Source organism: Enterobacter sp. BNK-13, assembly GCF_048685015.1.
GTDB lineage: Bacteria > Pseudomonadota > Gammaproteobacteria > Enterobacterales > Enterobacteriaceae > Enterobacter > Enterobacter quasiroggenkampii.
This window is the reverse complement of record NZ_JBLQTP010000001.1, coordinates 3525083-3582606: the sequence shown is the minus strand read 5'-3', so window position 1 is coordinate 3582606 and position 57524 is coordinate 3525083. Positions and strand designations below refer to the sequence as shown.

Genomic DNA, 57524 nt, shown 5'->3' with positions numbered 1-57524 from the left:
CGCCGCGTGTTTTGGTGGTGATGCCGCGTTCAAAGATCCGGTCACGGATCTCCGGCTTGATGCCCACGCCCTGGTCGGCCACTTCAATGATCAGCTCCTGTTCGCTGAGCTTTATCAGCACCTCCACCGGCGCGTGGGGAAGCGGCGACCGCTGTGTCGCTTCGATGGCGTTATCCAGCAGGTTGCCAATAATCGAAATCAGCTCTTGCTCCCCCAGCGGCAGGAACGGCCTGTCCAGACGACAGGCCGGGTCGAAACTCAGTTCGACGCCTTTCTCCCGCGCGCGGGCGGCTTTGCCCAGCAGCAGGCCGCACAGGGTCGGGGAGCTAAAGCGCGAAGAGATAAAGTCCAGCAGCTCCTGGGCGTGTTCAGACTGCGCCTGAATGTAGCCAATCGCCTCCTCATAGCGGCCCATGTGCAGCAGGCCGGAGAGGGTGGTCATCCGGTTTAGCTGCTCATGACGCATTATGCGGAGGTTATCGACATAGCGTTTGACCTGGCTAAGCTGGGCGCTCAGCGAGTCGATCTCGTTGCGATCGCGGAAGGTGATCACCCAGCCCTGCAGCGACCCCTCAAGCATGATGTGGACCCGGCTGGCAATCACCGTCAGATCGTTAAAACGGCAAATCTCGTCATGGGTATCTTTCGCCAGCATCGTCTGCGTGTCGAAGAACGGGACCGGATCGATCACCTGACTTATCAGCTGCCCGCGCAGCTCGCGGGCCGGCTGGCTCAGCCCCAGCAGCTTGCGCGCCGCCTGGTTGATCACCTCAATCCGCCTTTGATCGTCAATGGCAATCACCCCTTCATAAATAGACTCCATCAGCGCCTTCTGCTGGCGCACCAGCAGGCCGATCTCGCGCGGCTCGAGGGAGAAGATCTGCTTCTTAATACTGCGGGTAAAGAACCAGGAGAAGATAAAGAGAGCAATTAGCAGCAGCACCGCGGCAATCAGGATATTGACCACTTTACTGACGGTAATGGTGTCCAGGTAGCTGGTGAGATAGCCGACCGAAACAATGCCGACCACCTGTCCGGCAGCGTTGAAAATGGGGGCCTTACTGCGCAGCGAAATGCCCAACCCGCCTTTGCGGATGGTGGTGGTGCTTTTACCCTGCAATACGGCGTCGTTGTCGCCACCTACCAGCGTGGTGCCCACTCTGTCGGCGAAGACGGAGTGAAAAAGATGCTGGCCCTTATTATCGCCAATCACAATAAAGCTGGCGTCACTGTGCGCAGACATCTTCTGCATAAAGTCATGGATGGCGCTGATATTCTTTTGTTCAACTTCATGTCGCAACGTTGGAATAAGCGCAATCTCTTCAGCCTGTATTTTGGCGCGCGTGCTCATTTCCTGATAAAGCTGTTTGCCGACGTCGGCATAATAATATCCGCCCAGTAACGTAAAAAGCACTGAGAAAAAGGCAACCAGCGAAATAAACAGCTTGATCTGGAAAGAGACTTTCATAACTCTCACGCAAGGTAGCGACAAAGATCGCCAATATATCATCTTTTTTCACGCGGACGTCCGCTTTGCCGAAAACTTGTGATCCCTTGCACAGCGGGCGTTGTAAAAGCATCATCCCAAAGACGGGTGGCCTCTGGCTGCACGAATAAATGTTATTTGTTTGTTCAATTCAGAAAAGAAACCATAAAAACCACGACCATAAATAAGGCATAAATCACATTAAATAAAAGAAACCATTAAAACCATAGCTGCCATTAAAACTTCGCTTTTAATATGTCATTCCTCACATAAAGTAAGCCTTTGTGACTCTAAGCTGAACGCACAAAATAACCAAGGGGCTTATTATGAGCACAACTGACGATTCTTTCTCTGTTACCCACGACCCGATTGAAATTCAGCGGCCTTCGCTTAAAGAGCGCTGGTGGCATATTATGGATACCTGGAAAATCGGGATTATTCCTCTGCCGCTGTTCGTTCTGGCGGGCGCGCTGATCGCCATTGATTGCCTGGGCGGAAAACTGCCGAGCGATATCGTGGTGATGGTGGCGACGCTGGCCTTCTTCGGCTTTGCCTGCGGTGAGTTTGGTAAACGCCTGCCGATTGTCGGCAAGCTCGGCGCGGCGGCGATTTGCGCCACCTTTATCCCTTCCGCGCTGGTCTATTATGGCCTGCTGCCGGACGTGGTGGTCGAGTCCACCACCAAGTTCTACAAATCCACCAACATCCTCTACCTCTATATCTGCTGCATTATTGTCGGCAGCATCATGAGCATGAACCGCACGGTGCTGATTCAGGGCTTCCTGCGCATCTTCTTCCCGATGCTGTGCGGCGAAATCGTCGGCATGCTGGTGGGGATGGGCGTCGGCCTGGCGCTGGGTCTTGAGCCATTCCAGATCTTCTTCTTTATCATCCTGCCAATCATGGCGGGCGGCGTTGGGGAAGGGGCGATCCCGCTTTCCATCGGCTATGCCACCCTGCTGCATATGGACCAGGGCGTGGCGCTCGGTCGCGTGCTGCCGATGGTCATGCTCGGCGGTCTGACGGCGATCATCATCTCCGGCTGCCTGAACCAGCTTGGTAAACGCTACCCGCATCTGACCGGTGAAGGCCAACTGATGCCTAACCGCGCCAATGCCGATGCCACCGTCTCTCAGCCTGCATTCTCCGGCAAAGCGGACGTGACCACGATCGCCTCCGGCGCGCTGCTGGCGGTGCTGCTCTACATGCTGGGCATGCTCGGCCACAAGCTGATTGGCCTGCCTGCGCCGGTCGGCATGCTGTTTATGGCGGTGCTGGTGAAGCTCTGCAATGGCGCCTCTCCGCGCCTGCTGGAGGGCTCTCAGGTGGTGTACAAATTCTTCCAGACCTCTGTGACCTACCCGATTCTCTTTGCCGTTGGCGTGGCCATCACCCCATGGCATGAACTGGTGGCCGCCTTCACGCTGACCAACCTGCTGGTGATTATCAGCACCGTCTCCGCGCTGGTGGTGACCGGGTTCTTCGTTGGCAAAAAGATTGGCATGCACCCGATTGATGTCGCCATCGTCTCCTGCTGCCAGAGCGGCCAGGGCGGTACCGGCGACGTGGCGATCCTGACCGCAGGCAACCGCATGAGCCTGATGCCGTTCGCCCAGATTGCTACCCGTATCGGCGGGGCGATTAACGTCTCCATTTCTCTGCTGATTCTGGGCAACTTCCTCGTTTAAGTTTTCAGGAAAGAACAATGAAACTCGCAAGCTTTTTATACCAGGGAAAACGCAGCTACGGCATCGTGCAGGCCGACGGCGTGATTGATTTAGGCCGCCGTCTGGGCGACCGCTACAGCGACCTCAAGGCGCTGCTGCAGGGCAACGGGCTGGCGCAGGCCACCCGCTACCTGAACGATGCCGTGGACGTGCCGATGAGCGCCATCACCTTCTTACCGGTGATTGAGCAGCCGGAAAAAATCCTCTGCGTGGGCATGAACTACGCCGACAAGCGCAAGGAGTTTGACCAGCACAACCCGGCCCCGACGCTGTTTGTCCGCTTCCCGGATTCACAGACCGGCCACAACGAGCCGGTGCTGAAGCCGCGCCACTCCAGCGAATTCGACTACGAAGGCGAACTGGCGGTGATCATCGGTAAAGGCGGGGAGAACATCAGCCGCGACGACGCCCTGCGCCACGTGGCGGGCTACAGCTGCTACATGGACGGCTCCGCCCGCGACTGGCAGCACACCTGGTTCACCGCCGGTAAAAACTGGCGTCAGACCGGCGCGTTTGGTCCGTGGATGGCGACGGCGGATGAGATCCCCGATCCGCACCAACTGGCGATTCGCACCTGGCTGAACGGCCGCATGGTGCAGGAAGACAACACCAGCAGCATGATCCACAAGGTGGCGGAGCTCATCGAGTACATCAGCACCTTCACCCGCTTAAGTCCTGGCGATGTGATCATCACCGGATCCCCAGGCGGGGTGGGTAAAAAGCGTAACCCGCCGCTGTTTATGAAAGAGGGCGATCGCATTGAGGTGGAGATCGAGCATATCGGTCATCTGAGCAACGTGATTGTGGAAGCGCCAGCCGTTGGGCTTGCGGCAGCACATTAAGTAAGGCGGCAGCATGCACTCGCAACCCATCGATTTTCGCCACACGCTGGTGGCGAAACATCCGGAACGCTTAAGTCAGATCCGTTATCTGCTGGCAGACAGCGGCCTTGGCCTGGACAACGACATCACGCTGTTCGTCGAAGCCTGGTCCGGCTCGCAGCTGGTGGGTTGCGCAGGGCTTGCCGCCAACGTCATCAAGTGCGTGGCGGTTAACGAGCAGCTTCGCGGCGAGAACCTCAGCGCGCGGCTGCTGGCAGAGGTGGAACATGCGGCGCTGGAGCGCGGCCATTTTCACCTCTTCCTCTGCACCCGTCCGTGCAACCGGGAGCGTTTTGCCCGCAGCGGCTTCTGGCCGATTGCCCAGAGCGGGAACAACGCCGTGCTGATGGAGAACACCCCGCAGGGGATCGCGCGCTACTGCCGTTCTCTGCGCGCGAACCGCAAGTGCGGGGAGAAGATTGGCGCCATCGTGATGAACGCCAATCCGTTCACCCTCGGCCATCGCCATCTGGTGGAGCAGGCGGCGGCGCAGTGCGACGCCCTGCACCTGTTCGTGGTGCGCGAAGACGCCTCGTTCTTCCCGTTCAGCGCGCGGCTCGAGATGGTGCGCGCGGGCGTGGCGCATCTGCCGAACGTGGTGGTGCATGAAGGCTCGCAGTACATCATCTCTCGCGCCACGTTTCCTGCCTACTTCCTGAAGGAGACCGGCAAAGTACAGCAGGCGTGGAGCGAGATTGACGTGCTGATCTTCCGGGACTTTATCGCCCCGGCGCTCGGCATTACGCACCGCTTCATCGGCTCGGAGCCGTTCTGCGATATCACCCGCCAGTACAACCAGACGCTGCACGACCTGCTGGCCTCGCATATCGAGGTGGTGGAAATGCCGCGCATCAAGGCCACCGGCAACGCCATATCGGCGTCCGAAGTGCGCCGATTACTGAAGACACAGCAGTTTTCCCGGATCCGGGAGATTGTCCCGGACTCCACCTTCGCGCATCTCGAAACGCATTACCGCGCGAGTGCGGAAGTCGCTTAACTACCAGGAATTTATCATGAAAATTGTAAGGGAGGCGCTGGCCGGAACGCAGGAGTCCAGCGACCTGATGGTGAAAATCGCTCCTGCTCACGGCGAGCTGGAGATCGTCATCCACAGCGAAGTGATTAAGCAGTTTGGCGAGCACATTCGCCAGGTGGTCAACGACACATTGCGCGCCATGAACGTGCACCAGGGATTAATCATTATTGAAGACAAAGGGGCGCTGGACTGTGTGATTCGCGCCCGTCTGCAAAGCGCGCTGATGCGTGCCGCCGATGAACAGACCATCAACTGGGGGGCGCTGAAATGAGCAAACTCCGCCGCAGCATGCTGTTCCTGCCGGGCGCCAACGCCGCCATGCTCTCCACCGCCTTTATCTACCGTCCCGACTCCATCATGTTTGACCTGGAGGATGCCGTTGCCCTGCGCGAGAAGGATACCGCGCGCATGCTAGTGTTCCACGCGCTGCAGCATCCGATGTATCAGGATATCGAAACCGTGGTGCGCATTAACCCGCTGAGCACGCCGTTTGGCCTGCTGGATCTGGAAGCCGCCGTGCGGGCAGGCGTGGATGTGATTCGTCTGCCGAAAACCGATACCCCGGACGACATCTATGAGCTGGAGGGTCACCTCGAGCGCATCGAGCAGGCGTGCGGCCGCGAGATCGGTTCCACCCGCGTGATGGCGGCGATTGAGTCGGCCATTGGCGTCATCAACGCCGTGGCGATTGCCCGCAGCTCTCCGCGCCTCATCGGCATTGCGCTGGCCGCCTTTGACTACGTGATGGACATGCAGACCGAGCGCGGCGACGGCACCGAGCTGTTCTACGCCCGCTGCGCCGTGCTGCACGCCGCCCGCGCGGCGGGTATCGACGCCTTCGACGTGGTGTGGTCAGACGTTAACGACGAGGCCGGGTTCCTGCGCGAGGTCGATCTGATCCGCAAGATGGGCTTTAACGGCAAATCGCTGATTAACCCGCGCCAGATTGACCTGCTGCACAACGCCTACGCCCCGACGCAGGAAGAGGTGGATCACGCCAGAAGGGTGATTGAGGCAGCAGAAGAGGGTGAGCGTAACGGCCTGGGCGTGGTGTCGCTTAACGGCAAAATGGTGGATGCACCGATTATTAACCACGCGCAGGTGGTGCTGGAGCGCGCGGCGGCCTCCGGCGTGCGTCGGTAAGGATAGGACAATGAATCAGACAGAACTTCTTCATGTGAATTTTCCCCATCTGCGGGACTTAAAACCCTTTGATACCGCCCACAGCACCACGCCGTGGCTGGCGGACAGCGATGCGAAGCACAGCCGCAAGCTCTGCGCCTCTGTTGAAGAGGCGGTTAAGCGCTGCGGCCTGCAGGACGGGATGACCATCTCCTTCCACCATGCGTTTCGCGAAGGCGACCGGGTGATCAACACCGTCGTGGCGCTGCTGGCGCGGATGGGCTTCAAAAACCTGACGCTGGCCTCCAGCTCGCTGATGACCTGCAACGACGCGCTGATCGAGCATATCGAAAGCGGCGTCATCACCCGGATTTACACCTCGGGCATGCGCGGCAGGCTGGCGGATGCCATCTCCCACGGGCTGATGGACGAGCCGGTGCAAATTCACTCCCACGGCGGGCGCGTGAAGCTGCTCCAGGACGGCGAGCTGAATATCGACGTGGCGTTTCTCGGTGTGCCGTGTAGCGATGAGTTTGGCAACGCCAACGGGACGCACGGCAAATCGTGCTGCGGCTCCCTGGGCTACGCCATGGTGGACGCGCACTTTGCCCACAAGGTGGTGCTGCTGACTGAAGAACTGGTGCCGTTTCCCAATATGCCCGCCAGCCTGGTGCAGGACCAGGTGGACTACATCGTTCAGGTCGAGAGCGTGGGCGACCCGGCGAAAATCAGCGTCGGCGCGGCGCGCGTCACCAGCAACCCGCGCGAGCTGATGATCGCCCGCTATGCGGCGGACGTGATCGAGCATTCCGGCTACTTCAAACCGGGCTTCTCGATGCAGACCGGCTCCGGCGCGGCAGCCACGGCCTGCACCCGCTTTATGGAAGAGAAGATGGAGCGCAGCGGCGTGAAGGCGCGCTTTGCGCTCGGCGGCATCACCGGCAGCCTGGTGGATCTGCACGAGAAGGGGCTCATCGAAAAGCTGCTTGATACCCAGTGCTTTGACGGTCAGGCGGCGGCCTCGCTGGCGCGCAACCCGAACCACGTCGAGATTTCCACCAACGTTTACGCCAACCCCGGCAGCAAGGCGGCAAGCTGCGACCAGCTCGACGTGGTGATCCTCAGCGCGCTGGAAATCGACGTCGAGTTCAACGTCAACGTCATCACCGGATCCGACGGCGTGATGCGCGGCGCGTCCGGCGGGCACTGCGACGTGGCCGCCGCGGCGAACCTGACCATCGTCGTTGCTCCTCTGCTGCGCAGCCGCATTCCGACGGTCGTGAAGCGGGTTACCACGCGCCTCACGCCGGGCGAAAGCATCGACGTGCTGGTTACCGATCACGGCATCGCGGTCAACCCGGCGCGCCCGGAAATCCGCGAGCGGCTGCTGGACGCCGGGCTGAAGGTTGTGGATATCAACGCGCTGTACGAGCGGGCGATCTCCCTGACCGGCGTCCCGAAACCGATTGAGTTTACCGACAAAATCGTCGGGGTGATCCGCTACCGCGACGGCAGCGTGATCGACACCGTGCGACAGGTGAAGGAGGAAGTATGACTTTAGCGACACCCGTGCGGGCGGGTGTCAGCCTTGACGAACTGCTGGCGGCGAAAGAGCGCCGCGCAGCGCGCCAGGCTGACATGTTCGAGCACTATCAACAACCGGTGATTTCCCTCACGCTGGTCACGCCAGGGGAAATCAAGGACAGCCTGCGCTACCGCAATACCATGGGCGTAGCGCTGCAGATGTGCGACCAGCTGCTGTGGGAAAACCGCTGGCAGGTGCTGGACCGTCAGGTGCTGTGGCTCCCGACCGGACCTGAAGCCCTCTGGTGCGTGGCCCATCCGGCGGTGGAAATCAAAGCGCACTGTGCGGATCTGGAGCAGACGCACCCGCTCGGCAGGCTGTGGGATCTGGACGTGATTTGCCCTCAGCACGGCCACGTCGGGCGTCAGTCGCTGGGGGCGAATCTCAGGCGCTGCCTGATCTGCGACGCGCCCGCCCACGCCTGTTCCCGTTCGCGTAACCACCCCGTTGAGCAGGTGGTTTCCCGCGTGGAGAAGACGATCGATGACTGGTTTGCTCGCGACTAAACCGCGCCCGGCTGACGTGCCCGCGCTTGCCGAAGCGGCGCTGTGGCAGGAGCTGGAGCTGACGCCCAAGCCGGGGCTGGTGGACAGGCTCAACAGCGGTTCCCATCGCGATATGGACCACGCGCTGTTTGTCCGCAGCATCGTGGCAATTACGCCGTGGTTTTCGCGCTTTGCCGAGCTGGGCAGCGCGCATGCGGATAAACCCGCTGGCGAACAGCTACGCCTTCTCCGCCCTATGGGGCTGGCCTGCGAGCAGGCCATGTATGCCGCGACGAACGGGGTGAACACGCACAAAGGCGGGATTTTTGCCCTGGGTTTACTGTGCTTCGCCGCCGGGCGTGTGAAAAATATCTCCGCAGACAGTCTCCGTTGTGAGGTGAGTAACATCTGCCGCGGGCTGGTATCGCGGGAGCTGGCCGCACGCAGCGGACAGGCGACGGCGGGCGAGCGACAGTTCCAGCAGTACGGCTTAACCGGCGCGCGCGGTGAGGCGGAGAGCGGCTTTGCGACGGTGCGTAAGGCGCTGGCGCAGTGGAATGGACATTCACTTCACGGCCTGCTGTTACGCCTGATGGCCGTCAATCAGGACAGCAATCTGGTATCTCGCGGCGGCATGGAAGGGCTGCGCTACGTTCAGGGCTACGCGCGGGAACTGCTGGCTAACGGCTGGGATCGCGAGGCGTTGATCAGAATGGATAACGCACTGATTGAACGGAACCTAAGCCCGGGCGGCAGCGCGGATTTGCTGTCGGTGGGTTGGGTGCTCTCTGCAATAAAATAGCCGGGTGGCGGCTTCGCCTTACCCGGCCTACGGTCTGGTTTTGTAGGCCCGGTAAGCGCAGCGCCACCGGGCACAACAATCAATGCGCGATCGGCTGCGCACCGTGCGGTTCACGCACGTGCTTGTACTTGAACAGCGCGATGAACGCGAAGAACAGCACCAGCGAGTACGCCGCGAAGATCAGCCACACCGGCTGCCAGTTGGTGATGCCGTTGGTGGTGTACATCTCAACCACTTTACCGCTCACCACGCCGCCCAGAATACAGCCGAAGCCGTTGGTCATCATCAGGAACATACCCTGCGCGCTGGCGCGGATTTCAGGCTTCACTTCTTTTTCCACAAACACCGAACCGGAGATGTTGAAGAAGTCGAAGGCGCAACCGTAAACAATCATCGACAGCACCAGCAGCACGGTGCCGAACGGGCTTGGGTCGCCGTAGGCGAACAGACCGAAGCGCAACATCCACGCCGCGATACTGATCAGCATGACGTTCTTGATGCCGTAGCGGCTCAGGAAGAACGGGATGGTCAGGATGAACAGCGTCTCAGAGATCTGAGAGATGGACATCATCACCGACGCATGTTCAACGATAAAGCTGCCGGAGAACAGCGGGTTGTTATCGAAGCTGTGCAGGAAGGTGTTGCCGAACATGTTGGTGATCTGCAGCTCCGCGCCCAGCAGCATGGAGAAGATAAAGAAGATCGCCATGCGTTTGTTTTTGAACAGCGCAAAGGCATCCAGGCCGAGCATGGTGCTCCAGCTCTGGTTTTTCTGCTGGTTAGACACCGGAATGGTTGGCAGCGTCAGGGTGAAGATCGCCAGCAATACGGAGAGCGCCGCACCGATATAGAGCTGCATATGGCTCAGTTCGAAGCCCGCGAAGCTCACGCCCCACATCGCCATGATAAAGCCGATGGTGCCCCAGATACGGATTGGCGGGAAATCGGTCACGATATCCATATCCGCGGATTTCAGGCGGTAGTAGGAGATGGTGTTGATCAGCCCAAGCGTTGGCATATAGGCCAGCGAGTTAAGCAGGATCACCATGAACATTGCCCCCGGCGTGGTCACCTGGGCTGCCATAAACAGCGTCCCCGCGCCCACCAGATGGCAAAGCATGTACAGCCATTTGGCGCTGAGCCATTTATCCGCCACGATCCCCAGCAGCGTCGGCATGAAGACCGCCGCAATACCGAGCGAGCTGTATACGGCACCGATTGACGCACCATCGAACTTGAGCGTCACAAACATATAGGAGCCGAGTGTAGTCAGCCAGCTACCCCACAGGCAGAACTGCAGAAACGACAATATTTTAAGCTGCAGCTTAAGGTTCATGTTACTTTCCTCACAAGTGAGCGGGAGATATGTTGTTATAGGAACATTCAGGGTTGTTATTTGATGCAATTCTATCAGTTGGCAACGATATGTTTTGTTACCTCCCGCAAAAAAATGCAATCCACATTAATTTGCAGTTTGGATTGTGATGCAAATAACATTTTCGTATGGGTGGGGGAAAGCAGAACACCTTCTCCTTGCAGGAGAAGGTGTGTTGATTATCGACGACGATAGTTTTTCTGCGCCGTATTCACCTTATACAGGTACCGGCGGGATTCCGCAGATGGGTGGCGGGTGGTCAGGGTGGAGTAGACATCACCCGGCGCCATGCTGTTGATGATGTTCGCGGCCTGCACTTTGTCATTCGAGAAGACGCGCAGCACGCTGCCCGCGCCGCCGTTATAGGCGGTGATCACCGCATAGCGACGCGACGTTGGGTTATCGATACCGCCGAGATACACATTATTCAGCATCGCCAGATAGGCGGTGCCGGTATCAATGTTGCTCTGCGGGTCGAACAGATAGCTGCGGCTCGGCGTGCCGGATTTCCCCTGCGCGCGGAAGACGTCTTTCCCGGCGCTGTGCTGCACCACCTGCATCAGCCCCAGGGCGTCGGAACGGCTTACCGCATACGGGTTAAACGAGGATTCGGTCTGCATAATCGCCAGGATCAGCGACTCATCCACGCCGTACTTACGCGAGGCCTGACGCACCATGCCCAAATACTTATGCGCACGCTTGTCGAGGTGGTTCGGGACGAGGTTGATGGTGACGCTGTAGATAATCTTCAGACCGTTAGAGCGGCTCTTCAGGCGCGTCTGCAGCAGGTAGTCGGCAAATTTCGTGGCGCGACCTTCCCAACGGATCGGCTGACCGGTCTGATCGACAACCTGACCGTACAGGAACGGCTCTTTCGAGATGGTGATATCGTCGGCATCGGAGTAGAGATCGATAGAGCCCGGATCGTCACCCATCAGCAGGGTTTTGATAATCGCCTGACGGAGTCGTGCCGCAGGGTCCGTGCCTGCAATGGTCTCAATCGTGATCGTCCCCTCATCAAAGTTGATATGGCTACGGGTCAGATAGGCGTCGGTGTACTTAACGTAGTCCTTAGGTCCGGCAATAAGAACTTCGTTAAATCCCCATATATTCTCGATGTTATGGGCAAACTGCCCCATCAAAATGTCAAAACCGTTGGTGTCCTTGATCCAGGCCTCGTTGTAATCATCGCCTTTTTTTGACGAACACGAGACCAGCAACGGCGCAACAAGGGCTAGCGCTAAAAGTTTTTTCATCATTCCGGGAGTGCGTGTTGTGTTTGCCTGGTCGTTGCTGTTGCCCGGCGGCGCTATGCTTGCACGGGCCTACGGTTTTGTAGGCCGGGTAAGCGTAGCGCTACCCGGCAACAGCCGCTCGATATTATTTTTCCGGTGGCGTATAGCCTTCGATGTGCACGTCTTTACCTTCGAACAGGAAGCTCACCATCTCCTGCTCCAGCAGCTTGCGGTGTTCCGGGTTCATCATGCTGAGTTTCTTCTCGTTGATCAGCATGGTCTGCTTTTTCTGCCACTGTCCCCAGGCTTCTTTGGAGATTTCATTGTAGATGCGTTTACCCAGCTCGCCCGGATAAAGCTGGAAATCCTGGCCTTCAGCGTCACGCTGCAGGAAAGTACAAAAAATCGTTCTGGCCATACTCATTCCTCTTTTTTGACCGATGCTAAACCATTGCACCGGCACGTAATTGCTGTAACAGGCGCTCCACGGGAGCCGCCAGCCCGACTGATGGCGGTTGCGCTAAGTTATACCAGAGAGCGGTGCCTTCATCCATGCACGAGGCGAAGGAGGACACGGGAAGCCACATCGGCACAATATCCAGATGGAAATGGCTGAAGGTGTGGCGAAACGCGGTCAGCTGCGTCAGGTTATCGGCAGCAATCCCGCGCTGTTTAAGCCATTCACGCAGCAAGTCTTCATCTTCAAACTGTGGGAAGCAGTATAGACCACCCCACAGACCGCTCGGCGGACGCTGGGCCAGGAAGACCTCATCGCCGTGCTGCATCAGCAGCATATAGCCGGTGCGCTCCGGCAGCGTCTGTTTGGGTTTCTTGCCCGGATACTGCGCCCACGAATGGTTGGCATACGCCACGCAGAGGTTACTCACCGGGCAGAGTTCGCATTTGGGTTTTGAGCGCGTGCAGACCATGGCGCCGAGATCCATCATCGCCTGGTTGAAACGTTCGACGCCGTTGGCCGGGGTGACCTCTTCACTAATTTCCCAAAGACGTTTTTCAACATCTTTCTTCCCCGGCCAGCCTTCGATGGCGTAGCAGCGTGCCAGCACGCGCTTCACGTTGCCGTCGAGGATCGGGAAATGCTTACCTAAAGACAGAGAGAGAATAGCGCCTGCGGTTGAGCGTCCCACGCCGGGGAGATCGGCCACCTCGTCGAAGGTTTCCGGGAATTTCCCGTTGTGGCGCGTCGCAACCTGCTGAGCGGCTTTGTGAAGATTACGCGCGCGGGCGTAATAGCCAAGACCGGTCCACAGGTGCAGCACCTCGTCCAGCGGGGCGTTGGCCAGGTCGGTCACCGTCGGGAAGCGCGCCATAAAACGCTCGAAGTAAGGGATTACCGTGGCGACCTGCGTTTGTTGCAACATCACCTCGGAGAGCCACACTTTGTAAGGCGTTTTTTCAATTTGCCAGGGCAGGGTTTTACGCCCGTATTTGTCGTACCAGTCCAGCACCTGGGCTGAAAATTGAGAGGCTTGCATGGTCATCGATTCGCATAATCAGGGACGCAGATTGCAGCACAGCGTCAATCTGCTGTAAACCGGATCTTTCCCATGCTTGCATAGAAGCCTTAACTTTGGATAATGCCCGTTTCCCGAACATTCTCACAAGCAGACAACTCTTTTATGAAAAACGACGTCATTTCACCGGAATTTGATGAAAACGGTCGCCCGCTGCGCCGTATTCGCAGCTTTGTCCGTCGTCAGGGCCGCCTGACAAAAGGTCAGCAACACGCGCTGGACAACTACTGGCCGGTGATGGGCGTTGAGTTCAGCGAGCAGCCTCTGGATTTCAGCGAGCTGTTTGGTCGCGACGCGCCGGTCACGCTGGAAATTGGCTTCGGTATGGGCGCCTCGCTGGTGACCATGGCGAAAGCGCGCCCGGAGCAGAACTTCCTCGGTATCGAAGTCCACTCCCCGGGCGTTGGCGCGTGTCTGGCAACGGCCCATGAAGAGGGCGTTGAGAACCTGCGCGTGATGTGTCACGACGCGGTGGAAGTGCTGCACAAAATGATTCCTGACAATTCTTTAACCATGGTTCAGCTCTTTTTCCCTGACCCGTGGCACAAAGCGCGTCATAATAAACGCCGTATCGTTCAGGCGCCGTTTGCCGAGCTGGTTAAAAGCAAGCTGAAGCTGGGCGGTGTCTTCCATATGGCGACCGACTGGGAACCGTATGCGGAACATATGCTGGAGGTGATGTCGTCGCTGGACGGTTACAAAAACCAGTCTGCGAGCAACGACTATGTACCGCGTCCGGAATCGCGTCCGGTAACGAAATTTGAACAGCGTGGCCATCGTCTTGGTCACGGTGTATGGGACTTAATGTTCGAGAGGGTGAAATAATGGCAAAGAATCGTAGCCGTCGTCTGCGTAAAAAGATGCACATCGAAGAATTCCAGGAAGTGGGCTTCTCCGTTGCGTGGCGTTTCCCGGAAGGCACCAGCGTTGAGCAGATCGATCAGGACGTGGATGCGTTCATCAACGAGGTGATCGAGCCAAACAAACTGGCCTTCGACGGTAGCGGCTATCTGGCCTGGGAAGGTCTGATCTGCACCCAGGAAGTGGGTAAATGCACCGAAGAACATCAGGCTCTGGTTCGTAAATGGCTTGAAGACCACAAGCTTGAAGATGTCCGCGTCAGCGAACTTTTCGACGTTTGGTGGGACTAATAAAGCAGTAAGGGGCCAGCATTAGCTGGCCCGTTTTGTCTGAGGGAGTGTTTAAGATGCGCAAAACGTTGCTGGCAGTTGCTTTAATGGCAACCGGATTCACCGCCCATGCGGATTATCAATGTAGCGTCACCCCGCGTGATGACGTGGTGTTAAGCCCGCAAACCGTGCAGGTCAAAGGCGAGAACGGCAATCTGGTGATTACGCCAGAAGGGAACGTCACCTATAACGGCAAGCAGTACAACCTGACTGCCGCACAGCGCGAGCAGGCGAAAGACTACCAGTCCGAATTGCGTACCGCGCTGCCGTGGATTAATGAAGGTGCCCTGACGCGCGTCGAAAAGAGCCGCGTGGCGCTGGATAAGATCATCACCAAAGAGGTGGGGGAGAGCAGCAACATGCGCACCCGCCTGACGAAGCTGGACAAGCAGCTTAAAGAACAGATGAACCGGATTATCGAGACGCGCTCCGATGGCCTGACGTTCCACTACAAGGCGATTGATCAGGTCCGTGCCGACGGGCAGCAGCTGGTGAACCAGGCGATGGGCGGCATCCTGCAGGACAGCATCAACGAGATGGGGGCTAAAGCGGTGCTGAAAGGCGGCGGTAACCCGCTGCAGGGCGTGCTGGGCAGTCTGGGCGGCCTGCAAACCTCCATTCAGAACGAGTGGAAAAACCAGGAAGATGATTTCCAGCAGTTCGGCAAAGACGTGTGTAAACGCGTGGTGTCGCTGGAAGACAGCCGGAAGGCGCTGGTGGGGACGCTGAAGTAAGGTCTCTGCGCGCTGGGCCCCTCACCCCATCCCTCTCCCCAGGGGAGAGGGTGTAATCGTTCCCTCTCCCTGTGGGAGAGGGTTAGGGTGAGGGCATCAGGCATTGCAGTCGTTGCAGAATAGCCATCATTACCTCCTCCTCATTAGCTCTGAATTCATTATTCCAGAACCGCAGTATTTCCCAGCCGTTTGCATGCAAAAATTCAGCACGACGTGAATCATACATTTCGTTGTTCTGATGTTGTCCACCGTCCAGCTCGATAATCAGCTTCGCCTTAAAACAGGCAAAATCCACGATATACGCACCAATCGGCATCTGGCGGCGAAACTTATAGCCAAAGAAGCGGCGTCCCCTGAGTAAATACCAGAGGCGTAACTCTTCGGGCGTCATTTGTTTGCGGAGTTGTTTTGATTTGTCCATTCCCACACTCTGCCAGCCTTTCCCTCAGCCGGCAGAGCGGGATGCAAAATCCTGAATCAGCCTTCAGGAATCTTCGGCGAGGAACAGCTCAAGAAGGGAATTGAGGAACAGTTTGCCGTGCTCGGTGATCTGCCAGTAATCATCACATTCCGTGAGATATCCCTGGGCCAGCGCCTCGTCGATCTGCGGGCGAATCACCGATTCCGGCAGCCCGGTAAACAGCGCAAACTCCGCGCGCGGCGCGGCTTCCAGCAGGCGGAAGCGGTTCATAAAGAACTCAAACGGTTTATCCGCCGCCTCGACGTCGTGCTGACGCTCCAGGTAGCGGCCTTCCATATACCCGCGCGGGTGACGGGTTTTGGCGGTGCGCAGAATGCGCCCGTCCGGGAAAGTCACCTTACCGTGCGCGCCGCAGCCAATCCCGAGATAGTCGCCAAAGCGCCAGTAGTTCAGGTTGTGCTGACACTGGTAGCCCGGCTTCGCATACGCCGACGTTTCGTACTGCTGATAGCCCGCAGCGGTTAAAAGCCTGTGACCCTGCTCGAAGATATCCCACAGCGCGTCGTCATCCGGCAGCACCGGCGGGCGCGAGCCAAACAGGGTGTTGGGCTCGATGGTGAGCTGGTACCACGACAGGTGCGGCGGGTTCAGCGCAATGGCCTGGCGCAAATCGTCCAGCGCCTCGTCCAGCGACTGATCCGGCAGGCCGTGCATCAAATCGAGGTTAAAGCTGCGAAGATTAAGACCGGTCGCCAGGTTTGCCGCGCGCTTCGCCTCTTCCGGGCCGTGAATACGCCCCAGGCGCTTCAGTTTCGGCTCGCTAAAGCTCTGCACGCCGATGGAGATGCGGTTAACGCCCGCGCGCTGATAGTCGACAAAACGGTCGGCCTCAACGGTGCCGGGGTTGGCTTCCATCGTAATTTCAGCATCCGCTGCCAGGTTCAGGCGCGCACGCACGCCGTCCAGCAGCGTTTGCATCGCCGGGCCTGACAGCAGGCTCGGCGTACCGCCACCAATGAAAATGGTCTTAACTTCACGTCCCTGTGCGTAAGGTACATCGGCGTCCAGGTCGGCCAGCAGATGCGCCACGTAGTCATCGTGCGGCACTTCGCCCTTCAGCGCGTGCGAGTTGAAATCGCAGTACGGGCATTTCTGCACGCACCACGGGATGTGAATATAAAGACTAAGAGGTGGCAAATTAGCCATTACGCAGTGCTTCCAGTAACAGTTTCAGCGCGCGTCCACGGTGGGATATCGCGCTTTTCTCTTCGCGGGTCAGTTCCGCAGCGGTTTTGCCCTCGGAAGGGACAAAGAAAATCGGGTCATAACCAAAGCCGCCGTTGCCAGCCGCTTCACGGGTAATCACGCCTGGCCAGCTGCCGTGGCAGACGATCGGCGTCGGGTCCTCCGCGTGACGCAGATAGACCAGCACGCAGTGGAACTGCGCGGTACGCTGCTCGTCCGGGACGTCTTTCAGGGCGACAAGCAGCTTTTCCAGATTCTGTTGGTCGGTAGCGTCAACGCCGGAATAGCGCGCGGAGTAGATCCCCGGCGCGCCGCCAAGGGCGTCTACGGCCAGGCCGGAGTCGTCGGCAATCGCGGGCAGGCCCGTAATCTGCGCGGCATGGCGGGCTTTGAGGATCGCGTTTTCGATAAACGTCAGCCCCGTCTCTTCGGCGGAATCCACGCCAAGATCGGTCTGGGCGACCACGTCCAGACCAAAATCATTTAATAGCGAGGCCAGCTCGCGCACTTTACCGGCGTTGCCGGTCGCGAGAACAACTTTCTGCATGGTTTAGTCCTGTTCTGTCAGAGCCGCGACTTCCGTCGGGATAGATTGCGGATTAAGGATTTTTACCTGTTTATGTCGCCCCAGTTCGCCTTTTTCAATGATGACCTGGCTTTTGGCGACGCGAAACTGTTTTGCCAGATATTTGGTCAGATGCGCGTTCGCCTGGCCGTCAACCGGCGGGGCAGTGATAGCGACTTTTAACTCGTCGCCATGCAGTCCAACAATATTGTCACGGCTGGCTTTCGGCTGAATATACAGCCGTAAAACCAGCCCGTCAGCGCAGGTGCTTACTGCACTCATAGCGCCATCCACAGCCCCGGCAGCAGCATATCGCCCGTGGACTGCAGCAGTTCAGCGATCCCCATGTTGATCACATAGAGCAGCAGAACCAGGATCATCGGCGAAAAATCGATGCCGCCCATAGACGGAAGCAGGTTACGGATTGGACGCAGCAGCGGCTCGGCCAGCTGAATCAAGGCATACTCTACCGGGCTACGGCCCTGGCTGACCCAGCTCATGATCGCCATAACCAGCAGCACCCAGAAAATCAGCAGGCCGATGGTTTTGATCAGAATCAGAACGGCGGCAATCCAGATAATCGGCTGGAAGGTGATGACCATAAACAGCACGATCGCTTTGATAACGCTCAGAATAAACGCCACCAGCAGAGACGAGCTGTCGATGGGACCCATGGCCGGGATAATACGGCGCAGCGGTCCGACAACAGGTTGCGTGATTTTCACGACAAACTGCGAGAACGGATTGTAAAAATCACAGCGGGCCCACTGCATCCAGACGCGCAGCAAAAGCGCCATCGTGTACAGCTCAATGACCGTTGAGAGCAGGAAAGTCAACGTCTTCATGGCGTTCCTCAGGTTTCCTTATTATTTTGAGTAGTCGCGCGCACCGAAAATTGCCGTGCCGATGCGCACCATCGTGCTGCCTGCCGCAATGGCGGCTTCCATATCATCCGACATGCCCAGAGAAAGCGTGTCTACCGTGTGATAGCGCGCTTTAAGCGCCTCAAATGCTACAGCCATTTGCTGTGCCACGGCAAACTGCCTTTCATAACTTGACTCAGGCGCCGGGATTGCCATCAAACCACGCAGGGTTAAGCGCGGCAGTTCGGCCACTTCGGCTGCCAGCGCATCCAGCTCGCTCAGCGCAATGCCGGACTTGCTGTTTTCGTCACTGATGTTGACCTGAATCAGCACGTTAAGCGCTGGCATCTCTGCCGGACGCTGGTCGTTCAGACGCGTCGCAATACGCAGGCGGTCAATGGTGTGACACCAGTCGAAGTGCTCTGCCACCAGACGGCTTTTGTTCGACTGCAGTGGGCCAATAAAGTGCCACTGCAGATCCGTCTTCCCCTGTTCCTGGAAGTAGCGAATTTTATCCACGCCTTCCTGCACGTAGTTTTCACCAAATGCCCGCTGGCCTGCGTCAATGGCTTCTGCGATGGCGCTCGCAGGCTTGGTTTTGCTGACTGCAAGCAGCGTAATTTCTTCTGAAGCCCGGCCGCAACGCGCTGCGGCGGCTGAGATTTTGTCCCGGACCTGTGCCAGGTTATGCGCAATGTCGTTCATTTTCCGAGGAGTAGTCTATGGATGTGGAAGAAATTGTGGCCCTTAGTGTAAAGCATAACGTCTCCGATCTACACCTGTGCAGTGATTCGCCACCCCGCTGGCGCAGAACAGGCCGCCTTGAACCGGCACCGTTTCCTCCTCCCGACGTCGGGGCGTTGTTAAAAGCGTGGCTCAACGATGAGCAGCAGGGCATATGGTGGGCCAGCGGGCAGGTGGATTTTGCCGCGACGGTGGCGGGAGGTCAGCGCCTGCGCGGCAGTGCCTTTAAGCAGATGCGCGGTGTCTCTGTGACGCTACGGCTGTTGCCGCGTACCTGTCCGCAGCTCGCTTCACTGGGTGCGCCGAGGGCCATCCCGGAACTGTTAACCAATGAGTCCGGGTTGATTCTTGTGACGGGGGCGACCGGCAGCGGTAAATCTACGACGCTGGCGGCGATGGTCGATTTTCTCAACCACCATACTGACGGCCATATCCTCACGCTCGAAGATCCGGTGGAATTTATCTACCAGAGCGAGCGTTGCCTGATCCAGCAGCGGGAGATTGGTCAGCACAGCCCGTCATTTGCCGACGCGCTGCGCAGCGCCTTACGCCAGGATCCTGACGTGATTTTGCTCGGGGAGCTGCGCGACAGCGAAACGATCCGCCTGGCGCTAACGGCAGCAGAGACCGGGCATCTGGTGCTGGCGACCCTGCATACGCGCGGGGCATCGCAGGCGATTGAGCGGCTGGTCGATACGTTCCCGGCGCAGGAGAAAGATCCGGTGCGTAACCAGCTGGCCGGCAGCCTGCGGGCGGTGCTGGCGCAGAAACTGCTTCCCGATCTTCAGGGCGGGCGCGTCGCGCTGTATGAGCTGCTGGTGAATACCGCGGCGGCGGCGAATCTGATACGTGAAGGAAAAACGTGGCAACTTCCCGGCATCATTCAAACCGGTCAGCAGGCAGGCATGCAGAACTTTGACCAGAGTCTGGCGGAGAGACGGGCGCAGGGGCGGCTGTAGGCCCCTGTGCTTAAAAGCCCTGCTCGAAATAGCTTTCGAGGATGATGACGGCAGAAGCGGAGTCGACGCTGCCTTTGTTCAGCGCCCGGAAGCCGCCGTGCTCAAACAGACCCGCGCGCGCTTCGACGGTGCTCAGACGCTCGTCGTGCAGCTTCACGGAGACGCCAAAGCGGCCATGGATTTTATTGGCAAACTTACGCGCCCGGGCGGTCAGCGGCTGTTCGGTACCGTCCATGTTCAGCGGCAGCCCTACAATCACGTCATCCGGCTGCCACTCCTTGAGCAGGCGCTCAATGAGGTTCCAGTCCGGCGTACCGTCGTTGGCCTTCAGGGCCGTAAGCGGGCGCGCGGTACCGGTGATGCGCTGTCCCACGGCGACGCCGATGCTTTTGGTACCAAAATCGAAGGCCAGAAGCGTTCCGCTCATCAGGCGTGCCCCGCTACGCCAGGCATGGTCAGAATATCAATACCAATCAGCTTCGCCGCGTCGCGCCAGCGATCGGCTATCGGCGTTTTAAACAGGATATTCATGTCCGCAGGCGCGGTGAGCCAGGCGTTATCGAGGATCTCCTGCTCAAGCTGGCCTTTCTCCCACGACGAATAGCCCAGCGCCACCAGCACTTCAGAAGGCTGCTCTGCGGTGCCCAGGGTTTCGAGCACGTCACGCGAGGTCGTGATAACGGTGTTGTCGGAGATGCGAATGCTGGAAGAGAATACTGGCGGCGTATGCAGGATAAAACCGCGATCTTCTGCGAGAGGTCCACCCAGCATCACGGGCTTATCAAGCCGGATTTCCGGCAGTCGCGCTTCAGCCGGGATTTTCAGCTTGTCCAGAATCCCTTCAACCTGAAGATTTTCCAGCGGTTTATTAATGATAATGCCCATCGCGCCGTCTTCATTGTATTCACAAATATAAACCACGGCGCGGCGAAAAATCGGGTCCTGGAGAGCAGGCATGGCAATAAGAAAGTGATGCTGTAAATTCATTGTCAGAGGTACTGTTTCCTGGTTTAAAAAGCGACAGCGCCCAGTATGGGGACAAACTCAGGCGCTGTCACTAATAGTATTGTTAGGTTATTTTTGTAAACGTTTTTCGATAGCGTCCATCAGCATGCCGGTGATTGAGACAGGGAATTCCGCCTCAATTTCACGAATGCAGGTCGGGCTGGTGACGTTCACTTCGGTCAGACGATCGCCGATGATATCCAGTCCGACGAAGATCAGGCCTTTGGCTTTCAGCGTAGGGCCAACACGGCGGGCAATTTCCCAGTCGCTTTCGGTCAACGGTCGCGGCTCACCACGGCCACCGGCCGCCAGGTTACCACGGGTTTCGCCACCCTGCGGGATACGCGCCAGGCAGTAAGGGACCGGTTCGCCATCCACCACCAGAACGCGTTTGTCGCCGTCTTTGATCGCCGGAATATAGTTCTGCGCCATGCAGTAACGCGTCCCCAGTTCGGTCAGCGTTTCGGCAATCACGCCAATGTTCGGATCGCTTTCCTTCACGCGGAAAATCGACGCGCCGCCCATGCCGTCCAGCGGCTTCATGATGATGTCGCCGTGCTTCTGCCAGAATTCCTTCAGCTGCGTTTTGCTGCGGGTCACCAGGGTTTCCGGCGTCAGGTCAGAGAACCAGGCGGTATAGAGCTTCTCGTTACAGTCGCGCAGGCTCTGCGGCTTGTTGACGATCAGCGTTCCCTTCTCTTCGGCACGTTCGAGAATATAGGTGCAGTAGATGTACTCGGTGTCGAACGGCGGATCTTTACGCATCAGAATGACGTTGAGATCGGCCAGCGCAATGTCCTGCTCGGTGCCGAACTCATACCATTTGTCGTAGTTCTGCTCGACGTTAACGATGCGGGTGCGGGCGCGGGCTTCACCGTTGATCAGGTAAAGATCGTTCATCTCCATATAGTGGAGTTCATAGCCGCGACGCTGCGCTTCCAGCAGCATGGCGAAGCTGGAATCTTTCTTGATGTTGATGTTTGCGATGGGGTCCATCACGATGCCGAGCTTGATCATCTTTCTCTCCAATAATGCGTCAACCCAGATCGCCAAACCGTACCTGTAGTGCGGTAATGGCCGTGAGTGCCGTTGTCTCAGTGCGCAGAACGCGAGGTCCCAACAGAATATCAGTAAACTGGTAACGTGCCGTCATCGCAATTTCGTCCGCCGACAGGCCGCCTTCGGGACCAATCAGCAGGCGAACGCGCTCAACGGGCAGCGGCAGCGTATTGATGCTGGCGCTGGCGCGCGGATGAAGATTGAGCTTCAGCCCACTGTCCTCTTCTGCACACCACTCCTCCAGGTCCATCGCCGGGCGGATCTCCGGAATCCGGTTGCGGCCACTCTGTTCGCAAGCCGCGATGGCAATTTTCTGCCACTGCTGGATCTTTTTGTTCAGACGTTCCGCATCCAGTTTAACGCCACAGCGCTCAGAAAAAAGTGGCGTAATGAGGCTTACACCCAGTTCAATGGATTTCTGGATCGTGAACTCCATTTTCTCGCCGCGCGACATCACCTGGCCCAGATGGATGTGCAGCGGTGATTCCCGGTCATCCACTTCACCGCGCAGGACGTTCACGTGTACGCTTTTTTTATCTGCCCGCGTAATTTCGGCGTCGAAAACCTGGTTGGATCCGTCGAACAGCTGTATTGCCTGACCGGCGCCCATGCGCAGCACGCGGCCAACGTGGTTGGCGGCGTCATCAGACAGGGCGATTTCGCGGCCTGCGGTAATCAGTTCAGGATGGTAAATGCGGGGAATGCGCATAGTCAGAAATTCCGTGTCTCATACGATGTAAGCGAATTGCCGCTAGTGTAGGTTAGCTCTTTTGCGCCTGGCAAGCCCGCTGGACGTAAGGGTTGTGATTCCCCTGGACTCTGGCGATACGTTCGTCGCGCTGGCATTCCCACTCTGTCACCGGGTACTGCTTGTCCCAGGCGTTGAACAGCTGCGTCTGCTGGCGGGAAAGGTTGAGATCGTAACGGTCGCGCATATAGAAGTAGGTGCGGGCAATGCTGCCGCGCGCGCGGGCAGGGGGCTCGGCGACTTTCTCTTTAAAATCAATCTTCATACCGCACTGGCCGTACTGGCCTTCGCCACCGTTCCACTGGCTGTACATGAAGTTACCCCGGTCGCCGTTCACTTCGCCCACCGCAGGCTGCAGGTTATGCATATCGCTTTCCATCTGGCGGTAAACCGGGTCTTTGGCACAGTTTTTACGTCCGCCATCCTGCCAGCACTGGCGCTGGTGGCCAAACTGCCATGCCGGAACGACATGTTCCCATTCAATACGGCTGGCGCGGTTTTCGTTTTTACGCACCTTGTAGCCGCAGGACTCAAGGTCAACGACCCCTTTTTTACCCTGCCAGTTAATTTTACAGCCGCAGTAGAAATCGCCCGGCACGTCGGCGTTGACCTTAACACCGGCCGCTTTGGCCTGAGAGAAACTGTTGATACCGTCGGCCAGGGCGTGGCCTGAGAGCGCTGTCGTCAAAAAGGCGACCGCAAGAGAAAAATTACGGGACATCTTACACTCCGTGTCAAAACGAGCCCGCAACGTAACGAATGTTGTTCCTGTATGCAATCAGTCAGATCAGGAAAGTTCCTGAAAGTTCAGATAATTATTCCGCCACCAGTGGCTCGCCACATTTGACGCAGCGGTAGGTCGCCTCGCCGCGCACCACGCGATTATGGCGACGGACGGTAAGCTGGTGCTGCTGGCACTGACAGCGGTAGGGGAAGGTATTGCGGCGTACCGATTCCAGCTCGAACTGATGCGTGCGGCGGGCCGGAACGCCGAGCACCGCCTCCATCATCCACTTCCACTCTTTTCCATGCGGCGCGACGCGGCCAAAGTGTTTCCACACCAGCAGATGCGCCAGCTCGTGCGGCACCACTTCATCGATAAACGCCTGCTGGTTTTCCATCATCAGCACCGGGTTAAGGCGGATCTCATACGACTCAAGCCAGGCGGTGCCGGCCGAGGTACCACGCTGCTGGTAGACGAGTTTGGGTTCAGGGTAGTTGCGACCGAGCTTCAGGTTCGCCTGGGCGAGTTTTTCCCGCAGGCTGCGCATAACGGCCTGCTGAATGGCGATGGGGAGACGGGGTGCTTTCATAGGGGCAGAGCATAAAGCGCGAAGCGGGGAGGCGCAAGAGGCGCCTCCCGCAAGAGGATCAGTCGTGGGCGCCGATTTCGCGCAGAGGACGACCTTTCATCAGGTTACGTTCAATATGTTCCAGAGACACGTGTTTGGTTTCTGGAACCAGCCAGATGGTCAGCACAATAAAGAAGATGTTCAGACCGGCGTAGACCCAGAAGGTGTTCGCATTGCCCAGGGTATTGAGCATGGTCAGGAACGTTGCGCCGACGATCATGTTCGCAATCCAGTTGGTTGCGGTAGAGCAGGTGATACCAAAGTCACGCCCTTTCAGCGGCTGGATCTCAGAGCACAGCACCCAGATCAGCGGCCCGGCGCTCATCGCAAACCCGACGATAAACATCAGCAGCATGCCTACCGCAAAGTACTGGGCGGTTGGGGAGTGAATGCCCACATGCATCATGGTACCGAGGACGCCCATACCGGCCGCCATCACCAGGAAGCCCAGCGTCAGGGTTGGCTTACGTCCCCAGCGGTCCACCAGACCGATGGCGATAAAGGTCGCCAGCACGTTGGTCAGACCCACGATGACGGTCCCCCACATCTGCTCGGTGGTGTTGGTATAACCCGCCAGCTCAAAGATTTTGGGCGCGTAGTACATGATGACGTTCATCCCCGTGAACTGCTGCATCACCTGCAGCAGTACGCCGAGGAAAACGGCGCGACGGAAGTTGCTGTTCTCTTTAAACAGCGCCCAGCCGGACTGTTTGACCTTCAGGCTTTCGCGGATCTCTTCCAGCTCGTTTTTCGCTTCTGCGCTGGTATCGCGCAGGCGCATCAGCACGCGTTCGGCATCGTGGAAGCGACGTTTGGCAGCAAACCAGCGCGGGCTGTCCGGCAGGAAGAAGACGCCAATCAGCAGCAGAACTGCAGGGATGATGATCACGCCGAGCATCCAGCGCCATGCGCCGCTGTAGCTAAACGCCGTATCGGAAAGGTACGCACCCAGGATACCGATGGTGATCATCAGCTGGTACATCGAAATCATACTGCCGCGGATTTTCTCCGGCGCAATTTCAGACAGGTAAAGCGGGGCGGTATAGGACGCCACGCCCACGGCCAGACCGAGCAGTACGCGGGAAACCAGCAGGACCTCAACGTTAGGCGCTGCGGCAGAGAAGAGTGAGCCGGCAACGAACAGGATCGCGCCGATCATCAGGCTCTTTTTACGTCCGAGCTTGAAGGAGAGCCAGCCGCTGCCGACGGCCCCGACGGCAGCGCCAAACATCATGGAGCTCACCACCCACTCCTGGGTGTGAGCGCTGATCTGGAACTCGTCAGTAATGAAAGGTAATGCACCGGCGATCACGCCGATATCCAGGCCAAAAAGTAATCCTGCCAGGGCGGCGAGGAAACAGACGAAGAATGTCATCGCCTTGTTGGACGTACGCCCCTGTTTTTTATTGTCAGGCATTATGCCCTCCAGTTGGGTTATCAGTTTTATTGATGTTAAGGGTAGGTGAGCGACCCGTAAAAATATGTGAGATTAATCACATAGGTGTAATCGGTTACACTAATGTGCAACCGTAAATAAAATTAAGGCTTTGAAAATATAGAGGTAAATGAGGTGATGCGCATCGCGAAAGGACACATTTCAGACTTAACTGAAAGGGAATGTAACAGCAGAAGAAAGGCGATCACGCAAAGAGAATATTCTGAAAGCGGAAGACATCCGCTGCGGTGTAATCGGTTCCAAACGGTGCGCCTTTCAGCCGGGTGGCGGCTGCGCCTTACCCGGCCTACAAATGCCCAACACCCGTAGGCCCGTGCAAGCGAAGCGCCGCCGGGCAAGAATGATCGCACAAATGCAAAAGGCCAGCCCGAAGGCTGGCCTTTTAAAAGCGATGTCAGTCGATTACTTCAGACCGGCAGCTTCACGCAGCAAAGCGGCTTTGTCGGTTTTTTCCCATGGGAAATGTTCACGACCAAAGTGACCGTATGCAGCGGTTTCTTTGTAGATTGGGTGCAACAGATCCAGCATCTGAATCAGGCCGTATGGACGCAGGTCGAAGAACTCGCGCACCAGCAGGGTCAGCTGTTCTGAAGGCACTTTCTCGGTACCGAAGGTTTCAACCATGATGGAGGTGGGTTCAGCCACGCCGATAGCGTAGGAAACCTGAATCTCACAGCGGTCAGCCAGGCCGGCAGCCACGATGTTTTTCGCCACATAACGTGCCGCGTACGCTGCAGAACGGTCCACTTTTGATGGATCTTTACCGGAGAATGCGCCGCCACCGTGACGCGCCATGCCGCCGTAGGTATCAACGATGATTTTACGACCGGTCAGGCCGCAGTCACCCATTGGGCCGCCGATCACAAAGCGTCCGGTTGGGTTGATGAAGAATTTGGTGGCGCTGCTCAGCCATTCGGTTGGCAGAACCGGCTTGATGATCTCTTCCATCACTGCTTCCTGCAGGGATTTCTGATCGATCTCTTCGGAATGTTGGGTGGACAGAACGACCGCATCAATACCGACAATTTTACCGTCGTCGTACTGGAAGGTGACCTGGCTTTTTGCATCCGGACGCAGCCACGGCAGGGTGCCGTTTTTACGCACTTCAGCCTGACGCTGCACCAGACGGTGTGCGTAGGTGACCGGCGCTGGCATCAGCACGTCGGTTTCGTTGGTTGCATAGCCGAACATCAGGCCCTGGTCGCCCGCGCCCTGTTCCAGCGGATCGGCACGGTCAACGCCCTGGTTGATGTCTGGAGACTGTTTGCCAATCGCGCTCAGTACCGCGCAGGAGTTGGCATCAAAGCCCATATCAGAATGCACATAACCGATCTCACGCACCGTGTTACGGGTGATCTCTTCGATATCAACCCATGCGCTGGTGGTGATCTCACCGCCAACCAGAACCATGCCGGTTTTGACATAGGTTTCACACGCGACGCGCGCTTTTGGATCCTGCGCGAGGATCGCATCCAGCACTGCATCGGAAATTTGGTCAGCAATTTTATCAGGATGTCCTTCTGATACGGACTCGGACGTAAACAGGTGTTTTGCCATGTTTTATTTCACCTAAGAGGAATTTGGTTAGCTCAAGCTGCTGTGTGGAATAGCCAAAGGAGATAATTCTACCAAGGCCTGCAGGTTTTTGACACTGGCAGTATGAGTGTTAATCAGTATAGATGGATTAACATCTGGATGGCTATTTTAGGTCACTTCTTCACCCGATTTCCAGTTTTTTTTGACTCATCTCTCACTCAGTTGAAATTGCTGCTGGCAAAAATTCCTGACGGTGCTGGCAACACGCGCATTTTTGTTTTGCTTTTTAGCCCCCTTCTCGGTATAAAACGCGGCGCGCGGCTCATATAAAATAAGCGCTCGATGAACTCATCGTGTCGCCACTTCCAGCCGGGTAAAGCAGTGAACTTTTAGCTTTGGCTTGGGGTCCGTTTCAGCAGAGGCGGCCGTGGAGGTGATACGAGATAATGAACCATCGTTTTCCGCTAATTCAGCGCAGCCGTTCTGGCGCGCATTTGATTCCCGCAACCCGCATTTCTAGTCTGCAAACCTGCCGATGTTATACCCATCTCGGCGCTTCTCAGGATTCCAGGGCCGGTCACGCTTTGTGAAAACTGAACAAGGGCGCTCTTGTTAATACAAGAGTTTTCTCGTGGTTTCGCCGAACCTTGTCATACAGAGTTCGGATACGTGTTTTACAATGATATGAATAAGAAACCGGTCGCACGGTCTGGATTTCAGCATACTCTGCTGGGAAACGGAGCCGTTTATGGGTTGTTATCGCCGTATAACGCTGCGATAGTAGTCAACTGTTTTACACTTAATACAAAGAGTTGAGGTTCGCTATGTCTGACGACATGTCTTCTTTTTCGCCTTCGTCAGCGGGCGAACAGGGTGTACTACGTTCTATGCAGGAGGTTGCGATGAGCTCCGAGGAAGCCAGCAAGATGCTGCGCACTTACAATATTGCCTGGTGGGGCAATAACTACTACGACGTCAACGAACTGGGCCACATCAGCGTCTGCCCGGATCCGGACGTCCCTGAAGCGCGCGTGGATCTCGCCAAACTGGTGAAAGCCCGTGAAGCTCAGGGCCAGCGTTTGCCTGCACTGTTCTGCTTCCCGCAGATCCTGCAACATCGCCTGCGTTCGATTAACGCCGCGTTCAAGCGCGCGCGTGAATCCTACGGCTATAAAGGCGACTACTTCCTGGTTTACCCCATCAAGGTAAACCAGCACCGCCGCGTGATCGAATCTCTGATCCACTCCGGCGAGCCGCTGGGTCTGGAAGCCGGTTCCAAAGCGGAGCTGATGGCGGTTCTGGCCCATGCGGGCATGACCCGTTCAGTGATCGTCTGTAACGGCTATAAAGACCGTGAATACATTCGTTTGGCGCTGATTGGCGAGAAGATGGGCCACAAGGTCTATCTGGTTATCGAGAAGATGACTGAAATCGCCATCGTGCTGGAAGAGGCCGAGCGTCTGAACGTGGTGCCGCGCCTTGGCGTGCGTGCGCGTCTGGCGTCACAGGGTTCCGGAAAATGGCAGTCCTCCGGCGGCGAAAAATCCAAGTTCGGCCTGGCGGCGAACCAGGTGCTGCAGTTGGTGGAGATCCTGCGTGAGCGCGGGCGTCTGGACAGCATTCAGCTGCTGCACTTCCACCTCGGCTCGCAGATGGCCAACATTCGCGACATTGCGACCGGCGTGCGTGAGTCAGCGCGTTTCTACGTTGAGCTGCACAAGCTTGGCGTGAATATTCAGTGCTTCGACGTGGGCGGCGGCCTGGGCGTGGACTACGAAGGGACCCGCTCGCAGTCTGACTGCTCCGTGAACTACGGCCTGAACGAATACGCGAACAACATTATCTGGGCGATCGGCGACGCCTGTGAAGAGAACGGCCTGCCGCACCCGACGGTGATCACCGAATCCGGTCGCGCGGTCACCGCGCACCATACGGTGCTGGTCTCGAACATCATCGGCGTTGAGCGCAGCGAAACCACCGAAGCGACGCCGCCCGCAGACGATGCGCCGCGTTCCCTGCAGAGCATGTGGGAAACCTGGCAGGAGATGCACGAGCCGGGCACGCGTCGTTCCCTGCGCGAATGGCTGCACGACAGCCAGATGGACCTGCACGACATCCACGTGGGGTATTCCTCAGGCACCTTCAGCCTGCAGGAGCGCGCGTGGGCGGAGCAGCTCTATCTGAACATGTGCCATGAAGTGCAGAAACAGCTCGACCCGAGCAACCGTGCGCACCGTCCGATTATCGACGAGCTGCAGGAGCGAATGGCGGATAAGATCTACGTCAACTTCTCGCTGTTCCAGTCGATGCCGGATGCCTGGGGTATCGATCAGCTGTTCCCGGTTCTGCCGTTGGAAGGGCTGAACCACGCCCCGGAACGTCGCGCGGTGCTGCTGGACATCACCTGTGACTCTGACGGCGCAATCGACCACTACGTTGATGGCGACGGTATCGCCACGACGATGCCAATGCCGGAATACGACCCGGAGAACCCGCCGATGCTGGGCTTCTTTATGGTCGGTGCGTATCAGGAGATCCTCGGCAACATGCACAACCTGTTCGGCGATACCGAGGCGGTTGACGTGTTTGTCTTCCCTGACGGCAGCGTGGAAGTTGAGCTGTCTGACGAAGGGGATACCGTGGCGGACATGCTGGAATACGTTCAGCTCGATCCGAAAACCCTGCTGACGCAGTTCCGCGATCAGGTGAAAAACACCGGGCTGGATGATGCGCTGCAGCAGCAGTTCCTGGAAGAGTTTGAAGCGGGTCTGTACGGTTATACGTACCTGGAAGACGAATAACGCACGAATGGGGCGTTAAAAAAAGGGTCTGACGAAAGTCAGACCCTTTTGTTTTAGCTGTACTGCTGGTCGGTGAAGGTGATGGTCACCGGGGCATAGATATTAATCGGTCGATCGATTTGCAACGCCTTCCACTGGGGACGCGCGTTCATCGCACTTTTGCTCATGTCGCCGTTCCACTGCTTGTGTTCCGGCGTTTTCGGCATATCCATCCCGGTTTGGCCGGTGGACGATCCCGGAGAGAGCTTAACGTCATCGCCTTTGGTGTTGCTGGACGGCGCAACGCCGTTGGTCATGTCGCCATTCCACTGCTTGTGCTCCGGCGTTTTCGGCATATCCATCCCGGTTTGGCCGGTGGACGCCCCCGGAGAGAGCTTGACGTCATCGCCTTTGGTGTTGCTGGACGGCGCAACGCCGTTGGTCATGTCACCATTCCACTTCCTGTGGTCCGGTGTTTTCGGCATGTCTTTACCGGTTTTAGCCGTCGCGGAGCCCGGAGAAAGCACCGGATAGTGAGTTTCCGGTACGGCCCATTTCTTCACTGGCGTAACCGTTGCGGCCTCTGGTTTTGCTTTTGGCGTCAACGGCTGAGACGCTGACGGCACGACTTTCGGCACGGCTTCACTGTGTGCTGTTTCAGACGCGACGGCCTCTTTATGCACCACCGAAGAGGCGGACGTGGAGGTCGTTGACGCCGTCGTTTTCTCAACCGTCATGTGCTGAGAATCGGACGTGGTGCGCGTCGTCGTTGTCGTGGTCTGCTGCGCTGAGCCCGGCTTAGTCGGCGTACACTTGTGTGGACAACCGCCACCGCCCGTATGGCCGTCATCCGGCACCGCTGGCGTATCGCTGTCTGCATCAGCGCCGTTTTTCTTCTTCTTGCGGATGCCCGGATCGGCGAGCGTGTAGGAGATGTTATTTCCTGCTTCTTTCTCATCACGCGTCACGGTCGACATTGCCTCTTTATCGGCGTTGAGCTCACCGTTTACCGCCGCGCTGGTCGTGTCACCCACTGCGATGGTGGATTTCTGCGTTTCGTTGTAGTGAATTTCATCCACGGTATCGACGTAGATGTTCGCAGACGGCACGACGGCCTTTTTGTCCTTCACGCTCAGGCCGATACCGCCGCCGCCGTACAAACCATCCTGCTCAACGTGGTCTTCCAGCGTTTTCGCATTGATATCGCCTGCAACGTTCACCGAGCCCGTACCGTCCTGAGACACCAGGTTGGCCCCGGTCATGTTCAGGTCGCCGCCGGTTTTGACATTCAGTTCGCCCGTGGTATTGATACCGGACTGCTTCGCTGTTTTAGCCGAATCGTAACTCTCGGAGCCTCCGCCCCCGTTTACGGATACGTTAGGGATAACGCCTGTCGACGTGCCCGATATGCCCACCGAGGCGCCCCAGTTACCGCGGCTGCTTTCGGTGTGCTCGGTATCCTGTACGGAGGTGACAGTCATGTCGCCCGCGACATTCACATCGGCCTTCGCAGCATCAATGTTAGCGCCCTTCATGTGCATATCACCGCCCGCGTTCACCGTCACATTTTCGCCGGTGAGGGTACTGTTCTGGTACGACGTCGAGCTGCCGGAACCGTGCTCCGTACTGCCGTTGTAATCGACCGAAACGCCGCCGCTTATGCCGGTAATATCCACGCCTACGCCTGCGGTAATACCGCCTTTGTGTTTGTCGGTTTCACTGGTGTAAGAGGTCGTTGATTTCGCCGCGTTGATGTCCACATCGCCACCCGCATTGATCTCCGTCTTCTGCGAGTTCACGTTCACGCCGTTGAGCGTGGTATCGTTGGTCGAATTAATGCTGACGTTTTTAGCATTGATATTGGTGATGTTCTCCGCCGTTGCGGTGCTCGTTTCTTTCGTTTTCGTCGTATTACCGCCGAAAGTGACGGAGGCGCCAGCAAGATCGTTCAACAGGATGTTGGACACATCGCCCAGCACTTCCGCCGTCGTGGTTCCGCCGTTAATTGACTGACCTTTCTGCGATTTATCAATCAGATTACCGGTTTTGTCGATCGCGTCAGCTACGGCACTGTGGGCCTCACCTGAAATACCGACAAAGCGGTCTTTGTGTGTGGTGGCGGTTTTGGTTTCATCCTCGTATTTGGTGCTAGCGACATCCTGCGCGTTAATGCTGAGCTTATCGCCGGCTGAAAGGTCAGCGCCGCCAATATCCGCCGTTTTTCCTGCATTCACGGAACCGGAATCGGCAAAATTAATGGACGCGTTGGTGTTCTGCTTGCTCTGGGTCGACACGGTATCGGTCGTGTCTTCCATACCCACCCTGAAACCTGCCGTATCGGTGATCGGCGCGCGGCCCGGTTTGTCGCCAACCGCGGAGGTTTCAGAGCTACCGCCCGCGCTGGAGTAGTCGCCAGAGGTGGTATTTTTTGTGGTGCCCTCGTTTTTGCCGTAGGACACTGAGACGGATTTACCGCCGCCGCTGATTGAGGCATCGGCAATAAACTGGCGAGACTGCGTGGTTTGTTCCTGAACGGACACGTTTTCAGAGGTTTTTATCTCAACGTTTTCTGCCGCATTGATGGCGCCGCCGTTGGCGTTAATGCTGCCGCCTTCCATGACCACATTCTTGCTGGCATCAATCTGAACGTTACCGCCAGCCTTGATGGTTGAGCCGATAGCTTCCCCGCTGACCGTTTTGGTGTCGGTGGTGGTATAGCTGGACAGACCGGTGATCTCGGTATTGATGGTACGGGTAGAATCAATCTGATGCAGGTCGTTGAAGGTGACGTCACCTTCGCTTGCCTTCATGGTCATGTCCTGGCCTGCCGTAATATCCGCCGCGTTGGAGGTGATAGTTTTCGCCTGCATATTGATACTGCCGCCAGCGGTGACGCCGTCATCGTGCGCATGAATCATCTGCTTGCCGTCTTCACCGTGGCCGACAGACGCGGTCAGCGTGATGTCGCCTTGTTCAGCCTTCATGTCAATGTCGCCACCGGCGTTCACTGCCGCACCGTTAGAGGCAATGCTGCCCTTTTCCGACGTCATTGAGACGTTATTACCCGCAGAGATGCCGGCATTCGTCGCGTTGCTGATATTTTTGATATCACCCTCGGCCACCAGCGTAACGTCACCCCGGGAGGAGAGGGTACCGTTCACGTTGTTGATGGCGGTGGCATCAACAGACAGGCTATTCCCGGCAGCGATGGACGCTGTGCCATTGCTGATATCACCGGAAGCCAGCTGGCGAAGGGTTTCAGGGCAAAGGTAGACTACCGGTACCAGCACTTCCGTCCCTTTGATGTTCTGGCTCACGAACCAGACGATATCCTGGGTCAGCCCATTGCGCTGCTCTTCGCTCAGGGGTTGGCCCACCACCAGATTCAGATCGCTGTTTTTCGCCGCAATCCCGGCGTTATCCATCAGATTCTGCACCAGCGCATCGCCTTCGAGACCGTCTCGTATCGCAAACATGCTGCCCACGGAGCGGCTGATCTCTCGACGAATCAATTCGGAGATGAAGTAGTTATCCCCAATGACGTTAACGGTTTCGGTGGTGGTGTAATCCACCTTGTCGAAATAGTAGTCAGAGCCGCTGTACTTGCTCTGGTCGATCATTTCCGGGCGCGTTTCGAAAATCGGAATGATGTGGTTGGCCGGGCCGCTGTATTCGGTACCGTTTTTCGCCGCCGCGGAGGCTTTTTTGAATTCGTCTGTGACTTCAAACATCCCCGGCAGGGAGACCAAATCCTTTATGGTCGGCAGCGGGCTAATCCCCATGGCCAGCTCTTCCAGCGTTTTGGTATTGACGGCAACATCATAGCCCGCAATGACCGTATCTACGCTGTAGTCACCCACGTCGATATTCTGAACAGTGGCGTTCTCTCTGATCGTACCCGCGTTCGCCAGTCCGTTATCCAGGGTGCCGCCATTGTGCGTGAAGTTACGACCCGCCGTGATTTCGCCTTTTTCAGACGGCACAAAGTAGATCATATTCTTCTTCAGTGAGTTAGTGCTGGCATCACCGTCGTTGAGACTGTGCCATGCTGCGCTCAGGGTACCGTACTCCTGCGCGTTCCACGTTTCGCCAAACACTTTGCTCATGACATAGCTGAGCTGGGTTGAGGTATTTGCGGCGTCGATCAGAGATTTATAGCTACGATCTCTGTTCGGATCCTCGCTGCCGCTTTTGGTCTCGGGCTCGCCGTCGCCAAAGACGAAATCGAGGTATTGATACAGCGAGCTGAAGGTCAGCGTCGTGTAGTGCTCCGATGCCACCTTCCAGAAGTCGGTCAGCACGATCGGTTCATTGAGCGTGAGGTGCAGATAATCATACATCGATTCCGACGTATATTTTGGCGAGTTCAGAAGATTACCGGTAATGGTGATATCACGTCCCGCCTGGATCAGGCCGCCGGTATTTTTGATCTCTTTGTCCGCGAAGATATCGCGCTGGTTGATATTGATATCTTTGCCCGCGCTGATTTCGCCAAGTTTGTCCATGGCGATATCGGAGCTCAATACCGGAATGTGCAGCACCGTGGTGATGCTGACCTGCGTCATCACGTTATCTACACCGGACCACTGGCCCACTGCGTCCTGCGTTTGGGTTTGCGAAATCGTGCCGCCTGTATAGGTACTTTGGTTTTCCAGATAGGCTGCATCAATATTAATATTTTGCTCGGAACGAATGATCCCGGCGTAGTTAATCAGGCTTTTCGCGATGAGCGACATGTCGCCCATGCTCAGTATGTTGCCCGTAAAGTCATTCACAAAGGTGCCATTGCGGACATCAATATCCATCTGCCCCAGCGACCAAAGCAGGCTGTTACTGTTGTTCGTCATCCCACCGGCATGGATGTGCATATCCCCGCCCGTCACGACAGACTTGCTGTTGACAAATTTACCGTCTGCCTGCAGCGTCAGGTTGCCAATCACTTCCATCATGGTGTTATTGAACAGGGAGCCTTCGGTGCTCAGCGTCATATCATGACCCGCGCGGATATTGCGGGTCATGTCATCCAGGGTGAGGGAATCTTTCACCCTGAGCGTTAAATCATGACCCGCTTCGAGGATGCCGCTGGTGTTATTTAGCGTGTCAAGGTTGAGATTCATGTCGTTTCTGGCGACCGTTACGCCAGATTCATGATTATTCAGTTTCGACGCGTTGATCGTGACGTTATTACCGGCGATCAGACCATTTCTTTCGTTGGTGATCGTTCCTCCGGCCACATTAAGGGTGGTGTTATTTGCCCCAGAGATCACTGCCGCGTCAGAGTTGATCACATTGTGAGCGACGTTAAGAGACAAGTCGCTTTGCGTCGACACAATCACCGCCTGTTCGGTGTTGGCCAGGTTTTGCGCGTTAATCGTGATGTCGCCGCCCGCCACGATAGTGGACACTGACTGCTGTCCATCATCAGCGGTGATACTGCCGAGATTACTCAGCGTGTCGGCAACTATCTCCAGCGGTCCATTAACGGCCTGGATGATGCCCGCCGTGCGGTTTGTCACAACGCCAATGGCGTTCAGGACCGTTTTCATATTGGCGGAGATCACCGCGCTGTCGCTGTTGACGAGGGACTCAACGTCTTCAATCGTCAGATTACGCAGCGCAACCAACACATGATCTTCGCCTTTGTTGGTCAGGTTTTTAACGTTGCGGATGATCAGATCCAGGCCCGCCTGAACCACACCTTCGTTTTTCAGGTCGTCAACGTCGTCGATCGCAATGGTCCCGTTGCCGATCATCACGGCGCGGTTGTTTAACGTTTTCACGCCGCTGATAGTCAGATCGCCAGCAGAGGCAATCACCGCATCGCTGCTGTTGTTAAGCGTGGTTGCTCCCGCGATGGAGAGAGCGGCATCCGATTTAATCATCGAGGCGCCGCTGTTATTCAGGGTACCTACGTTTCTCAGCGTGGTGTTTTCTGCGCCGAACAGGGTTGCACCTTCAGTGTTATTGAGGGTGTTCACATCGGACAGTGACAGCGTGCCGTCAGAAATCACAAAGCTGCCGGTGTTATTGAGCGTGTTGAGATGGGTCAGTTGCAGCGTCTTGCTGGCATACAGCGTGGCGGCGTTCAGGTTATCGACGGCGCTAACGCGATCGAGCGTCAGGCTACCGGCCTGAATCGTTGACGCGTCGTTAAGCAACGATGTTGCTGAAACGGAGAGGTTTTCTCTTGCCGCGATCAGTGCGTCATGCGTGTTTGCGAGGGTGGAAATTCCGCTGGCATGGACATTTTCACCCTGGATCAGCGCATCGTTATTGTTTACAGCCAGCGCGCCGTCGCCATTTAGGGTTAGATTCTTTCCGGCAACAATGCTGCCTTTTTGACTGTTCAGCAGCGCTTTTTTGACATCAAGCTGCATGTCTGTGCCCGCACTCAGCGTGCCGCCCTGGTTTTCCAGATTCTCGGTGGCGATGGTCAACTTCTCGCTCGCGCTGACGCTGCCGCGGTTACTGACGGTTGCACCGGACTTACGGGTACTGGCGGAGACATTACGCCCTGCAATACGTCCGGTATTGCTGAGGGTGTCACCGCCGGATGTCAGCGTCACGTCATGCTTGTTGCTGGCAATGGTGCCGTCGTTGACGATATTACCGTCGGCATCAATAAAGATCAGCGCATCGTTACCGCTCAGGGTACCGCTGTTTGACAGATCACCGTTGACGTTAATGCGCACCTCACCGCTATCCGCACCGATATGACCACTGTTGTTAAGGGCGCTGGCGGTCATGACCAGATTTTTATCCGCGTAGAGGCGGCCTGCATTGTCAAGATGACCGACAGACAGCGTCTGGGCGTTGCTGGCATAGAGAATGCCATTGTTCTTCATCGAACCTGATGCAATCCGGATATCCCCTGTGGCGCTGACGGAACCCTTGTTTTCAAACGCGCCGGTGAGGTTGAACTGAAGCGTTCCTTTCTTCGCGAGAATAACGCCTTCATTGTTGGTCATGCTGCCCGCAGTGATGTTGATATCACCACTGTTGCTGACGACCTCCGCGTCGGAGACGAGAGTGCTGAATGGCACCTGCTGGCCATTCTGAATGACGACAAAATCGCCATTTTTTAACGTAACGACGCCACCGGAAATGACGGCTCCGTTAGCATCCAGCGCCTTGAGTTTGCCGGAAAGGGTGTACTGCCCGGCAACATTAATCTGAATCGCGGGAACCGCTGTCGACGCACTGTTTTGCGCGAGGATCGCCGCCGTGTTTTGCAGCAGGGTAGACGCATCAATGCGGATGGTACCGGTACGGGAGATCAGGTCGTTATTCACCGTCAGGCCGGAGAGGGCATGCAGGATAATATTATTCTGCGCTTCGGTGCTCCCGGCGCCGCTGCTGTTTTTATTAAGGGCAATATTGTTGCCGCTGACGGTGACGTTTTTGTCGCTGCGTATGCCCGTCAGCGTCACGTCGCCGTTAGCGCTGATCTCAATATCATCCGTGGCTATGATACTGCCCTGGTGACGGACGCCCGCGCCGGACTCGGTACTGATAAGCTGAATTTTACCGCCGTACATCGACCCCATTGCCCGACCATCAATCGCGACATCCGGTGCGTGTCCGTCACCCGCATTGCGAACGCTATGCACGCGGCTGGAGAGGTCGTAATCGTTCTGGCCCGCAACAACCTTGATATCGGCCTGACCCGCAATTTCACCTTCCAGTTGAGCGCTGCGGCTGACGATGTCGAAGTAAGTCAGCCCTTCGGTAGAAATACCTTGTCCCGTGACAGAAACGCTACCTTTCTCAACCGCAAGCTTATAATTGCCGTCCTCTTTCATCTGTACCTTACCGGTACTCAGCGTCAGGCTGTTGGCATTAATGGTGGTGGCGCCGTTAACGCTAATGCCGTTTTCGTTGGCAACGATCACGTCCGCTTTTCTGCCAAAGACTTCCATCGTGCCGTTAATATAGGACGCCTGGGCACCCGTCACTTCACTGATAATGGCTTTTGCTTCATGCTCAAGCTGGGCGTTTTTAACCGTATAGCCCCCGATCTTAGACACGCCATCCTGCATGCTGTTGTTAAAGATCAGACCATTTTTATCAACGTTAAACTGGTCAAATTTATTCAGTGAAACACCTTTCGCATTCGGATCGGTGATATTCACGACTGGCGTGCCGTTAGCCGCCTGGCCCATGGTTGGCCCTTTGCTCTGGCTGGCATCCGGCACCGTCGCGGCTTCGGCATTAGCGGCGAGGATACCCGCTATCGAAATAAAAAGGGGACAAAGGTGTTTATGTAAATTCCCAGCGGTTAGCTTCGTTTTTGAAGTTTTATTATTGCTCATAAAAATTCCTTAAATTAGAAAGTTACTTCCATCTTGTAATAAACGACCGTGTTATCGACGGTATTCTCTTCCAGTGAATCTGGTTTTTTTATAGGCCAGCCCGCGAGGACATATGTTGAGAAATGGCTACCGGTAGCTTTAATTCCGACCGAGCCACCCATCATGAATTGGCTGTCACATACGTTGACACCTTTAGGGCAATTATCTTTGGCAAAGCCCAGGTCATAACCTAAATAGGGAATAAGCTGATAAATACCGCCGATGCCAATATCAAAAGGAAACTGCAGCGTATTGGCGATCCAGCCGCCGCTATCAACCAGCAGGCTATCGTCCTTAAATCCGCGCACGGTGAATTCATCGCCCAGCGTTAATTTGGCATCGCTGACCAGGACGTGCGGGGTGTACTGGAACCCGGCGTTGAGTTCATAGACGCCACCCAGACGGCCAGCCTGAAAAAGCGGACGCGTCCAGCTGGCAATGCCGTTGTACTTGACGTAATCAAGGTCAAAACCTTTGAGATCGGCATCGTTTTTCCAGGCAGAACCGAACCAGGGAACCGCCGCTGTCACGCCCACATCGCCATAGAACCAGCCGTTCATCAGGGCGCCGACCCACGTTGCGCCTGACGACATCGCGGTATAGGTTTTAGAGCTGACGTCTATACGGTGGTTTTCAATGCTGTTGTCGCTGTTACGTCTTTCGACTTTTGCCCACCAGCTGGTTTTACCCGTGGCGTTACGGCCCAGCATGCGGCTGATACGCAGTGAAGCGCGGTCTGAATCTCCGTCAGACGCGTAGCTGGCGTTATTGCCGGCAAGGGTTTTATCGTAGCTGGATTTGTAATAAAGCGCGTCGAATGACCAGTAACCCAGCGGGATGCTGTAACTCGTTGACCACGAATCCTGATTATCCTGGTTATTTTTCAGGTTATTCCATGAATAATAAACGTTGAAAATATCATTGATACCGGCGATGTTTTTAGCGGTTACGCTGCCATAATACTGCTGCCAGCCGTCAGCCTTAATGCCAGAGTTGTTAAGGCCCGCGGCAACGGAAAGGGGGAGCTCAGGCTTGTGCAGCAGATTAAGATCGGAATAGCTGTTTACAATCGACGGCTGAATATCAATATTGTCTTTGGGATAAACGCGCAGCAGGTTTTCGACCATCTGATCGATATCCTGCATGTTCAGAATCTTGTCTTTCGCAAAGGGGTAGGCAGTGAACAGGCGCGTGCGTTCACGGAGAGACGGTTCATGCCCGTTAACCTTAAGATTGTTTATTTTCCCCCACAGCACCCGTAGAGAGAGCGTACCCGTTTTGATATTGCCTGGCTCAATACCAATAAGCGTTGTGGCATAACCGCGGGAAATATAAAAATCGGTCAGCTCTTTAACCAGTTCAAATATTTCTGTTCTGCCGAGCATTTTGCCTTCATAGCGATCGATAATCGCCTGACGCAGTGGCGAACCGTCAAACAGGACATCATCAAGAATAACGATATGATTGATCTGAAAGCGCCAGCTTGAGTCGCTGCTGGTCAGGGTTTCTTCTCCGGCTTCACGCAATTTTTTTTGTTGCTGGATTAACCGTTCGTTCCGCTTGGCTTCTTCTATTAATGCCTGGCTGGTTTGTCTTTCGAGACGATCCAGTTCCTGTTTATTTTGCTGGCCGGGAAGTGCCGCCGTAGCGTGAGCCGCAGGAATGAGCGGCACTAATAAAAGCGCATATTTTGAAAAACGCTGAAGCACGAATCTCTCCTTGAAAATTATTGTATAGCCATGGTGTATTGAATTGCGCCGACCACCCTGCCAGCACTTAATGAATTTGCGCGATTAACTTCTGTAGGAACGTAAATCTGAGCCTGATAGTTTTTCGTTACTCGGGATGAAACCGGGAAAACAATGAGTTTCTCAAGAATAAGGGGCGTTGAAACATACGTGCTCGATTTTTCGTAAACCATAATCGCGAAGTTTTGGGCGTAGCCTTCGCCGGTCTCCACCCCCAGAATACCGCTCGATTCTGCGAATTTTGTCCTGAGCATAGAAGAGATAGTTAAGCCAACTTGTTCCGCTTCCGGGCACGTGATGGTAATAGAAAAGTCTTTTTTATCGCCCTGGTAATTTGGTGTGTTCTGGAATGAGGCAATACTGTAGGTCCCTAAATTGACGTTTGTCGACGAGGGATAAATGGAGCATGAACGCGTATTCACTTTAATCGGTACTGATAAATTGATAGTAAGAATACGAAGCTCATCCTCTGGCGTGAGCAAAGGTTTGACTTTTACGTTAACCATTTCACCGGCAGGGATCTCGGTTTCACCCTGATTAATGGTGCCGGTCTGAACAAACTCCAGTAGCACCGTGCTGTTATCGATTGAACAGCTCGGACTACAGGTCACAGGAGAGCCGGAGTTACCCGGTACCCAGGCGTTTCCGGTATTGGCTGGCCATTTCATCCGAATACCAATGCCCGGAATTTCGGTTGCATAGACTTTATCTATCGAGGAAGAGAGATAATTTCGGCTGTATGCAGTGTGCCACTGCGTTTGCGTTGATTCATCACAGCTATATTTGATGTTAGGTGCGGTATAGGTTTTAGACCATAATACCGTTCCTGCGGAGCCTTTATCCGCAGGGTTCAGCGTAATGTTGTCTGTGATATTTAACACCTTTTCCACACCGTCGATTCTGCACGCTGAGGCTTTTACTTCAAGGCTAAATATCCATAACAGTGATAATATAAGGAGATAAAGCAGAGTTGTAATGTATTTATTCATTTTCTCTTAAAGGCCTTTGCAGATAATATCTATTGCATCAAAGGAGGTGGCTTTATTCATATTGCGGTTTTTTCTGTTATCAGAAAGGTGATTGACCTCTGCTGAGCACGTATTCATCACCTTATTGCTTTTCCATTTAATAACGATCGGCTTGCCAGATTCAGGCAAAGTCAACATTGCCAGGCCACCCTGGCCGACCATACCGAGCGTGGCGTCGCTACCGTCGGAAATGGATGCGCCGAAGGGTATCTTCTGCCCGGAGGCATGTGTGAAGCGCACAAAGGTCTGTTGCTTCTGCTGCGTTTCCATTTTGATATGCACGGCGGCACCCGCGGTGGGCACAATGCTCTTACGCGTATCCTCGACGTCGACGCTCATTGATGTACCTTTTGGATCAATGAAGACATCGTTGTATCGGTAAGGCGTCAGATAGCCGACAATGCCATAGCCGTTATCTTTAATGACCGCATTTGAATCAGGGTAAACTCTTGCCCCTTCAGCGCCTTTGGCCTCGATTACGCCAATGGTGTCGCCTAACGTTGGGGTCAAATTGATGCCGCCACGGTGCACAACCACGCCACCGTTCATATTCAGACCGCCCATGAAGCTGTGGAGGGACTGGCTGAACGCGACGCCGCCGGAAGCGCTATCGCCCACGTAAGAAAGGTTGGTACCGAAGTTGGTTTCCGGCCTGCTGGACTCGCTGAAGTAGCCGCTGAAGCCATACTGTGAGCGCTCGCCAGCCGAGCCGCTGAGCGAGGTGCGGATGGTGGCCTCATCGCTGTTGTAGCTAAAGTTCGCCCCCAGGCGGGCCTGTTTCTCATAACGATGGCCAAGCGGCATGGATACGCTCAGGTAGATCGTATCGTCATGACCACCGTCTTCATTATTGGTTCGGCCAAGTGAAATACCCCAGGTCGACGTGCCAAACCGGTTGTTGTATCCCAGCGCGTAGTTGGATTTTTCCGTGCGGCCCAGTTCATCGTTCCAGACGTTGCCGATGAAACCACTGACGTAAAAACTTCCCCAGCCGGCAGGCAGCATCTGGTTGATGTTTGCTTCCAGGCGTTCACGGTAGCGCTCGGGTAAATATCGGTCGTTACCGTGCTCCAGCGCCTGCTTCACGCTGACGGCATCCGCCAGCGAGTAGTAATCTTTACTGGAGTAGCGGTAACCTACCAGGCTGAAGTTTGTACCGGTTTCTGAAAGGTTTTTAGCAAGACTGATTCGCAGGGACATGTCACACAGTGAACCGCAGTCATCGCTCCCCATACCTGTATTAAAGTTCGTATAAGAGCGGGTAACGTCCAGACCTAATGCCCCGAGCGGGGTATTGATGGCCACACCACCCAGCAGGGCGTTGTAATCGCCATCAAACGCGGTTTGCGCACCCACGTACCCCGTCAGATTATTCAGCAGACCGTACTGAAGCGTGCCCTCGGTCATCCATGGCGCATCGGCAAGATACGTATTACGCATTTCCCCCGACGAGAGCGAATAGCGGAAGTAACCTTCGCGCAGCAGCTGCGGAACGCTGGAGTAGGGGACCGTAAAGGTGTTGATGGTGCCATCCGTCTCTTTGACGGTGACCTCCAGATCGCCGTTGTAGCCTGTTGCATAGAGATCGCTGATGGCAAACTCACCCGGCGGCACCACTTTTTCGTAGAGGGTGCTGCCGGACTGCTTAATGGTGACCGTGGCGTTGCTGTTGGCAAAACCCCGTACAACAGGCGCGTAGTAGCGCACGGAGTCCGGCAGCATGCGATCGTCGGTGGCAAGCCTTGCGCCGCGAATGGCCGTTGTATCAAACATCTCCCCGCTGGTGTTGAGATCGCCCAGCACCACTTCAGACTGCAATGCTGCAATCCCCCGGCTGGCAAATGCCTGCAGATGATCGACCCCCTCATCGTCAATATCGTTGCCGAGGTTCAGGGTGTCATAGGTCACAAAACGCCACGCCCCGAGGGTCATCGTCGTTTGCAGGTTACCAAAGAGATAGTTGCTGGTTTCGCCCAACTCACGGTTGCGCGTGCTTGAACCACTCAGCGCATAGGAGGCCATGAGGGTAGGTTCACCATCGTCCCATAACTCAGGGCTGATGTATCCCTCCGGCGTATTAAGCAGCATCGCCTGCGGGACGGTGACGTCCAGACGCTCATCATCCTGGTTGTAGGTCACGGTTGCGCCGGGCACAAGCGTTTCAAGGATCAGGCAGCGGCCCGTCTTCCAGTTTTCCGGCAGTTTGCGGGTGTCGACGTCAAAGCGGATAATCATTTCCGGCGTCATGCAGGCATTTACGCCCTGCTTATTTTTTGCCGGAATAAATGAAATGGGCCAGGTGCCTAATTTCCGCAGGTTACTAAATACTTCCAGTTTGTAATCTCCGGGCTGGATTTTATCTACCCCGTCGAACTGGCTAAGGTCTAACCCACTGTTATAGAAATTCATAAAGCCGCGAGAAAAGTTGACCGCTTTTTTCTCTGCTTCGGCGTTAGCCTGGCCTGAAACGCACAATGCCAGAATAATGATCTGGCCAAGGGTACTTTTCGCTTTTTTGAGAAGCCTGTATTTATTATGGCGTGCGGACATTTAACCTTCCCAAAGGTAGAACGTATAAAATATTAAAAGTTATAAGTGCGCTTAATATATGCGCCTAAATCAGTGATATAGTTGTATTTAAATATGCCGCGTCCGCTCACTGCGCTGACCTGCGGAAAGTGATAAACCAGCGTTCCATAAGGGACAATCATGTCACCCGGGATCTCGATGTCTTTATTGTCGGCATTCGTCAGCCAGACGCTGGTCATGCTCACGTGGAAAGGTGAGTTATTGGTTCCCACCACGTCGTAGCCTTTTGCCGCTTTACGCAATTCCCACTTCAGATCGTCGCCCGCCTGCATGGGATTGCCCTTCAGGCCCGCTGGGCGATAGAAAAATTTGATCATTGTGCGGAACGCCATTTTTATCTGGTTCTGATCCGCCTCTTCAGGCAGTTCTGGTGGAATATCCAGCACGTTTAGCCAGAGCAGTGTTTCGCGATCTTTCGGGTATTTTCCTGCGGCTTCCGCTGTCTGGAAGATACGGAAAACTTTCCCTTTTTGACCGTTAACGCGCGCAGCGGGAGGGTTGATAAAGAACGGAAGGTTTTCCTTCTCTGTTCCATCGGTTTTATCGGTGCTGGAAAGCCATACCTGCACCAGCTCCGGGTTTTTGCTGAGGTTATTCACGCGAACGGTTTGTTCACTCTCGTTTGCATTGAATGCCACGCGAGTCGTTAAAATTTGTATAGTGGCGTTGGCGCAGGGGAACCACGTCAATGTCACCATTAACATCACTTTGAAAATATTACTGACCATCAGGCTCAACGTTCCTAAATGTGGCAGGGAAAGCAGTGGGATAAATCCCACTGCTTAGAGGTATTACTGGTACTTAATGGAATAAACGACGTCAGTGGTGACTTTACCGGCCGTCGCCGCACCGCCGGTGGCAACGTATTGCGCCCAGTAGTCGAAGCGAGCGGTATTACCTGTAATGGTCGCTGTTTTCGGGCTGTTGTTTGCGGTGTTTAGGTTCATAACCGCTTTGCTGGAATCTAACAGGCCGATTTCAACTTTATCGGCACCGCCCGTCGTGACGGTGTTTCTTAGGTTACCGGTGGTGGCGTTGATATTGGTGCTCTGTGCCAGTTCGAAGAAGACGCTGGCGACTTTGTTGTTGGTGCAATTTGCACCGCTCAGTTTAATGAAGAATGGCGTGTCACCCGCGCGTTGACCAGCTGTTGCCAGCGCGGTGGTGCTGACGCTTGGCAGATGCACGGTGAAATCAGGAGAGGTAGATTCACCCTGTGCATCACCGCCTGTAATAGCACAGGTTGCGTCACTGATAGTACCGTCAAAGGTAATCGTGCCATCTTCTGCCGCTGCTGCAGAACCCGCTCCCGCCAGAATGGTAAAAAGACCAATTTTTAAATATTTGTTCATAAGTAATTCCATTTAGAAATAAATTTTAATAAAGCGGCGGGATTGTAGGGAGTAAAAAAAGAGAAAACTACACGCTATAACTAAATAAAATCCGAATTCGGACTATCTCATGCTGTTTATGTATGTATGAATGTGTTATGGAAAGGCTTTACTCTTGAATTATAAAGGGTGAGCCCGTAATGGGAGCATTTAAATATTCATTGGGGAAATATTAAGAATGTAAAGATTATAATATTTTTATGGCTATTGTTTTATTCGATGAATGGTAAGGGTTGGCTATATAATTTGTATTTATGAGTCGCTTGAATTTAATGGAGTCAGGCGCTATTCTTAGCGCCATACAGCATTACGATATGAAAAGATCCCTTCCTCGTCGGGCTTAACGACGCGGAAGGGATTTTTTTTCACCTTTAGCAACGATCGTCTATCTATGATACGAGGACAGGACATGAGCACTTTAGGTCATCAGTACGATAACTCTCTGGTATCTAACGCGTTTGGTTTTTTACGCCTTCCGATGAACTTCCAGCCGTACGACAGTGACGCGGACTGGGTGATCACTGGCGTGCCGTTCGACATGGCAACGTCAGGCCGTGCGGGTGGGCGTCATGGCCCGGCAGCGATCCGTCAGGTTTCCACTAACCTGGCCTGGGAGCACAACCGTTTCCCGTGGAACTTCGACATGCGCGAGCGCCTGAACGTGGTGGACTGCGGTGACCTGGTGTATGCCTTTGGTGATGCGCGTGAGATGAGCGAAAAGCTGCAGGCCCACGCCGAGAAGTTGCTGGCTGCCGGTAAGCGCATGCTCTCCTTCGGCGGCGACCACTTCGTGACCCTGCCGCTGCTGCGCGCCCACGCGAAGCACTTCGGTAAAATGGCGCTGGTACACTTTGATGCGCATACCGACACCTACGCCAACGGCTGTGAGTTTGACCACGGCACCATGTTCTTTACTGCGCCGAACGAAGGTCTGATCGACCCGAATCATTCCGTGCAGATCGGTATTCGCACTGAGTTCGACAAAGATAACGGCTTCACCGTGCTGGATGCGGGTCAGGTTAACGACCGCGGCGTGGATGACATCCTCGCGCAGGTGAAGCAGATCGTGGGTGATATGCCCGTGTATCTGACCTTCGACATCGACTGCCTCGATCCGGCATTTGCACCGGGTACCGGTACCCCGGTAATCGGCGGCCTGACCTCAGACCGCGCCATCAAGCTGGTGCGCGGCCTGAAGGATCTCAACATTGTCGGGATGGACGTGGTGGAAGTGGCGCCTGCGTATGACCAGTCCGAGATCACTGCGCTGGCCGCAGCGACCCTGGCACTGGAAATGCTCTACATCCAGGCAGCCAAAAAAGGCGAATAAGCCTCTACTGGCGTAAAAAAACCTCTCCCTGGAGAGGTTTTTTATTGCCTTTAGAACACGTTAAACGGGTATTCCACGTAAGCGCGGATCTCGTCCCCGCCCACGTTATAGTCGCTGGCGTTGCTGGAGACGCGCAGCACGGAATAGCGCAGTTTCAGTTTCAGATCCTTCGCCGGGCCATCCTGCACCTGGTACTGGATCTGGTTAAACCACTCGTGCTCTTTGCCGTTGCTGGTTTCCGCGGTTTTGATGTTGTCCCCGCGCACGTAGGCGGTGGTCCAGCTCAGACCCGGCAGGCCAAGGCCGCCAAAGTCCAGACCGTAGGATGCCTGCCAGGAACGTTCATCTTCGCCGTTAAAATCAGACCAGTAGGAGTTTGCCAGCCAGATGGTGTTACCGCCATCACCCACGCCGCCCTGGTCGCGGTAGCCGCCGTAGTTGTAGCCGGTGCTGCCGCTGCTCTGCTGGTACGCCACTTTGAACGTGTGAATATTCCAGATGTAGCTCGCCGCCAGGCTCCAGATAGCGTTGCTGCGGCCCGTATCGAGGCTGTCCGCGTAACTCTGATCGAGACGGGAGTTATAGCCGTTGAAGTCGAGCACCAGCTGCTGCCCGGTGCTGAACGGCTGTTTGAAGTTCAGGCCCAGATACTGCTTGTTCATCACCTCTTCATTGTGAGAGGCGTAAAACGCGCCGCTGAACTGATCGTTGAACTGATAGCTCGCGCCGCCGAAGGAGAGGCTCTTCAGCCCGCTGTCGTGGCGGTCGTCACTTTTACGCTGCTCGTCGGTGAAATAACCGGCGTTAATTTCCAGACCGTCGATCTCTTTTGAGGTCAGCATGGTGCCGGTGTAGCTTTCAAAGAGCAGGCGAGAGCTGTCGGCATTGACGATGGGCAGCTCAGGACGCTGATTCCCGTAGCTCAGTACGGTATTCGAGATGCGCATTTTGGCGGTTGCGCCAAACTTTGCCAGATCGGATTTTGCCCGGCCGTCGTCTTCCTGTTTAAAGAAGTCGATGCCGCCTGCGCCGCTCTTGCCGCGACCGCCGTCCAGGCGCACGCCGTATTGAGCAATACCGTCCACACCAAAGCCCACCAGCCCTTCGGTATAGCCGGATGCAAACGTGGCGATGATACCCTGACCCCATTCGGCTTTGTCCTGCTGGCCCTGATGATAATCACGGCTGATATACGCATTGCGTAAAAACAGGTCCAGATGGCTGTCGTCAATAAAACCCTGGCTGTCGGATTGCTGGCTTGCAGCGGCAGGTAATGCGGCAAATAAACTTAAAGCAATTAATGATAATTCTTTTTTCACGGAGGGAACGTCTCTGTCTGGATATATTAATTGAATCACTGCAGGGGTGATAATTACCGGAAAAAGTGACCTTTGCAATAATTATGTGACCAGACGTTTCAATGTGACAGGGCAGATTTGGCGGGGCTTTCAGGGGTGTTATCGATACGTGCTGTTAAGTTAACATTTCATGCGAAATAAAAAGGAGGCAAAACTGCCTCCTTCTGAAATTATTTAATTCCGTCTGCGGCCATACGGTCGCGAATATGCTGTGCGCGCTCTTCTGAGGCAGGGTGATCGTCAAACATTGAGCTTTGACGCCCTGCTTCCAGTTTGGCCAGTTTTTCAAAGCTGGTGGCTAAACCGGATGGATTAATGCCGCGTTTGCGCAACAGATCGTAGGAGTAGTCATCCGCTTCGGACTCCTGACGCTGGGAGAACTGGGAGTTCACCAGTTTTTCACCCACGTCGCCAAGCTGTGACTGGGACAGGCTGCCAACGATACCGCCTGCTGAGGCCGCCGCTGCGCGGATGGCATTGGTGCCTAAGGCAACCTGCATCCCTTTCTTCACGTGGCCCAGCGCAACGTGGCCCATTTCATGGCCGATGACCGCTTCTACTTCGTTGTCGGTCATCATATCCATGAGGCCGCTGTAAACGCGGATACAGCCGTTCGCCATCGCGAAGGCGTTGACGTCTTTCGCCATGTAAACCTTGTAGTTCACCGGCTGGCCGTTGATGTTATCGCCCAGCGCGGAAGCAATCTTATTCAGACGCTGCGTGTAGGTACTGTTAGTCGGCGCAAGCGTGGCTTTTCCGTCCATATCTTTACAGGCCTGGTCGCTCAGCGCTTTTACCTGCGCATCGCTCAGGGAATAGGCCTGAAAGGCCTCTGCGCCTGAGGTCATCAGGCCGTTAGAATCCATATTCTGACAGCCGCTCAGCAGGAGCGTTGTACCCAGGGCCAGCACTATTGCACGCATTTTCATGAGGTTGCTTCCGTACTCGTTAATCTGAATAAAATCCGAAAAGTGCACCGTCAGCGAAGCCGGTGTCGGGCTAAGTATAAGGAATATCTACAGGGCCGGGCGAGCAGATTGCGCAACATGCGAGCATGATCCAGAGATTTCTTAAGCTGCAAAAGAATGGTCCATGTACATGGCATGCCGCTTGGGTTACATTGTTGGCACTTTTTTCCGGCGTAGCCCAAAACGCGCTGTCGTCAAGGGCATGGCCTTTAACAGTCCGATCTGGAGTTAAAATGTCCTCACGTAAAGAGCTTGCTAATGCTATTCGTGCGCTGAGCATGGACGCAGTACAGAAAGCCAAATCCGGCCACCCAGGGGCCCCTATGGGTATGGCTGATATCGCCGAAGTCCTGTGGCGCGATTTCCTGAACCACAACCCGCAGAACCCGTCATGGGCTGACCGCGACCGTTTCGTACTGTCTAACGGCCACGGCTCTATGCTGATCTATAGCCTGCTGCACCTCACCGGCTACGATCTGCCTATCGAAGAGCTGAAAAACTTCCGTCAGTTGCACTCCAAAACTCCAGGTCACCCGGAAGTGGGCTACACCGCTGGCGTAGAAACCACCACCGGCCCGCTGGGTCAGGGTATTGCTAACGCTGTGGGTATGGCGATCGCTGAGAAGACCCTGGCGGCGCAGTTCAACCGTCCTGGCCACGACATCGTTGACCACTTCACCTACGCGTTCATGGGCGACGGCTGCATGATGGAAGGCATTTCTCACGAAGTGTGCTCCCTGGCAGGTACCCTGAAGCTGGGTAAACTGGTTGCGTTCTATGACGACAACGGTATCTCCATCGACGGTCACGTTGAAGGCTGGTTCACTGACGACACCGCTAAACGTTTCGAAGCTTACGGCTGGCACGTTGTGCGTGGCGTTGATGGTCACGATGCTGACTCGATTAAACGTGCAGTAGAAGAAGCGCGCGCTGTGACGGACAAACCGTCCCTGCTGATGTGCAAAACCATCATCGGCTTCGGTTCCCCGAACAAAGCGGGTACGCACGACTCCCACGGCGCGCCGCTGGGTGACGCGGAAATCGCACTGACCCGCGAAGCGCTGGGCTGGAAATACCCTGCATTCGAAATCCCATCTGAGATCTATGCTCAGTGGGATGCAAAAGAAGTAGGCCAGGCGAAAGAAGCGGCGTGGAACGAGAAGTTCGCGGCTTACGCGAAAGCCTTCCCACAGGAAGCGGCTGAATTCACCCGTCGTATGAAAGGTGACATGCCGTCTGACTTCGACGCGAAAGCGAACGAGTTCATCGCTAAGCTGCAGGCGAACCCGTCTAAAATCGCGAGCCGTAAAGCGTCTCAGAATGCCATTGAAGCGTTCGGTCCTCTGCTGCCTGAATTCCTCGGCGGCTCCGCTGATCTGGCGCCATCTAACCTGACCCTGTGGTCCGGTTCTAAGCCAATCAACGAAGACACTGCCGGTAACTACATCCATTACGGTGTACGTGAATTCGGTATGACTGCGATTGCCAACGGTATCTCCCTGCACGGTGGTTTCCTGCCGTACACCTCTACCTTCCTGATGTTCGTCGAATATGCGCGTAACGCCGTGCGTATGGCGGCGCTGATGAAACAGCGTCAGGTGATGGTTTACACCCACGACTCCATCGGTCTGGGCGAAGACGGTCCAACTCACCAGCCGGTAGAGCAGGTGGCTTCTCTGCGCGTGACCCCGAACATGAGCACATGGCGTCCATGTGACCAGGTTGAATCCGCGGTAGCGTGGAAATACGGCGTTGAGCGTCAGGACGGTCCAACCGCGCTGATCCTCTCCCGTCAGAACCTGGCACAGCAGGAGCGTACGCCAGAGCAGCTGGCGAACATCGCTCGCGGTGGTTACGTGCTGAAAGATTGCGCGGGCCAGCCAGAGCTGATCTTCATCGCTACCGGTTCTGAAGTTGAACTGGCTGTTGCCGCATGGGAAAAACTGACTGCCGAAGGCGTGAAGGCGCGCGTGGTCTCCATGCCGTCTACCGACGCGTTCGACAAGCAGGATGCCGCTTACCGTGAATCCGTACTGCCTAAAGCGGTTTCCGCTCGCGTGGCAGTGGAAGCGGGTATCGCTGACTACTGGTTCAAATACGTGGGCCTGAACGGCGCTATCGTCGGCATGACCACCTTCGGTGAGTCTGCTCCGGCAGAGCAGCTGTTCGAAGAGTTCGGCTTCACCGTTGAGAACGTTATCGCGAAAGCGAAAGAACTGCTGTAATCGCCGTTTTGCCCGGTGGCGCTACGCTGACCGGGTCTACAAATGGCTCGAAAGTAGGCCGGGTAAGCGCTAGCGCTTACCCGGCTTTTTTTACGTCATTATTCCACCGAAAATGTGACGCAAGTCATATAGCTCGCTTATTCATCTGGACAGACATTCCTTTTATTCCCCGATTCGCTTATTCTTGCTGAAGCGTTTCAGTCGATTAAATGTTCGACAATTGACCAATCAATCGCAGTTTGTGACAGCAAGGATTCCCCTTCGGGCGTAGCTGGATTACTCTTTCAGCCACCTCACACTCAGGGATTGCTTTGCAGGAGATCTATGACCGTACGCGTAGCGATTAATGGCTTCGGTCGCATCGGGCGTAATGTGGTTCGTGCTTTGTATGAATCCGGACGTCGGGCGGAAATAACCGTGGTGGCAATCAATGAACTGGCGGATGCTGCGGGCATGGCGCATTTATTGAAGTATGACACCAGCCACGGACGCTTTGCCTGGGACGTGCGCCAGGAAAGAGATCAGCTTTTTGTGGGTGATGACGCGATTCGTGTGCTGCATGAGAACAGCATCTCCGGGCTACCCTGGCGTGAACTGGGTGTGGATGTCGTACTTGACTGTACCGGTGTGTATGGCAATCGCGAACATGGCGAAGCGCATCTGACAGCCGGCGCGAAAAAAGTCCTGTTTTCTCATCCCGGCAGTAACGACCTCGACGCGACCGTCGTGTTTGGCGTCAACCAGCATGAGCTGCAGGCCGAACACCGCATTGTTTCCAACGCCTCCTGTACCACCAACTGCATTATTCCGGTCATCAAACTGTTAGACGATGCGTATGGCATTGAGTCCGGCACCGTGACCACGATTCACTCCGCCATGCACGATCAGCAGGTCATTGACGCTTACCACCCTGATTTACGGCGCACGCGTGCAGCGAGCCAGTCAATCATTCCGGTGGATACGAAACTGGCGGCAGGGATCACCCGAATTTTTCCGCAGTTCAATGACCGTTTTGAAGCGATTGCCGTGCGTGTCCCAACGATCAACGTCACCGCAATCGACCTTAGCGTAACGGTGAAAAAACCGGTAAAAGCCTGTGAAGTCAACCTGTTGCTGCAAAAAGCGGCACAGGGGGCATTTCATGGTATAGTTGACTATACGGAATTACCGTTGGTCTCAGTAGATTTTAACCACGACCCGCACAGCGCCATCGTCGATGGCACGCAAACGAGGGTCAGTGGCGCACACCTTATCAAGACGCTGGTCTGGTGTGATAACGAATGGGGCTTTGCTAACCGAATGCTCGACACCACGTTAGCAATGGCTGCTCAAGGTTTCAGGTAAGACGCATCGTGCGTCTGCAAAACTTTAAGAATCAACGAGAGGATTCACCATGTCTGTAATTAAGATGACCGATCTGGATCTGGCTGGTAAACGCGTTTTCATCCGTGCCGATCTGAACGTACCGGTTAAAGATGGCAAAGTGACCAGCGACGCGCGTATCCGTGCATCTCTGCCAACCATCGAGCTGGCTCTGAAGCAGGGCGCGAAAGTGATGGTCACCTCCCACCTGGGTCGTCCAACTGAAGGCGAGTACAACGAAGAGTTCTCTCTGCTGCCAGTGGTTAATTACCTGAAAGACAAACTGTCCAACCCGGTTCGCCTGGTGAAAGATTACCTGGATGGCGTTGACATAGCAGCCGGTGAACTGGTTGTTCTGGAAAACGTTCGCTTCAACAAAGGCGAGAAGAAAGACGACGAAACCCTTTCCAAAAAATACGCTGCACTGTGCGACGTGTTCGTGATGGATGCCTTCGGTACGGCGCACCGTGCTCAGGCGTCTACCCACGGTATCGGTAAATTCGCAGACGTTGCGTGTGCCGGTCCTCTGCTGGCTGACGAACTGGAAGCGCTGGGTAAAGCACTGAAAGAACCTGCTCGTCCAATGGTGGCTATCGTTGGTGGTTCTAAAGTTTCTACCAAACTGACCGTTCTGGATTCCCTGTCTAAAATCGCTGACCAGCTGATCGTTGGCGGTGGTATCGCGAACACCTTCGTTGCCGCTCAGGGCCACAACGTGGGTAAATCCCTGTACGAAGCAGACCTGGTTGACGAAGCCAAACGCCTGCTGGGTACCTGTGATATCCCGGTTCCAACTGACGTTCGCGTCGCGACCGAGTTCTCCGAAACCGCAACCGCGACTCTGAAGTCTGTAAACGACATCAAAGACGAAGAGCAGATTCTGGATCTGGGCGACGTTTCTGCACAGAAACTGGCTGAAATCCTCAAAAACGCAAAAACTATCCTGTGGAACGGTCCGGTTGGCGTGTTCGAATTCCCGAACTTCCGCAAAGGGACTGAAATCGTTGCTAACGCTATCGCAGACAGCGAAGCGTTCTCTATCGCAGGCGGTGGTGACACCCTGGCAGCAATCGACCTGTTCGGTATCGCTGACAAGATCTCCTACATCTCCACTGGTGGCGGCGCATTCCTCGAATTCGTGGAAGGCAAAGTACTGCCAGCAGTAGCAATGCTCGAAGAGCGCGCTAAGAAGTAAGCCATTCAAGGGCAGGGAAACCTGCCCAATTTTCAGCGCGCTTTTAAGAGCTCGCACCTTTTCTAACGGCCGAAGATACAGGACTAAGCAACATGTCTAAAATTTTTGATTTCGTAAAACCTGGCGTTATCACTGGTGATGACGTACAGAAAGTGTTCCAGGTAGCTAAAGAAAACAACTTCGCTCTGCCAGCAGTTAACTGCGTGGGTACCGACTCCATCAACGCCGTACTGGAAACCGCTGCAAAAGTTAAAGCACCGGTTATCGTTCAGTTCTCTAACGGCGGCGCTGCGTTCATCGCAGGTAAAGGCGTGAAAACTGACATTCCTCAGGGTGCTGCAATCCTGGGCGCTATCTCTGGTGCGCACCACGTTCACCAGATGGCTGAGCACTACGGTGTTCCAGTTATCCTGCACACTGACCACTGCGCGAAGAAACTGCTGCCGTGGATCGACGGTCTGCTGGACGCGGGTGAAAAACACTTCGCGGCAACCGGTAAGCCACTGTTCTCTTCTCACATGATCGACCTGTCTGAAGAGTCACTGCACGAAAACATCGAAATCTGCTCTAAGTACCTGGCGCGCATGGCCAAAATGGACATGACCCTGGAAATCGAACTGGGTTGCACCGGCGGTGAAGAAGACGGCGTGGACAACAGCCACATGGACGCTTCTGCACTGTACACCCAGCCAGAAGACGTTGATTACGCTTACACCGAGCTGAGCAAAATCAGCCCACGCTTCACCATCGCAGCGTCCTTCGGTAACGTACACGGCGTTTACAAACCAGGCAACGTGGTTCTGACCCCAACCATCCTGCGTGATTCTCAGGAATACGTTTCCAAGAAACACAACCTGCCGCACAACAGCCTGAACTTCGTCTTCCACGGCGGTTCCGGTTCTTCTGCTCAGGAAATCAAAGACTCCGTAAGCTACGGCGTTGTGAAAATGAACATCGATACCGACACCCAGTGGGCAACCTGGGACGGTATCCTGCAGTACTACAAAGCGAACGAAGCTTACCTGCAGGGCCAGCTGGGCAACCCGAAAGGCGAAGACCAGCCGAACAAGAAATACTACGATCCACGCGTATGGCTGCGCGCAGCGCAGACGTCCATGGTGACCCGTCTGGAGCAGGCTTTCAAAGAACTGAACGCGATCGACGTTCTGTAATTTGAGCTGCTAACAGCATCAGAAGGCCCGCAAATACGGGCCTTTTTTTATGCTTTTTCAATACCCTGCCAGACCTGCTTTTGTGATCTGTTTGGCAAAACCAGTGCTTTTTGTTTACCCTTTACAGACCTGCCTGTCTCCATGGGGGATGGATTTTGTGTTTTGGTTTAACAAAAGGAAGAATAAATGGAACAACTCGATGTTGTAGACAGCATCAATAACGCCGGTAACTGGCTGGTGCGCAACCAGGCCCTGCTGCTGAGCTATGCCGTGAACATCGTCGCGGCGATTGCCATCATCATCGTCGGGATGATCGTGGCGCGTATTGTCTCGAATACGGTTAACCGCGTGATGCTGGCCCGTCACATTGACGCCACGGTGGCTGACTTCCTCTCCGCACTGGTGCGTTACGGCATTATCGCCTTTACGCTGATTGCGGCGCTGGGCCGTGTTGGAGTGCAAACCGCCTCCGTCATCGCCGTTCTCGGTGCCGCCGGTCTGGCTATTGGTCTGGCGCTGCAGGGCTCGCTTTCAAACCTGGCGGCAGGCGTTCTGCTGGTGACCTTCCGTCCGTTCCGCTCCGGTGAGTACGTTGACCTTGGCGGCATTGCCGGAACCGTGCTGCAGGTACAAATTTTCTCAACGACCATGCGCACCGTCGATGGCCGCATCGTGGTCGTGCCGAACGGGAAAATTATCGCGGGCAACATCATCAACTTCTCCCGTGAGCCGGTGCGTCGTAACGAACTGATTATCAGCGTGGCATACGACTCCGACATCGATCAGGTGAAGTCGCTGATTACCAACATCATTGCTTCTGACGATCGCATTCTGAAAGACAAAGAACAGACGGTTCGCCTGAATGAACTCGGCGCTTCCTCCATTAACTTTGTGGTGCGTATCTGGAGCAAAAGCAGCGATCTGCAAAACGTGTACTGGGACGTGCTGGAACGCATTAAGCGCGACTTCGACGCCAACGGCATCAGCTTCCCGTATCCGCAGATGGACGTAAACGTCAAAAAAGTCAAAGAAGCAGAATAACGTCACCCGTAGGCCCGGTAAGCGCTAGCGCCACCGGGCTTTACTTTCATAAGCTCCGCTAATACCCAATTAATATTATCCATTTCCTCTTATGTAATTCGCGCAGTATAGTCGGCTTCCAGAACAACACTGCGAGAAAATCGTCATGCTATCTTATTATTTTCAAGGGCTTGCCTTAGGTGCGGCCATGATCCTTCCGCTCGGCCCGCAAAATGCGTTCGTGATGAATCAGGGCATCCGCCGCCAGTACCATCTGATGATTGCCCTGCTGTGCGCGGTAAGCGATTTACTGCTGATCTGTGCCGGGATTTTTGGCGGCAGCGCGCTGCTGATGCAGTCTCCGTGGCTGCTGGCGCTGGTCACCTGGGGCGGCGTGGCGTTTCTGCTCTGGTACGGATTCGGCGCGCTGAAAACGGCGATGAGCAGCAACCTCGAGCTGGCGAGCGCGGAGGTCATGAAGCAGGGCCGCTGGAAGATTATCGTCACCATGCTGGCAGTGACCTGGCTAAACCCTCATGTCTATCTCGACACCTTCGTCGTGCTGGGCAGCCTGGGCGGTCAACTGGACGTTGAACCGAAACGCTGGTTTGCGCTCGGTACGGTCAGCGCCTCGTTCCTCTGGTTCTTCGGGCTCGCCATTCTGGCGGCATGGCTGGCTCCTCGTCTGCGTACGGCCAAAGCCCAGCGCATCATTAATACCCTGGTTGGCCTGGTGATGTGGTTTATCGCTTTCCAGCTGGCGAAAGAGGGGATTCATCATGTCCAGGAATTGTTCAACTAATCCTTGTCTTATGGACAACTGAACAAGACCCGCTAAGCTTGCTGGCATGCGCCCTGTTAATGGGCACTCTTCGCAACATGGAGGAATGACAGTGAAGTTTAAAGTGATGGCCCTGGCGGCATTAGTAAGTTTCGGTGCGGTGTCGGTGCAGGCAAGCGAATTGCCGGATGGCCCGCACATCGTCACGTCAGGCACCGCAAGCGTGGACGCGGTACCCGATGTTGCAACCCTGGCAATTGAGGTGAATGTGGCGGCGAAAGATGCGGCGACGGCCAAGAAGCAGGCTGACGATCGCGTTGCGCAATACCTCTCTTTCCTCGAGCAGAACGGTGTCGGTAAAAAAGATATCAACTCTGCGAACCTGCGTACTCAACCCGATTACGACTACCAGAATGGCAAAAGCATCCTGAAAGGCTACCGTGCCGTGCGTACCGTTGAAGTGACCGTGCGTCAGTTGGATAAGCTTAACTCGCTGCTGGACGGTGCGCTGAAGGCGGGCCTGAACGAGATCCGTTCCGTGTCGCTGGGCGTTGCGCAACCGGAGAAATACAAAGACGAAGCGCGTAAAGCGGCGATTGATGATGCCATTCACCAGGCGGAACAGCTGGCTTCTGGCTTTAAGAGCAAGCTCGGTCCGGTTTACAGCGTGCGTTACCACGTCTCTAACTACCAGCCAAGCCCGATGGTTCGTATGATGAAGGCTGATGCAGCCCCGGTATCCGCTCAGGAAACTTACGAGCAGCCAACCATTCAGTTCGACGATCAGGTGGATGTGGTCTTCCAGCTGGAACCCGTTGCAGCACAGCCGAAACCGGCTCAGTAATCTGTAGGCCGGGTAAGGCGTAGCCGCCACCCGGCTTTTCTTTTTAATCCTGTCTCAATACTTTATGCCCGTACGCCAGCAGCGCGTCGGTGACGTTGCGCATCATCCGGCTTTCCGGCGCAAAACGGTGCCAGTAGAGCATCCGGCGCTGATACAGCCCCGGCGTCAGGTCAATCAGCTCACCGCTTTTTAACTCTTTCTCAATCTGCAGGTGCGGGATCATGCAGCAGGTCGTG

52 protein-coding genes (2 of these 52 running past the window's edge) are annotated in these 57524 nt (G+C 55.5%); 24 read left to right on the top strand and 28 right to left on the bottom strand.

Annotated elements, in window-relative coordinates; genetic code table 11:
- A protein-coding gene (locus ACMGGQ_RS17210; RefSeq protein ID WP_420290322.1) for an ATP-binding protein crosses the window boundary here: on the bottom strand, nt 1–1468 show its 5' portion. 158 nt of this gene lie to the left of the window's left edge; the window shows 1468 of its 1626 coding nt (coding positions 1–1468); its start codon is at nt 1466–1468; its stop codon lies off the left edge, out of view.
- 344 nt (nt 1469–1812) lie between these two features.
- Here ACMGGQ_RS17210 and ACMGGQ_RS17205 point away from each other — a divergent pair, with 344 nt between their 5' ends.
- From ACMGGQ_RS17205 to citG, 8 genes are read left to right on the top strand one after another with little or no spacing between them, the layout of a single operon-like run.
- Nucleotides 1813–3174 (top strand): 2-hydroxycarboxylate transporter family protein, encoded by a 1362-nt coding sequence (locus ACMGGQ_RS17205; RefSeq protein ID WP_420290321.1) that lies wholly within the window; start codon nt 1813–1815, stop codon nt 3172–3174.
- A gap of 17 nt (nt 3175–3191) precedes the next feature.
- Nucleotides 3192–4055: a fumarylacetoacetate hydrolase family protein gene (locus ACMGGQ_RS17200; RefSeq protein ID WP_045134818.1), complete on the top strand. Its 864-nt coding sequence runs from the start codon at nt 3192–3194 to the stop codon at nt 4053–4055.
- Nucleotides 4056–4068: 13 nt separating this feature from the next.
- Entirely contained in the window at nt 4069–5091 is a 1023-nt protein-coding gene (gene citC / locus ACMGGQ_RS17195) for a [citrate (pro-3S)-lyase] ligase (RefSeq protein WP_248222261.1), read from the top strand.
- A gap of 16 nt (nt 5092–5107) precedes the next feature.
- Complete coding sequence (gene citD, locus ACMGGQ_RS17190; RefSeq protein ID WP_148768549.1) at nt 5108–5401, top strand: citrate lyase acyl carrier protein; 294 nt, start codon at nt 5108–5110, stop codon at nt 5399–5401.
- A complete protein-coding gene (citE, locus tag ACMGGQ_RS17185) occupies nt 5398–6273 on the top strand; it encodes a citrate (pro-3S)-lyase subunit beta (RefSeq protein ID WP_023344877.1) in 876 nt (291 codons plus the stop codon). The genes citD and citE overlap by 4 nt, the downstream gene beginning before the upstream one ends.
- Before the next feature lie 10 nt (nt 6274–6283).
- Nucleotides 6284–7807, top strand: a complete 1524-nt coding sequence (gene citF / locus ACMGGQ_RS17180; RefSeq protein ID WP_420290320.1) for a citrate lyase subunit alpha — start codon at nt 6284–6286, stop codon at nt 7805–7807.
- Complete coding sequence (gene citX, locus ACMGGQ_RS17175) at nt 7804–8343, top strand: citrate lyase holo-[acyl-carrier protein] synthase (RefSeq protein ID WP_420290319.1); 540 nt, start codon at nt 7804–7806, stop codon at nt 8341–8343. The genes citF and citX overlap by 4 nt, the downstream gene beginning before the upstream one ends.
- Entirely contained in the window at nt 8321–9124 is an 804-nt protein-coding gene (citG, locus tag ACMGGQ_RS17170) for a triphosphoribosyl-dephospho-CoA synthase CitG (RefSeq protein ID WP_420290318.1), read from the top strand. The genes citX and citG overlap by 23 nt, the downstream gene beginning before the upstream one ends.
- Before the next feature lie 79 nt (nt 9125–9203).
- Here the strand turns inward: citG and ACMGGQ_RS17165 are convergent, their stop codons facing one another.
- The 4 genes from ACMGGQ_RS17165 to mutY form a co-directional block, all read right to left on the bottom strand.
- Complete coding sequence (locus ACMGGQ_RS17165; RefSeq protein ID WP_008499767.1) at nt 9204–10460, bottom strand: nucleoside permease; 1257 nt, start codon at nt 10458–10460, stop codon at nt 9204–9206.
- Nucleotides 10461–10678: 218 nt separating this feature from the next.
- Nucleotides 10679–11755 (bottom strand): membrane-bound lytic murein transglycosylase MltC, encoded by a 1077-nt coding sequence (gene mltC / locus ACMGGQ_RS17160; RefSeq protein WP_014885201.1) that lies wholly within the window; start codon nt 11753–11755, stop codon nt 10679–10681.
- 124 nt (nt 11756–11879) lie between these two features.
- Nucleotides 11880–12152 carry an oxidative damage protection protein gene (locus ACMGGQ_RS17155; RefSeq protein WP_008499765.1) on the bottom strand — a complete coding sequence of 91 codons (273 nt, stop codon included), beginning with the start codon at nt 12150–12152 and terminating at the stop codon, nt 11880–11882.
- A 25-nt stretch (nt 12153–12177) separates the two neighbouring features.
- Nucleotides 12178–13236: an A/G-specific adenine glycosylase gene (gene mutY, locus ACMGGQ_RS17150; protein WP_420290317.1), complete on the bottom strand. Its 1059-nt coding sequence runs from the start codon at nt 13234–13236 to the stop codon at nt 12178–12180.
- Between the two features lie 138 nt (nt 13237–13374).
- Here mutY and trmB point away from each other — a divergent pair, with 138 nt between their 5' ends.
- Genes trmB through ACMGGQ_RS17135 form a run of 3 tightly spaced genes read left to right on the top strand, consistent with a single transcriptional unit; the run spans nt 13375 to nt 15193 of the window.
- Nucleotides 13375–14094 (top strand): tRNA (guanosine(46)-N7)-methyltransferase TrmB, encoded by a 720-nt coding sequence (gene trmB / locus ACMGGQ_RS17145; protein WP_025760376.1) that lies wholly within the window; start codon nt 13375–13377, stop codon nt 14092–14094.
- Entirely contained in the window at nt 14094–14420 is a 327-nt protein-coding gene (locus ACMGGQ_RS17140) for a YggL family protein (RefSeq protein WP_003862421.1), read from the top strand. Before trmB ends, ACMGGQ_RS17140 begins: the two co-directional genes overlap by 1 nt.
- A gap of 56 nt (nt 14421–14476) precedes the next feature.
- The gene (locus ACMGGQ_RS17135) at nt 14477–15193 is read left to right on the top strand and encodes a DUF2884 domain-containing protein (RefSeq protein ID WP_008499762.1); all 717 of its coding nucleotides are present in this window, start codon (nt 14477–14479) and stop codon (nt 15191–15193) included.
- A gap of 82 nt (nt 15194–15275) precedes the next feature.
- Here ACMGGQ_RS17135 and ACMGGQ_RS17130 read toward each other — a convergent pair whose 3' ends face one another.
- The 6 genes from ACMGGQ_RS17130 to ACMGGQ_RS17105 all read right to left on the bottom strand — a co-directional run bounded on the left by ACMGGQ_RS17130 (nt 15276) and on the right by ACMGGQ_RS17105 (nt 18992).
- The gene (locus ACMGGQ_RS17130; protein ID WP_196365307.1) at nt 15276–15614 is read right to left on the bottom strand and encodes an endonuclease domain-containing protein; all 339 of its coding nucleotides are present in this window, start codon (nt 15612–15614) and stop codon (nt 15276–15278) included.
- Between the two features lie 63 nt (nt 15615–15677).
- Nucleotides 15678–16820: a radical SAM family heme chaperone HemW gene (hemW, locus tag ACMGGQ_RS17125; protein WP_196346579.1), complete on the bottom strand. Its 1143-nt coding sequence runs from the start codon at nt 16818–16820 to the stop codon at nt 15678–15680.
- Complete coding sequence (locus ACMGGQ_RS17120) at nt 16813–17406, bottom strand: XTP/dITP diphosphatase (protein ID WP_025912468.1); 594 nt, start codon at nt 17404–17406, stop codon at nt 16813–16815. The genes hemW and ACMGGQ_RS17120 overlap by 8 nt, the downstream gene beginning before the upstream one ends.
- A gap of 3 nt (nt 17407–17409) precedes the next feature.
- The gene (yggU, locus tag ACMGGQ_RS17115) at nt 17410–17706 is read right to left on the bottom strand and encodes a DUF167 family protein YggU (RefSeq protein WP_045909934.1); all 297 of its coding nucleotides are present in this window, start codon (nt 17704–17706) and stop codon (nt 17410–17412) included.
- Nucleotides 17703–18269 carry a YggT family protein gene (locus ACMGGQ_RS17110; RefSeq protein ID WP_045909933.1) on the bottom strand — a complete coding sequence of 189 codons (567 nt, stop codon included), beginning with the start codon at nt 18267–18269 and terminating at the stop codon, nt 17703–17705. The genes yggU and ACMGGQ_RS17110 overlap by 4 nt, the downstream gene beginning before the upstream one ends.
- Nucleotides 18270–18290: 21 nt before the next feature.
- A complete protein-coding gene (locus tag ACMGGQ_RS17105) occupies nt 18291–18992 on the bottom strand; it encodes a YggS family pyridoxal phosphate-dependent enzyme (RefSeq protein WP_045909932.1) in 702 nt (233 codons plus the stop codon).
- A 17-nt stretch (nt 18993–19009) separates the two neighbouring features.
- On the opposite strand from ACMGGQ_RS17105, the gene ACMGGQ_RS17100 reads away from it, so the two are divergent.
- A complete protein-coding gene (locus tag ACMGGQ_RS17100; protein WP_126534038.1) occupies nt 19010–19990 on the top strand; it encodes a type IV pilus twitching motility protein PilT in 981 nt (326 codons plus the stop codon).
- Between the two features lie 10 nt (nt 19991–20000).
- On the opposite strand, the gene ruvX is transcribed toward ACMGGQ_RS17100, so the two are convergent.
- From ruvX to metK, 8 genes are all read right to left on the bottom strand, one after another.
- Nucleotides 20001–20417 (bottom strand): Holliday junction resolvase RuvX, encoded by a 417-nt coding sequence (gene ruvX, locus ACMGGQ_RS17095; protein ID WP_021242076.1) that lies wholly within the window; start codon nt 20415–20417, stop codon nt 20001–20003.
- Nucleotides 20417–20977 carry a YqgE/AlgH family protein gene (locus tag ACMGGQ_RS17090; RefSeq protein WP_008499752.1) on the bottom strand — a complete coding sequence of 187 codons (561 nt, stop codon included), beginning with the start codon at nt 20975–20977 and terminating at the stop codon, nt 20417–20419. The genes ruvX and ACMGGQ_RS17090 overlap by 1 nt, the downstream gene beginning before the upstream one ends.
- 87 nt (nt 20978–21064) lie before the next feature.
- Nucleotides 21065–22012 (bottom strand): glutathione synthase, encoded by a 948-nt coding sequence (gene gshB, locus ACMGGQ_RS17085; RefSeq protein ID WP_032675473.1) that lies wholly within the window; start codon nt 22010–22012, stop codon nt 21065–21067.
- Nucleotides 22013–22031: 19 nt separating this feature from the next.
- On the bottom strand, nt 22032–22763 hold the full coding sequence (rsmE, locus tag ACMGGQ_RS17080; RefSeq protein WP_021242075.1) for a 16S rRNA (uracil(1498)-N(3))-methyltransferase: 732 nt from the start codon (nt 22761–22763) through the stop codon (nt 22032–22034).
- Nucleotides 22764–22815: 52 nt separating this feature from the next.
- Nucleotides 22816–23523 carry a deoxyribonuclease I gene (gene endA, locus ACMGGQ_RS17075; RefSeq protein WP_021242074.1) on the bottom strand — a complete coding sequence of 236 codons (708 nt, stop codon included), beginning with the start codon at nt 23521–23523 and terminating at the stop codon, nt 22816–22818.
- A 94-nt stretch (nt 23524–23617) separates the two neighbouring features.
- Nucleotides 23618–24115 carry a SprT family zinc-dependent metalloprotease gene (locus ACMGGQ_RS17070; protein ID WP_021242073.1) on the bottom strand — a complete coding sequence of 166 codons (498 nt, stop codon included), beginning with the start codon at nt 24113–24115 and terminating at the stop codon, nt 23618–23620.
- Between the two features lie 58 nt (nt 24116–24173).
- Entirely contained in the window at nt 24174–25571 is a 1398-nt protein-coding gene (gene galP, locus ACMGGQ_RS17065) for a galactose/proton symporter (RefSeq protein ID WP_008499747.1), read from the bottom strand.
- A gap of 441 nt (nt 25572–26012) precedes the next feature.
- The gene (metK, locus tag ACMGGQ_RS17060; RefSeq protein WP_014885184.1) at nt 26013–27167 is read right to left on the bottom strand and encodes a methionine adenosyltransferase; all 1155 of its coding nucleotides are present in this window, start codon (nt 27165–27167) and stop codon (nt 26013–26015) included.
- 138 nt (nt 27168–27305) lie between these two features.
- Between metK and ACMGGQ_RS17055 the strand changes: the two genes are divergently transcribed.
- The 4 genes from ACMGGQ_RS17055 (at nt 27306) to speA (ending at nt 29947) form a co-directional block, all read left to right on the top strand.
- On the top strand, nt 27306–27476 hold the full coding sequence (locus ACMGGQ_RS17055; RefSeq protein ID WP_045335271.1) for a hypothetical protein: 171 nt from the start codon (nt 27306–27308) through the stop codon (nt 27474–27476).
- A gap of 116 nt (nt 27477–27592) precedes the next feature.
- Nucleotides 27593–27736: a hypothetical protein gene (locus ACMGGQ_RS17050; RefSeq protein WP_418250466.1), complete on the top strand. Its 144-nt coding sequence runs from the start codon at nt 27593–27595 to the stop codon at nt 27734–27736.
- 94 nt (nt 27737–27830) lie between these two features.
- On the top strand, nt 27831–27962 hold the full coding sequence (yqgB, locus tag ACMGGQ_RS17045; RefSeq protein WP_127312443.1) for an acid stress response protein YqgB: 132 nt from the start codon (nt 27831–27833) through the stop codon (nt 27960–27962).
- A gap of 8 nt (nt 27963–27970) precedes the next feature.
- Nucleotides 27971–29947 carry a biosynthetic arginine decarboxylase gene (gene speA, locus ACMGGQ_RS17040; RefSeq protein WP_008499744.1) on the top strand — a complete coding sequence of 659 codons (1977 nt, stop codon included), beginning with the start codon at nt 27971–27973 and terminating at the stop codon, nt 29945–29947.
- Nucleotides 29948–30000: 53 nt separating this feature from the next.
- Here the strand turns inward: speA and ACMGGQ_RS17035 are convergent, their stop codons facing one another.
- The 6 genes from ACMGGQ_RS17035 to ACMGGQ_RS17010 all read right to left on the bottom strand — a co-directional run bounded on the left by ACMGGQ_RS17035 (nt 30001) and on the right by ACMGGQ_RS17010 (nt 44994).
- Nucleotides 30001–38238, bottom strand: a complete 8238-nt coding sequence (locus ACMGGQ_RS17035; protein ID WP_420290316.1) for a hemagglutinin repeat-containing protein — start codon at nt 38236–38238, stop codon at nt 30001–30003.
- A gap of 14 nt (nt 38239–38252) precedes the next feature.
- Entirely contained in the window at nt 38253–39986 is a 1734-nt protein-coding gene (locus tag ACMGGQ_RS17030) for a ShlB/FhaC/HecB family hemolysin secretion/activation protein (protein WP_420290315.1), read from the bottom strand.
- Nucleotides 39987–40003: 17 nt separating this feature from the next.
- Nucleotides 40004–41014, bottom strand: a complete 1011-nt coding sequence (locus tag ACMGGQ_RS17025) for a fimbrial protein (RefSeq protein ID WP_048029094.1) — start codon at nt 41012–41014, stop codon at nt 40004–40006.
- Between the two features lie 6 nt (nt 41015–41020).
- Complete coding sequence (locus ACMGGQ_RS17020; RefSeq protein ID WP_420290314.1) at nt 41021–43603, bottom strand: fimbria/pilus outer membrane usher protein; 2583 nt, start codon at nt 43601–43603, stop codon at nt 41021–41023.
- 32 nt (nt 43604–43635) lie between these two features.
- A complete protein-coding gene (locus ACMGGQ_RS17015; protein ID WP_196365315.1) occupies nt 43636–44370 on the bottom strand; it encodes a molecular chaperone in 735 nt (244 codons plus the stop codon).
- Nucleotides 44371–44433: 63 nt separating this feature from the next.
- On the bottom strand, nt 44434–44994 hold the full coding sequence (locus ACMGGQ_RS17010; RefSeq protein ID WP_045909925.1) for a fimbrial protein: 561 nt from the start codon (nt 44992–44994) through the stop codon (nt 44434–44436).
- 448 nt (nt 44995–45442) lie between these two features.
- Between ACMGGQ_RS17010 and speB the strand changes: the two genes are divergently transcribed.
- Nucleotides 45443–46363: an agmatinase gene (gene speB / locus ACMGGQ_RS17005; RefSeq protein WP_008499737.1), complete on the top strand. Its 921-nt coding sequence runs from the start codon at nt 45443–45445 to the stop codon at nt 46361–46363.
- 50 nt (nt 46364–46413) lie between these two features.
- On the opposite strand, the gene ACMGGQ_RS17000 is transcribed toward speB, so the two are convergent.
- Complete coding sequence (locus ACMGGQ_RS17000; RefSeq protein WP_420290313.1) at nt 46414–47682, bottom strand: OprD family outer membrane porin; 1269 nt, start codon at nt 47680–47682, stop codon at nt 46414–46416.
- A gap of 209 nt (nt 47683–47891) precedes the next feature.
- Nucleotides 47892–48650, bottom strand: coding sequence for a M48 family metallopeptidase (locus ACMGGQ_RS16995; protein ID WP_111967493.1), 759 nt, complete (start codon nt 48648–48650; stop codon nt 47892–47894).
- 272 nt (nt 48651–48922) lie between these two features.
- Here ACMGGQ_RS16995 and tkt point away from each other — a divergent pair, with 272 nt between their 5' ends.
- The 7 genes from tkt (at nt 48923) to ACMGGQ_RS16960 (ending at nt 57288) form a co-directional block, all read left to right on the top strand.
- Complete coding sequence (gene tkt / locus ACMGGQ_RS16990; protein ID WP_048224784.1) at nt 48923–50914, top strand: transketolase; 1992 nt, start codon at nt 48923–48925, stop codon at nt 50912–50914.
- Between the two features lie 324 nt (nt 50915–51238).
- Nucleotides 51239–52258, top strand: coding sequence for an erythrose-4-phosphate dehydrogenase (gene epd, locus ACMGGQ_RS16985; RefSeq protein ID WP_045909922.1), 1020 nt, complete (start codon nt 51239–51241; stop codon nt 52256–52258).
- Nucleotides 52259–52307: 49 nt separating this feature from the next.
- Nucleotides 52308–53471, top strand: a complete 1164-nt coding sequence (gene pgk / locus ACMGGQ_RS16980; protein ID WP_420290312.1) for a phosphoglycerate kinase — start codon at nt 52308–52310, stop codon at nt 53469–53471.
- A 92-nt stretch (nt 53472–53563) separates the two neighbouring features.
- A complete protein-coding gene (gene fbaA, locus ACMGGQ_RS16975; protein WP_008499731.1) occupies nt 53564–54643 on the top strand; it encodes a class II fructose-bisphosphate aldolase in 1080 nt (359 codons plus the stop codon).
- Nucleotides 54644–54829: 186 nt separating this feature from the next.
- Entirely contained in the window at nt 54830–55684 is an 855-nt protein-coding gene (locus ACMGGQ_RS16970) for a small-conductance mechanosensitive channel MscS (protein WP_039265487.1), read from the top strand.
- A 145-nt stretch (nt 55685–55829) separates the two neighbouring features.
- On the top strand, nt 55830–56465 hold the full coding sequence (gene argO, locus ACMGGQ_RS16965) for an arginine exporter ArgO (protein ID WP_021242063.1): 636 nt from the start codon (nt 55830–55832) through the stop codon (nt 56463–56465).
- 91 nt (nt 56466–56556) lie between these two features.
- Nucleotides 56557–57288, top strand: coding sequence for an oxidative stress defense protein (locus ACMGGQ_RS16960; protein WP_008499728.1), 732 nt, complete (start codon nt 56557–56559; stop codon nt 57286–57288).
- A gap of 43 nt (nt 57289–57331) precedes the next feature.
- Here the strand turns inward: ACMGGQ_RS16960 and argP are convergent, their stop codons facing one another.
- On the bottom strand, nt 57332–57524 hold the end of the coding sequence (gene argP / locus ACMGGQ_RS16955) for a DNA-binding transcriptional regulator ArgP (RefSeq protein ID WP_008499727.1). 701 nt of this gene lie beyond the right edge of the window; only the last 193 of its 894 coding nucleotides appear in the window; its start codon lies off the right edge, out of view; its stop codon occupies nt 57332–57334.

Bases quoted from the DNA above. Each gene is read 5' to 3' on its own strand.
- citX (WP_420290319.1), top strand. From the start codon at position 7,804: ATGACTTTAGCGACACCCGTGCGGGCGGGTGTCAGCCTTGACGAACTG.
- argO (WP_021242063.1), top strand. From the start codon at position 55,830: ATGCTATCTTATTATTTTCAAGGGCTTGCCTTAGGTGCGGCCATGATC.
- speA (WP_008499744.1), top strand. From the start codon at position 27,971: ATGTCTGACGACATGTCTTCTTTTTCGCCTTCGTCAGCGGGCGAACAG.
- ACMGGQ_RS17090 (WP_008499752.1), bottom strand. From the start codon at position 20,977: ATGAATTTACAGCATCACTTTCTTATTGCCATGCCTGCTCTCCAGGAC.
- mutY (WP_420290317.1), bottom strand. From the start codon at position 13,236: ATGACCATGCAAGCCTCTCAATTTTCAGCCCAGGTGCTGGACTGGTAC.
- yqgB (WP_127312443.1), top strand. From the start codon at position 27,831: ATGAATAAGAAACCGGTCGCACGGTCTGGATTTCAGCATACTCTGCTG.
- ACMGGQ_RS16970 (WP_039265487.1), top strand. From the start codon at position 54,830: ATGGAACAACTCGATGTTGTAGACAGCATCAATAACGCCGGTAACTGG.
- gshB (WP_032675473.1), bottom strand. From the start codon at position 22,012: ATGATCAAGCTCGGCATCGTGATGGACCCCATCGCAAACATCAACATC.
- ACMGGQ_RS17020 (WP_420290314.1), bottom strand. From the start codon at position 43,603: ATGTCCGCACGCCATAATAAATACAGGCTTCTCAAAAAAGCGAAAAGT.
- ACMGGQ_RS17130 (WP_196365307.1), bottom strand. From the start codon at position 15,614: ATGGACAAATCAAAACAACTCCGCAAACAAATGACGCCCGAAGAGTTA.
- citF (WP_420290320.1), top strand. From the start codon at position 6,284: ATGAATCAGACAGAACTTCTTCATGTGAATTTTCCCCATCTGCGGGAC.
- yggU (WP_045909934.1), bottom strand. From the start codon at position 17,706: ATGAGTGCAGTAAGCACCTGCGCTGACGGGCTGGTTTTACGGCTGTAT.
- ACMGGQ_RS17055 (WP_045335271.1), top strand. From the start codon at position 27,306: ATGGCTATTTTAGGTCACTTCTTCACCCGATTTCCAGTTTTTTTTGAC.
- galP (WP_008499747.1), bottom strand. From the start codon at position 25,571: ATGCCTGACAATAAAAAACAGGGGCGTACGTCCAACAAGGCGATGACA.
- mltC (WP_014885201.1), bottom strand. From the start codon at position 11,755: ATGAAAAAACTTTTAGCGCTAGCCCTTGTTGCGCCGTTGCTGGTCTCG.
- citD (WP_148768549.1), top strand. From the start codon at position 5,108: ATGAAAATTGTAAGGGAGGCGCTGGCCGGAACGCAGGAGTCCAGCGAC.
- ACMGGQ_RS17155 (WP_008499765.1), bottom strand. From the start codon at position 12,152: ATGGCCAGAACGATTTTTTGTACTTTCCTGCAGCGTGACGCTGAAGGC.
- ACMGGQ_RS17140 (WP_003862421.1), top strand. From the start codon at position 14,094: ATGGCAAAGAATCGTAGCCGTCGTCTGCGTAAAAAGATGCACATCGAA.
- epd (WP_045909922.1), top strand. From the start codon at position 51,239: ATGACCGTACGCGTAGCGATTAATGGCTTCGGTCGCATCGGGCGTAAT.
- trmB (WP_025760376.1), top strand. From the start codon at position 13,375: ATGAAAAACGACGTCATTTCACCGGAATTTGATGAAAACGGTCGCCCG.
- ACMGGQ_RS17035 (WP_420290316.1), bottom strand. From the start codon at position 38,238: ATGAGCAATAATAAAACTTCAAAAACGAAGCTAACCGCTGGGAATTTA.
- ACMGGQ_RS17010 (WP_045909925.1), bottom strand. From the start codon at position 44,994: ATGAACAAATATTTAAAAATTGGTCTTTTTACCATTCTGGCGGGAGCG.
- ACMGGQ_RS17105 (WP_045909932.1), bottom strand. From the start codon at position 18,992: ATGAACGACATTGCGCATAACCTGGCACAGGTCCGGGACAAAATCTCA.
- tkt (WP_048224784.1), top strand. From the start codon at position 48,923: ATGTCCTCACGTAAAGAGCTTGCTAATGCTATTCGTGCGCTGAGCATG.
- citG (WP_420290318.1), top strand. From the start codon at position 8,321: ATGACTGGTTTGCTCGCGACTAAACCGCGCCCGGCTGACGTGCCCGCG.
- rsmE (WP_021242075.1), bottom strand. From the start codon at position 22,763: ATGCGCATTCCCCGCATTTACCATCCTGAACTGATTACCGCAGGCCGC.
- citE (WP_023344877.1), top strand. From the start codon at position 5,398: ATGAGCAAACTCCGCCGCAGCATGCTGTTCCTGCCGGGCGCCAACGCC.
- ACMGGQ_RS17205 (WP_420290321.1), top strand. From the start codon at position 1,813: ATGAGCACAACTGACGATTCTTTCTCTGTTACCCACGACCCGATTGAA.
- ACMGGQ_RS17120 (WP_025912468.1), bottom strand. From the start codon at position 17,406: ATGCAGAAAGTTGTTCTCGCGACCGGCAACGCCGGTAAAGTGCGCGAG.
- ACMGGQ_RS17135 (WP_008499762.1), top strand. From the start codon at position 14,477: ATGCGCAAAACGTTGCTGGCAGTTGCTTTAATGGCAACCGGATTCACC.
- metK (WP_014885184.1), bottom strand. From the start codon at position 27,167: ATGGCAAAACACCTGTTTACGTCCGAGTCCGTATCAGAAGGACATCCT.
- citC (WP_248222261.1), top strand. From the start codon at position 4,069: ATGCACTCGCAACCCATCGATTTTCGCCACACGCTGGTGGCGAAACAT.
- ACMGGQ_RS16995 (WP_111967493.1), bottom strand. From the start codon at position 48,650: ATGAAAATGCGTGCAATAGTGCTGGCCCTGGGTACAACGCTCCTGCTG.
- fbaA (WP_008499731.1), top strand. From the start codon at position 53,564: ATGTCTAAAATTTTTGATTTCGTAAAACCTGGCGTTATCACTGGTGAT.
- ACMGGQ_RS17050 (WP_418250466.1), top strand. From the start codon at position 27,593: ATGAACCATCGTTTTCCGCTAATTCAGCGCAGCCGTTCTGGCGCGCAT.
- ACMGGQ_RS17100 (WP_126534038.1), top strand. From the start codon at position 19,010: ATGGATGTGGAAGAAATTGTGGCCCTTAGTGTAAAGCATAACGTCTCC.
- endA (WP_021242074.1), bottom strand. From the start codon at position 23,523: ATGTCCCGTAATTTTTCTCTTGCGGTCGCCTTTTTGACGACAGCGCTC.
- ACMGGQ_RS17015 (WP_196365315.1), bottom strand. From the start codon at position 44,370: ATGGTCAGTAATATTTTCAAAGTGATGTTAATGGTGACATTGACGTGG.
- ACMGGQ_RS17110 (WP_045909933.1), bottom strand. From the start codon at position 18,269: ATGAAGACGTTGACTTTCCTGCTCTCAACGGTCATTGAGCTGTACACG.
- pgk (WP_420290312.1), top strand. From the start codon at position 52,308: ATGTCTGTAATTAAGATGACCGATCTGGATCTGGCTGGTAAACGCGTT.
- ACMGGQ_RS17070 (WP_021242073.1), bottom strand. From the start codon at position 24,115: ATGAAAGCACCCCGTCTCCCCATCGCCATTCAGCAGGCCGTTATGCGC.
- hemW (WP_196346579.1), bottom strand. From the start codon at position 16,820: ATGGCTAATTTGCCACCTCTTAGTCTTTATATTCACATCCCGTGGTGC.
- ACMGGQ_RS17165 (WP_008499767.1), bottom strand. From the start codon at position 10,460: ATGAACCTTAAGCTGCAGCTTAAAATATTGTCGTTTCTGCAGTTCTGC.
- ruvX (WP_021242076.1), bottom strand. From the start codon at position 20,417: ATGAGCGGAACGCTTCTGGCCTTCGATTTTGGTACCAAAAGCATCGGC.
- ACMGGQ_RS17200 (WP_045134818.1), top strand. From the start codon at position 3,192: ATGAAACTCGCAAGCTTTTTATACCAGGGAAAACGCAGCTACGGCATC.
- ACMGGQ_RS17025 (WP_048029094.1), bottom strand. From the start codon at position 41,014: ATGAATAAATACATTACAACTCTGCTTTATCTCCTTATATTATCACTG.
- speB (WP_008499737.1), top strand. From the start codon at position 45,443: ATGAGCACTTTAGGTCATCAGTACGATAACTCTCTGGTATCTAACGCG.